This is a genomic window from Kitasatospora sp. NPDC093679, from assembly GCF_040683455.1.
In the GTDB taxonomy this organism is placed as follows: Bacteria; Actinomycetota; Actinomycetes; order Streptomycetales; family Streptomycetaceae; genus Kitasatospora; species Kitasatospora arboriphila.
The window spans coordinates 112,430-154,125 of the sequence record NZ_JBFBDW010000015.1 but is presented as its reverse complement, the minus strand read 5'-3'; the positions used below and the strand labels follow the sequence as shown (position 1 = coordinate 154,125).

The following is a 41,696-nucleotide window of genomic DNA, read 5'->3' as shown; positions in this document are numbered from 1 at the left end:
CCGTCGCGGAGAAGGTCCTCGCCGCGCAGGGCCCGGGCGCCTGGCCGGTGTGCTCGGTCAAGGCCGGCCTGGCCAAGTAACACCCGCCTGCCGCAGGCAGTCTTCGGCGGCCGGACCGGCGACCCCGGATCCGGCCCCCCGCACCCCCGCACGGCCCGCTCCCCGCACCCGGGAAGCGGGCCGTCGCCATACCCGGACACGGCCGCGGGCCGTCAGCCGTGGCGGCCGGCGAGGACGGGACCGAGCTGCGTCCGGGAGCGGATGCCGAGGACGGCGAAGACGTTCCGCAGGTGGTGTTCCACCGTGCGGGGGCTCAGCGACAGCTGCCCGGCGATCTCGTTGTTGGTGGCGCCCTCGGCGGCCTGCCGCGCGAGGTGCGTCTGCCGGGCGGTGAGGGCGGTCAGGTCGCGGCCGCGGGTGGAGCCGTTGTCGGCCGGACCGTCCGGTGCGGCGCCGACGGCCCGCAGTCACCCCGGGCCTCCTCCGCCCACGGCCGGGCCCCGCACCGCTCGAAGCCGTCCAGCGCCTTCTGCAGGTGGTGCCGGGCCCGCCCGGGGCGGTTTCGTTCACGAGCGCCGCCGCGGCGGAGTCGGGCAGCGGGCCGAGTACGAGGTGCGGCAGCCCGGCGAGGTGGTCGGCCGGGGCGGGCGGGCCGCTCGCGTCCGGCCGGTCGGGTGCGGTGCCGTGGTGGGTGTCGGCCGTGAGCAGCAGGGCGGCCGGGCAGTGCGGGCCGAGGCGGCGGGGGGGCAGGCCGAGAACGGTGCGGGAGGTGGCGTCCCCGTGCTGGACGTCGTCGACGACGAGCAGCAGGGGACGGTGGCGGGCCGCCGCGCCCAGCAGGTCGAGCAGGCATCGGGCACGGTCGGCGGCGCCACCAACACCCTGGTCGCCTGCCGGACCCGCATCGGCTTCCTGACCGACCTGTCGGTGCCGGCGCAGGTGCGCGGATTCGTCTCGGCCTGACCCTTGCGCAGCACGTCCCGCCCCTCCGGGTGCCGCGGCGCCGGCCACGGCACCCGGAGGGGTGCGCCGCGCCGTCCGGGTGCCGGGCGGCGCGGCGGGTACAAGGGAGTGATGCGCGATCTGTGGACCAGGACCAGGAGTGCCGCCCGCCGGTGGATCAAGGACCCGACCGTCGCCCTGTACCTGCGGGCGACGGTCGCCGCCACGCTCTCCTACGCCGTCGCCGTGCAGCTCAGTGCCGAGCCGGCCCCGCTCACCGCGCCGCTGACGGCCCTGCTGGTCGTCCAGGTCACCGTGTACTCGACCCTCAAGACGAGCATCCGCCGGGTCAACTCGGTCATCGTCGGCGTGCTCATCGCGATCGGCTTCAGCGCGGTGGTCGGCCTCTCCTGGTGGAGCCTCGGGCTGATCATCCTGGCCTCGCTGGTGGTCGGGCACTTCGTCCGGGTCGACGAGTTCGTCAACGAGGTCGCGATCAGCGCCATGCTGGTGCTCGGCGTCACCCGCCTCGCCTCGCAGGCCTGGGACCGCGTCCTGGAGACCCTGATCGGCGCCGGGGTCGGCCTCGCCTTCAACTTCGTCTTCGCACCGCCCGTCTGGGTCGACACCGCGGGCGAGTCCATCGAGGACCTCGCCCGCCGGGCCCGTCAGCTGCTGCTGGAGATCGCCGAGGAGCTCGGCGGTCCGGCGCCGGTCGAGCAGGCGGCCGCCCGGCTGCACGAGGCCCGCCGGCTGGACCAGGCGATCGCCGACGTGGACGCCGCGCTGCGTCAGGCCGAAGACAGCCTGCGGCTCAATCCGAGGGTCAGCGAGGGACTGCTCTCGCGCATCGTGCTGCGCACCGGCCTGGACACGCTGGAGATCTGCGTGGTCGTCATCCGGGTGCTCACCCGCTCGCTCACCGACCTGGCCAAGCGCCGCAACGGCGACGAGCGGCTCTTCCCCTCCGACGTCACCATTTCGCTGGGCGAGCTGCTGGAGCACGTCGGCGGCGCCCTGGTGAGCTTCGCCGTGCTGGTCACCACCCAGGTCAGCCGCAGCGCCGAGGAGGCCGAGGACCGCCTCACCGCCGAGCTCGCCGCCGCCTGGGCCGTCCGCGAGAACGTGGCGCACCAGCTGCTGCGCCACGTCCAGGAGGACCCGGAGGCCTGGCAGCTCTACGGGTCGGTGCTCGCCGAGATCGACCGGATGCTCGACGAGCTCGCCCTGGAGCACCGCTCGCGCCGTCTGATGGAGGAGCTCGACCGGGCGTCGATGGCCAACGCCGAACGGATGGACCGGCTCGGCCGGTTCGCGGGGCTGCGCCGCCTCGCCCGCGGCGAGCGCCGCCGGACGGCCGGCCGGAAGACCTGAACCGGCGCCCGAGGGGTCGGGCCGCGCGCCTTGAGGAGTTCTTAGGGTTCCGTTGAACCTCCGCTCAGCCACGCCTTCTTGACAGGTATAGACCAGTTTGGTTGAGTCCTCGTCAACCCCGCAACGGTGGCCCGGCACCCCTCTTCCGACGGTGTCCGCAGGCCCGCGTGCGCGGTCCCCTCCGTCCTCGATCCCGTGCGGCCCCCACCGCACCAAGGGGTGATCACGTGTCAGTGAAGCACCGTCTTCCGGCCAAGCGCCGGTTCATCGCGGCCGCCGCCGCGGGCGCGGCCGCGATAGGCCTCGCCGTCCTGATTCCCACGTCCGCCTCGGCCGGCACCTGTGCCTCGGCGTGGAACTCCTCCTCCGTCTACACCGGGGGCATGTCCGCCTCCTACAACGGCCACAACTGGACCGCCAAGTGGTGGACCCAGAACGAGACCCCCGGCGGCGCCTCCGGCGTCTGGGCCGACAACGGCGTGTGCGGCGGCGGTGGCGGCTCCACCCCGACCCCGACCGGCGGCGGCAGCTGCGACTACCCGGCCTGGGTGGCCGGCCGCACCTACACCACCGGCACGGTCGTCAAGTACTCCAACGGCAACCTGTACCGGGCCACCCACGACAACCCGGGCTACGACCCGACGATCTCCACCTGGTACTGGGAGCCGTACAACTGCTCCGGCGGCGGCAGCACGCCGACCCCGACCCAGACCTCGAACCCGGGCGGATTCCCGGTCAGCGAGGCGCAGTTCAACCAGATGTTCCCGAACCGGAACTCCTTCTACACCTACGCGGGCCTCAAGGCCGCACTGAGCGCCTACCCGGCGTTCGCCAACACCGGCAGCGACACGGTGAAGAAGCAGGAGGCCGCGGCCTTCCTCGCCAACGTCAGCCACGAGACCGGCGGCCTGGTGTACGTGGTCGAGCAGAACACCGCCAACTACCCGCACTACTGCGACTCCTCGCAGCCGTACGGCTGCCCGGCCGGCCAGGCCGCGTACTACGGCCGCGGCCCGATCCAGCTCAGCTGGAACTTCAACTACAAGGCGGCCGGCGACGCCCTCGGCATCGACCTGCTGCACAACCCCAACCTGGTGCAGACCGACTCCTCCGTCGCCTGGAAGACCGGCCTCTGGTACTGGAACACCCAGTCCGGCCCCGGCACTATGACGCCGCACAACGCGATGGTGAACGGCGCCGGCTTCGGCGAGACCATCCGCAGCATCAACGGCAGCCTGGAGTGCAACGGCGGCAACCCGGCCCAGGTGCAGAGCCGGATCAACGCCTACCAGAGCTTCACCCAGATCCTCGGCACCGTCCCGGGCAACAACCTGAGCTGCTGATCCACATGCGCACGTGACACGGGCGGGGCCGTACGGCCCCGCCCGTGTCACGTGCGTTCGTGCGTCCGTACGGACCGGCTCAGGCGCGGGCGTGGCGGACGTCGATGTTGCCCCAGCGGGTCCGGGCCCGGACCTCGACGGTGTCCTCGGCCTCCTCCGGCGGCGTCGCGTCGGAGAGCGAGTTGCGGACCTGCCCGCGCTCGGAGCTGACGTCCAGCCAGGCTGCGGTGCCCTTGCGGATACCGACCTCGATGGCGCCGTAGGCCGTCTCCAACTGGACGGCGCCGCTCGCGACCTCGGCGACCCGCAGGGTGCCGTGGGCGGTGGTGGCGGTGACCGGGCCCTCGGCCCGTGCGATGTCGATGTCGCCGTTGGCGCCGCTCACCCGCAGCTCGCCGAAGGCGGCGCCGACGGTCGTGCTCCCGTGCGAGTTCTTCAGCACGGCCGGTCCCTCGACCGTCCCGACGCGCACGCTGCCGGAGCTGGTGGTGATCTCGGCGGCGCCCTCGACCCGGTCGACGGTGATCGAGCCGTGCGAGGCGGTCAGCCTGAGCGGCCCGGTGGTGTCCAGGCGGACGTCGCCGGCGGAGGTCTTGACGCGGACCTCGCCGAGCCGGCCCTCGCCGAGCACCTGGGTCCAGGAGCCGGTCACGTCGACGTCCGAGCCGGCGGGCAGTTCGACCGTCACGTCGACGGCGCCGGTGGGCCCGATCAGTGCGCGCTGCTTCGTCCTGACGGTCAGGACGCCGCCGGCGAAGGTCACCTCGGCCTGCTCGGCGGCCCGCACGTCCCGGTCCTTCTTCGGGTCGAGGGGCAGCACCTCGACGACCGTCTCGGGGCGGTCGCCCGCGGTCAGCCGAACGGAGCCGGCGGCCACGTGGGCGTGGGCGGAAATCGGTTCGGGAGTGTCGTACGAAGGCATGGCTGTCCCGTCCTCCTGGCTCGTCAGGACGTCCCCGCTGATGGGACGCGGTCTGGGTGAAGTGGTGCGGGTGGGTGCTGCGGGGCGGTGCGGGGGTGGGGGCGGTGCGGGGGTGGGGTGCTGCGGTCAGCGCACCCAGCCCGTGAAGCTCTGGCCGACGCTGCGGGTCCGCTCCGCCGTGCGCGGCGGCGTGCCGCCGTCGAGCGCGGCCGAGACGGCCCGGACGAGCCAGGCGTTGACCGACAGGCCCTGGCGGGCCGCGGCCTCCTCGGCGCGCGCCTTGAGGTGGGCCGGCAGGCGCAGGTTGACCCGGGCGGTGCCGCCCTCGTCGCCGTCGGCGGGCGGCTGCGCCGCGAGCGGTTCGACGGGCGCGGCGGCGGGCTGCGCGGGGCCGCTGCCGGCGGGCGGCAGCGTCACCACGAAGTCCGGGTCCAGTCCGCGCAGCCGTACGTCGACCGAGCCGGGGGCGAGCTCGCGGGTGATCTCGTCCATCGCGGCGGAGAGCACGTTGAGCATCGTCAGGCGGGTCGCCGACTCCAGGGGGGCGGTGAGCCGCTCGGCCAGCTCGCGGGCCTGGTCGCCGCCGGCCTCGGCGGCCACCGCGAGTTCGCGCCGCAGGGAGTCGACATACGGAGTGAGATCCATGACGCCATAGTGGCACCATCGTGGTGCCATGCGCAAGTCCTCCTGGCGTCACCTGCGCGGTTGGTCGGCGTTCGACCATCCTGACCTGCGGGAACAAGGGTGGCGCGAGCCTGGCCGCGGTGGTGTCGCACGATGGTCGCGCCGCTTTCGTGGTGCCAGCATGGCGTCATATGGTGCCATCCGGCGTCACGTGCGAAGCGTCGACCCGGATGTGGTGAGCTGGAGGGGCTGCCCGGCGCGGACCGGACGGTCGTCGCCCCGCCGGGAGGCCCGCGTGAAGCCGCGCACCGTGACCGCAATCGCCCTGCTGCCCGTCCTCGGCGCGGCCCTCGCCGGCTGCGGCTCGTCCGCCCCGGCCGCCACCGCCACCGCCACCGCCACCGGCTCCGGCCCCGTGGCCTCGGGCAGCACGGCCGCCACCACGGTCGCAGACCGGCTGAACACGCCGTGGGGCGTCGCCCGGCTGCCGGACGGCGCCCTGCTGGTCGGCTCCCGGGACACCGGGCGGATCCTGCGCATCGACCCGAGGACCGGTGCGCGCACCGACGTCGGGAGCGTCCCCGGTGTGGACGCCTTCGTCGAGGGCGGACTGCTCGGCCTGGCCCTCGGCCCGAACGGCCGGCTGTACGCCTACTACACGGCCGCCGACGACAACCGGATCGTCAGCTTCGCCTACGACCCCGCGCGGCCGGCCGGCGCGCAGCTGACCGACCCCGCAGCCGTGCTCGCCGGCATCCCCAAGGGCGACAACCACGACGGCGGCCGGATCGCCTTCGGCCCCGACGGCCTGCTCTACGTCGGCACCGGCGAGACCGGACGCTCCCAACTCGCCCAGGACCGCGACTCCCCGGGCGGCAAGATCCTGCGGATCACCCCCGACGGCGCACCCGCGCCCGGCAACCCCTTCCCCGGCTCCCCGGTGTACTCGCTCGGCCACCGCAACGTGCAGGGGCTCGCCTGGGACGCGCAGGGACACCTGTGGGCCTCCGAGTTCGGCCAGAACACCTGGGACGAACTCAACCTGATCGAGCCCGGCGCCAACTACGGCTGGCCGGTCGTCGAGGGCAGGGCCGGCCGGTCCGGGTACACCGACCCGGTCGTCCAGTGGCGGCCGGCCGACGCCTCGCCGAGCGGCATCGCCTACGCCGACGGTGCGATCTGGGCGGCCGGGCTGCGCGGCCAGCGCCTGTGGCGGATCCCGGTGAACGGCGACGGCACGGCGGGCACCCCCGCCGCCGTCCTCGACCACACCGACGGGCGGCTGCGGACGGTGGTCGCCGAGCCGGACGGCACGCTGCTCGTCACCACCAGCAACACCGACGGCCGGGGCGACCCGCGCCCGGGCGACGACCGGATCCTGCGGTACCGCCCGAGCTGACGCCGGTGCGCCCCGTCGCGGGCGCTGCGCCGGTCGCTCCGCCGCGGGACCATCGAGTGGGGGCCGCTGCGGGGAGGTGCCGCATGGAGGAACCGGCCACCCGGGTCGCGCACCTGCCGGGCGGGCCGGCCCTGCCGTACGCCGAGCAGGGCGATCCCGCCGGGACGCCGGTCGTCCTGGTGCACGCCGTCGGCGACTCCTGGCGCGCCTTCGGGCCGCTGATGGCCCGGCTGCCCGCGGCGCTGCACGTGTTCGCACCGAGCCAGCGCGGGCACGGCGGCGCCGACTGCCCGCCGGCGGGCTACCGGCCCGCGGACTTCGCGGCCGACCTCGCCGCCTTCCTCGACCTGCTGGGCATCGACCGGCCCGTGCTCGTCGGTGCGTCCAGTGCGGGTTTCACCGTCCGCCGGTACGCCGCCGAGCACCCGGAGCGGGTCCGCGGGCTGGTCCTCCTCGGGACGCCCGCGCTGCTGGCCGACAGACCGGAGGCCGTCGCCGTCCGGGACGCCGTCTCCCGGATGACCGAGCCGCCGGACCCGGCCGCCGTCCGCACGATGGTGGAGTCGGTCGTCGCCCGGCCGCTGCCGCCGGACTTCGCCGACCTGATGGTGCGGGAGGGCCTGCGGGTGCCGGCCCGGGTGTGGCGGGACACCGTCGACGGGCTGTTCGGCGAGACCGGGCTCGACGGCCTGGAGCGGATCACCGTGCCCGCCCTGCTGATCCGGGGCGACCGGGACGGGATCCTGCCGCGGGCCGACCAGGAGCGGCTGGCGGCCGCCCTGCCGCGCTCCGAGCTCCTCGTCCACGAGGGCTCGGGCCACGTCGTCCAGTGGGACGACCCCGGGCGCACCGCCGCCGACCTCGCCGAGTTCGTCGCGACCCGCTGCGGTGGTGGCGGCGGCGGCGGTCAGGACGCGGCGTAGCGGAACCAGTCGAAGTCGGCCCGGGTGGCCGTCGGGTGCGGCGCGGTGGCGTACAGACCGAGGTGGCAGCCGGTGAACCCGCCCGCGTGCCGGCTGCTGAGGATGCGGCCGTCCACCGTGCCGAGCTCGACGGCCGGGCCGTCGGCGGGCCCGCAGTGGAAGGCGTACTGCTGGCCGCGGGCGACCGCGCCCAGCACCAGCGGGCCCGCGGCGAGCGGCAGTTCGGCCCGGACGGTGTCCCGCCCGCCGTCCCGGACGGTCAGCCGGGCGACCCGGCCGCCCGCGCCGTCGCCGTCCACCAGCAGCCGGACGTGGTGGTCCGGGTCGTAGTACGCCACCAGGCCCGCCTGCTCGCCGGGTGCGGCCGGTGCGAAGTCGAGCGCCGCTTCGGCGGTGAAGTCGGCGTGCTGCTGGCGGCGGCCGACGAAGCTCGGCGTCACCCGTTCGGCGAGGGTCTGCGGCAGCGGTCGCAGCCGCAGGTGGCCGGGGCGTTCGTCCAGGCTGTGGAAGGCCGCCCGCGGGGTCCGCAACAGGCTCCAGTGCGGGCCCAGTTCCGGCGTGTCGAAGTGGTCGACCGGGCCGGGCTCCGGCCAGGGGTGCGGCGGCAGCGCGATCCGGGTGGACTCCTCCAGTCGGCCGCTGCCGGGGTTGACCACCGGCCAGCCGTCCTCCCAGACGACCCGCGCGACGAAGGTCTCCCGGCCGAGGTTGGCGTGCCCGCCGCCGCCGTACGGCCGGGAGGCGAGCAGCAGCGCGTACCAGTCGCCGGCCGGGGTGCGGACGAGGTCGGCGTGCCCGGCGCCGGTGACGGGGTGGCCGAGCCCGAGGTGGCGGTGGGTCAGCACCGGGTTGCGGGGGTTGTTCCGGTACGGCCCGGTGAGCCGGCGGCTGCGGGCGACGGTGACGGCGTGGTCGTGCTCGGTGCCGCCCTCGGCGAGCACCAGCACGTAGTGGTCCTCGTGCCGGTACAGGTGCGGGCCCTCGGCCCAGCGGGCGTCGACCAGGGCGCCGCGGAAGAGCACGTGCTCCTCGCCGGTGAGCACGCCCCGGTCGAGGTCGATGCCGCGCAGCCAGATCTCCGTCCGGCCCTCCTCGTCGGTCGGGCGGGTGCCGAGCAGGTGGGCGGAGCCGTCGTCGTCGAAGAAGAGCGACGGGTCGAAGCCGGGCGCCCCGGGCAGCCAGACCGGGTCCGACCAGGCGCCGGCCGGGTCGTCGGCGGTGAGCAGGAAGGTGCCGTCCTGCTGCAGCCCGTCGACCAGGGTGCACACCAGGTGGAAGCGGCCGCGGGCGTGGTGCAGCGAGGCGGCGTAGAGGCCGCCGGAGGGACGGACGCCGTCCAGGGCGAGTTGCCCCGGGCGGTCCACGGCGTGCCCGATCGGCCGCCAGTGCGCCAAGTCCCGGCTGTGGAACAGCGGGAGGCCCGGGAAGTACTCGAAGGAGGAGGTGACCAGGTAGTAGTCCTCGCCGACCCGGCAGACCGACGGGTCGGGGTGGAAGCCGGGCAGGACGGGGTTGCGGGCGTCCTGGTGGCGCGGTGCGGCCCGGTCCCCGGGTGCGGACATGGGTGCCTCCGAGAGTTCGGGCGGACGGCGGACGGTGTCATGGGGTCATGGGGTCATGGGGTCATGGGGTCGAAAAGTTTCGGAAATGTTTCCGATCAGGCCGGTCCGACCGTACGGCGGCGGTTTCGCCGCAGTCAAGGCCCGCCGGGGCGGGACGGCCGGTCCCGGACAAAGCGCCGCCGGCGCTGGCCGAGCGTACGTTGGAGGTGCGGTCCGCTCGGCCCCGCCGCCCCGGTAGCAGGAGGTGCCCGATGGCCAACCCGGAGAACGGCAGTCCGGAGAACGGCGGCGGGGAGTTCGACCCCACGAAGGCCGAGGCGTTCGCCGGCCGGATGGTCGACGTCCTCAACGGCGCCGCCCTCGCCCTGATGACCAGCGTCGGCCACCAAGCCGGCCTGTTCGACGCCATGGCCGGCTCCCCGCCCGCCACCAGCCCCGACCTGGCCGCCCGCACCACGCTCGACGAGCGCTACGTCCGCGAATGGCTCGGCGGCATGGTCGTCGGCGGCATCGTCGAGTACGACCCGGCCGACGGCACCTACCGGCTGCCGCCCGAACACGCCGCCTCGCTGACCGCGGCCGCCGGCCCCGACAACCTGGCCGGCATCATGCAGTACGTCGGACTGATGGGCGAGGTCGAACAGCAGGTCGTCGGCGCGTTCCGGCACGGCGGCGGCGTCCCCTACTCCGCCTACCCCCGCTTCCAGGCGCTGCAGGCCGAGGAGAGCGCCCGGGTCTACGACCTGGCCCTGGTGGACACCATCGTGCCCCTCGTCCCCGGCCTGACGGACCGCCTGCGGGCCGGCATCGACGCGCTCGACGTCGGCACCGGCCAGGGCCACGCGCCCGTGGTCCTCGCCGCGGCCTTCCCCGAGAGCCGCTTCCACGGCCTCGACCAGTCGGAGGAGGGCATCGCCGTCGGCCGCTCCCAGGCCGAACGCCGCGGCCTGGCCAACGTGACCCTCGCCGTCGGCGACTCCACCGGGATCGCCGGCACGTACGACCTGATCACCGCTTTCGACGTCATCCACGACCTCGCCGAACCGGCGGCCACCCTCGCCGCGATCGCCGCCGCACTGCGCCCCGGCGGCACCTTCCTGATGGGTGACATCGCCGCGTCCAGCCGGCTGGAGGAGAACGTCGGGCACCCCTTCGGCCCGGCGCTCTACTGCTTCTCCGTCTTCTACTGCATGACCACCTCGCTCAGCACCGGCGGCGCCGGACTCGGCACCGTGTGGGGCGAGCAGACGGCCCGCCGGATGCTCGCCGAGGCCGGATTCGGCGAGGTCGAGGTGCGGTCGGTCGAGGGCGACCCGCTGAACGTCTACTACGTGGCCCGCAAGGACTGACGGCCCGTCGGGTCTGGCCCGACTCCCCCGTGTGGCGGCGCGCCGCGCGGGCAGACGCCTCCCCGGGGCCGGCCGCCGCGGCGGCCCGACCTGCCCGACGCACCGTCAGCCGCCCGGAGGAGGGCCACCGATGAACCCGACCGTCCCGCAGCACCTCTCCGTCGCCGAACTCGCCGCCGAAGCCGCCGAACTGCTCCGCGTCGCCGCCGACGCCCCGCACCGCGGCGGCGGCCCCGGCCTGCTGCACACCGCCGAGGCCGCCGAGGCCGTCGGCGCGCTCGCCGGCCTCACCGCCCGGCTGCCCGAGCTCCTCGACCGGCTCGAAGCCTTCCTCAGCAGCGAACAGGCCGCCGGCCGGATCGCCCCCGACCCGGCGGGCGCCGACGCGTACGACGCCATCCGCACCGCCCGGGACGCCCGCGAGCAGCTCTACGAGGCCAGCCGCACGGCCGCCCTGCTCGCCGAGTCCATGGCCGCCGCCGCCGGCACCCTCGCCCCGCTCGGCGGCCCCCGGACCGCCGGCGGCCCCACCCTCCCGCACGCCTGACCGGCGGGTCGCGCGCTGCCGTGCCCGGCCGCTCCCCACGGTGCCGGCTCCGCGCTGCTGTCGCCGACACGCGGGCGCCCCGGGCAGGCGGACGATGCCCGGCCCTCGGCCCCGGGTCGCAGCCGTTCTCCGGGCGGGCCCGTCGCGGGCGGCGCCTGTCCGCCCTCCCGTCGACGCACCGCGCGCTGCCGTGCCCGCCCTTGCCGACGCATGGGCCCGGTGCGCCCTCCGTCGTCAACCCCCGTCCACGGAGCGTGCCGGGCGGCGGGCAGAATGGCCTGATGAGCGGGGACGGAGACACCACGACCGCAGGACACGAACCGAGACCGCCGCTGACGCCGGCGCTGAGCGGTGCCGAACTGCTGCGCTGGTACTGGACGCTCGAAGAACTCACCGCACTGGCGCGGGAGACGGGCGTCCGCCGGGGCGGCGGCAAGCCGGCCCTGACCGCCCGGCTGGCCGCCGCGCTGGACGGCGGGCCGCTGCCGGACGCGCCGCCGCCGCGCCCGGCCCGGACGGCACGGCAGCTCGCCGCGCCGGTCGACGGCGACACCGTGATCCCCGCCGGCCAGCGCTGCAGCCAGGTGCTGCGCGCCTGGTTCACCGCGCGGATCGGGCCGTCCTTCCACTTCGACGCGCACATGCGCGCCTTCGTGGCGGAGAACGCCGGCCGCACCCTGGCCGACGGCGTCGGCCACTGGTACGCGACCCGGGCCGAGGCGGCCGAGCCGCAGGAGGTCGGCGCCCAGTTCGAGTTCAACCGCTTCCAGCGGAGCTGGCACGCCGAGCACCCCGCCGGCACCCGTGCCGAGGCGCTGGACGCCTGGCGGGCCCACCGCTCCCGCCCCCGCGACGCCGCGGCCCACTGAACGGACGTCAGGGAACGGGCGGGGAGGTCCAGTCGGCCGCCACGTGACCGAGCCGGACCCGCTGGGGGTGGTCGCCGACCGGTGTCGAGGCGATCTTCCGGCCGGTGGCGAAGTCGATCGCGGTGATCCGGTCGGCCCCGCTCTCGGAGATCACGCAGGAGGCGCCGTCCCCGCTGACCGTCGCCCAGTACGGCTTCGAGGCGGCGACCAGCGGGCCCTCCTTCAGGGTGGCGCGGTCGACGACCGTGGCGTAGTCGTCCATCGTCCCGGCGACGCACAGATGCGCGCCGTCGGGGCTCATGGCCAGCCCGTGGTGCCGCGAGTCGTTGACCCAGGTGGTGCGGTCCGGGTTCGTCGCCGGGTTCCCGGGCAGGTCGGCGACCCGGGTGATCCGGTCGGCGGCGACGTCGTACTCCAGCACGCCGTTGAAGAACGACACCTGGAAGTAGAGCATCGAGCCGTCGGGGCTGAACGCCACCGGGCGGACGGCGTCCGAGAGGTCCTGGCGGCCGATCGCGTCCAGCCGCTGCCGCATGTCGATCACCTTCACCTGGCGGAAGGTCTGCGCGTCGACCACGGTGATCCGCCGGTCGCCCTTCGTCCAGTCGAGCCACGGCGCGTCGAGGGCGGTGGTGACCTCGCCGATCGCCATGTTCCAGATCCGGGTGCCGCCGTCGGTGAAGACGTTCTCGTGCGGCTTGTCGCCGGTGGCGAAGGAGCCGAGTTGCCGGCCCGTGCGGATGTCCAGCACGTGCACGGTGTTGGCGGTGGAGGCGGAGACCGCCACCCGGGTGCCGTCCGGCGAGACCGCCATGTGGTCCGAGCGGTAACCCGACACCGGGAAGCGCCAGTTGATCCGTCCGGTGGCCAGGTCGACGGAGACCACGTCGGCGAAGCTCGGCCGGGAGACCACCACGGCCGAGCCGTCCGGCGTCGAGTACATGTCGTCGACGAACTGGTCGTGCCCCTCGCCCGGGCCGAGCCGCACCCCGAGGAAGTACGCCAGCTTCACCGGGTTGAGGTAGATCTCGGCGAGCCGCTGCGCCTTGTCCGGTACGACGTCGATCCGGCCGATCCGGGCGAGTGCGCCGGTGGACTCCACCACGTCCGCGGTGCCGTCCCAGTTGTTGCCGACGAAGAGCACCTCGCGCAGTCCGTCCGCCCGGGCCATGGCCGCGGTCGGCAGCGGGGTGGCGCCGGCGCCGGCCGCCCCGGTGGTCAGGGCGAGCGCGGCGCCGGTGGCGAGCAGGGCGCGGCGCAGTCCGGCGCGGCGCGGTGCGGCGCGGCGCGCGGGGCGGGCGGGGGAGCGGTGGGCGGGTCGGGGCATCGTCGTTCCTTCCGGGTGGTGGTCCAGGGAGGATCTGAAAACGAGCACATTCAGATTTGCTACTTGAAAGTAACGACGGGTGGGTGTCCCGACAAGACGGCGGGCGCGGGAAAATGAGGGACCGTCGACAACGGGGGGTGCGGTGACAGGCAGGCTGAGGCAGCCGACCGGGCGGTACGCGGGCCGGTCCGCGGAGGACCGGCAGGCCGAGCGCCGGCGGCGGTTCCTGGCCGCGGCGCTGCAGCTCTTCGGCGACGCGCCGGGCTACCGCTCCACCACGGTCGCCGCGCTGTGCGAGGCGGCCGGGCTGTCGAGCCGTCAGTTCTACGAGGAGTTCCGCACCCTGGAGGACGTGCTGGCCGAGCTGCACCTCCAGGTCAACGACTGGGCCGAACAGGCCGCACTGGCGGCCCTCGCCGAGGCCGGGGGGCTACCGGTCGCCGAACGCGCCGCGGCCGTCTTCGGCGCCTACGCGGCGCACGTCACCGGCGACCGGCGCCGGCTGCGGATCACCTTCGTGGAGATCATCGGTGTCAGTCCGCGCCTGGAGCAGCAGCGGCTGGCCCGCCGCTCCCGCTGGGTGGACCTGCTGTGCGCGGAGGCCGCGGCGGCCGTGGCCCGCGGCGAGGCGGTGCCGCGCGACTACCGGGTCGCCGCCGCCGCGTTCATCGGCGGGGTGAACGGCCTGCTGCACGACTGGGCCGAGGGCTGGGTGGAGGCCACCCTCGACGAGGTCGTCGCCGAACTGGTCCGGATCCTGCTGGGCATCCTGGACGCGCCGCCGGCGACGCCGTCGGCGGCCGGCTGACCGCCACGGCGCCGGGCCTGCCGTCGAGGTGTGGCGGGCCTCAGCCGTGTGCGGCCGCGTGCTTGGCCAGTTCGAGCAGGGTCTCCAGGTCGTGTGCGGCCTCCGCCGCGCACAGCGCGGTGGGCGGGGCCGGGCCGGCACCTCCCCGGGCGGCCGGCCCGGTGCACCGCCCACCGGCGGGCGAGCCCCCGAGCGCCCGCTGGCGGGCACCTCCGCCGGTTCCGCCGCAGCGTCCCGCCGGGGAGTCCCGCCGGAGCGTCGCTACCGGCGGACCGGAGGGGCGACGTCCACCGCCTCCGCGGTGCCCCGGCAGCCGCATCCGCCGCCCCCGCATCCCCCGGAGCCGCATCCGCGGGCGGCCCGGCGGCGGCCCGGCCACCACGCCGCGCCCGCACCCGCGGCGAGCGCGGCGGCCACCGCGGGGAGCCAGCCGACCACCGCACCCGCGCCGGTGCCGACCGCGCCGGCGGAGATCAGGGCGGGCAGCAGACAGCAGGCCGCGCAGGTCAGACCGGCCAGGCCCGACAGGACCTTGGCGGAACGCGGGGTCCGGTCAACAACAGGGTCGGTCACGGCGCTTCTCCTCGGCGAGATCGGTGAACGGGATCGGGCAGCAGGCGCTGCCCGCACAGGCGATCAGGTCGTTGCAGCCCGCGTCGACGGCGGCGACCAGCGCCCCGCGGATGACCGTCAGGTCGGCGATCCTGGCGTCTACCTCGGCGAGCTTGGCCGCGGCACGCTCCTGCAGGCCTGGCACCGGACGGCCGTGCCGGTGGCGGCCGGCCTCCAGCAGGTCGGCGACCTCGTCCAGGGTGAAGCCGAGCCGCTGCGCCGCCTTGATCACCCGAAGGACCGTCACCGCCTCCTCGCCGTACAGGCGGTGGCCGCCCGGCGAGCGGTCGGGCTCGGCGAGCAGGCCCCGGCGTTCGTAGTAGCGCAGCGTCTGCACGTTCACCCCGGCCGCCTCGGCGACCTGCCCGGAGCGCAGGCCCTCGTTCACCGCGGCCTCCCGGCGGAGCGCGCCCGCGTCTCGAGGGCGTCCAGCACGGCCGCGTGCGCGCCGTCCACCGCGACGTCCAGCAGCACGGCGTCCGGTCGGACGGTGACCGTGAACGCGAAGAACGAGCAGCAGCCGCGCTCGCGTTCGGCCAGGTCACGCACCGACTGCTCGGTGCCGGCGTCGAGTTCCAGCCGCAGCCGGAGCAGCCCGGGCCGCGACAGCCCGTTCAGGCGGTCCGCGAACAGGCCGTCCCACTCCGCCACCCGGAGCGGCCGCTCCTCGGTGGGCAGCGTGCACGACGCCGACACCCACTCCCCGTCGCCCATCGCGCCCACTCCCGTCGCCAGGTCCCCGGGCGGGGACGTCTTCGACGGTAAACCCGTACCCGGGTACCGGATGCAAGCGCCGACCGCCGCCCGCACCGGCGCGCCGCCTTCGCTGCTCAGAGTGACAAATGGTCGCTCATTGTCGGTCAATTGGGACATTTCAACCACTCTGAGCTCACCGTTTGTGATCGACATGGCCGGGTAGGCGGGCCAGAGTCTTCGTCGGACGGATCCTCGATGCCCGACGGATCGACGACGGGGACAACCACCTCCGTAGGACACACCATGAAGAACGCCAAGCTTGCCGCAGCCGTCAGCGCGGGCTACCTCCTCGGGCGCTTCCACAAGGCCCGGTGGGCGATGGCCCTCGCCGGAGCGGTTGCGGGAAAACGCCTGACCACTGATCCCGCAGCGCTGCTCGGCGGCCTGCTCGAGTCGTCGCCCCAGCTCCGGCAGCTGGCCGGCAGCGTCCGCGGCGAACTCGCCGACGCCGGACGCAAGGCGGCGGTCGCCGCGGCCGGCAACCGCGTCAACGCGCTGACCGACTCGCTCCAGCGCCGGACGGAGTCCCTGCGTTCCGGTTCCTCCGGCGACTCCGGTGACGAAGCGGACCACGAGGAACCCGAGGACGAGTACGAGGAGGAACCGGAGGACGAGGAGCCGCAGCACGACGAGCCGGACGAGGACGCCTCGGACGAGGACACGTCGGACGACGAGGACACGTCGGACGACGAGGACACGTCGGACGACGAGGACACGTCGGACGAGGACGACCAGGCCGAGGAGGGCAAGCCCGCCCGGTCGCGCCGCACGGCCAAGGCATCCACGGGCCGGGCCACCCGCAGCACGGCCGCGCGGGCGACCTCCGCAACCTCCGAGGGCGGCCGGACCGCGCGCGGGACGGCACGCAAGACCGCCTCCGCCGCCAAGTCGACCAGGCCCGCCGCCAAGAAGACCGCCTCCGCGGCCCGCGGCGCCGCGAAGAAGACCGCCTCCCGGGCGAGCGGCACGGCCAAGAAGGCGACCGCCTCGAAGAGCACCGCGCCGAAGAGCGCGGCCACGAAGACGGCGAAGAAGGCCACCGGTACGGCCCGTAAGACGGCGCGCAGCACCACAGCACGGAAGCGAGCGTGATGGCGATGGCCGGCACCTCCACGGACCGCGACGGCGGCGGCATCGGTGCGCTGCTCGACGAGCTGCCCACCGACCGCCTCAAGGACCAGGCCCGCGAATTCGCCACCGCACTGGGCGAACGCGCGATGGTCAAGGCCGGTGACAAGATCGGCGACGTCACCGACCGGCTGCTCGACTACGTCGAACACGGACCGGTCGAGAAGATCGGCGAGAAGCTCGGCGGGGACGGCGGCGGTGTGTCGCCGATGAAGATGATGTTCGCCGCGGGAGCCTCCGGCGTGAAGCAGCTCGTCTCCAACAAGCTCACCGGCGGGGGCAAGGGCAAGGGGAAGGGCGGAGGCAAGAAGCTCAAGCTGACCAACATCGTCGAGGACGTCGAGGTCGGCGTGCCCGTCCGTGTCGCCTACAACCAGTGGACGCAGTTCCAGGACTTCCCGAAGTTCACCAAGCGGGTGGAGTCGGCCAACCAGGAGTCGGAGCAGAAGGTCTCCTGGAAGGCGGGGATCTTCCTCTCCCACCGCACCTGGGAGTCCACCATCGTCGAACAGGTCCCCGACGAGACCATCGTCTGGCGCTCCAAGGGCAACAAGGGCCATGTCGACGGCACCGTCACCTTCCACGAACTCGCGCCCAACCTCACCAAGATCCTGATGGTGCTCGAGTACCACCCACAGGGCCTGTTCGAGCGCACCGGCAACATCTGGCGCGCCCAGGGCCGCCGTGCCCGCCTGGAGCTCAAGCACTTCCGCCGGCACGTCATGACGCACACGATCCTCGACCCGGACTCGGTCGAGGGCTGGCGCGGCGAGATCCGCGACAGCAAGGTGGTCAAGTCCCACGAGGACGCCCTCAAGGAGGAGGAAGAGGCCGAAGGCCGCGAGGACGAGGAGGCCCCGGAGGACGACCGGGACGCCGAGCAGGACGAGTACGAGGACGAGGAGCCCCCGGAGGGCGAGGAGGGCGACGAACCGGAGGGGTCCGAGGACGAGTACGACGACGAGGAGGAGGACGAGGACGAGGGGGACGAACCGGAGGAGTCCTACGACGAAGAGGACGAGGACGAGGAACCGTACGAGGACGAGCCCGAGGACGAGTCCGACGCCGAGCAGGACCGCGGCGAGGACTCCTACGAGGACGAGCCCGAGGACGAGCCCGAGGACGAGGAGTACGACGAGGACTCCTATGACGAGGAGGAGCCCGAGGAGGAGGAGCCCGAGGAGGACGAGGAGCCCGCTCCGCGGTCCCGCCGCAGGGTCCCCGCGGGGAGCAGGTGATCCACCGTGTCCGCCGGCGCCATGCAGACCGGCCGCCATCTCGACCGCCCCCCGGCGGGCGGCCTGCCCGACGTCCTGGACCTGATCCTGGACAAGGGCCTGGTCATCGACGTCTACGTCCGCGTCTCCCTGGTGGGCATCGAACTGCTGACGGTCGACGCCCGGATCGTCGCCGCCAGCGTCGACACCTATCTGCGCTTCGCCGAGGCGGTGAACCGGCTCGACCTGGCGGACGGCCGCAGCCCGGGCCCGTCCGAGCTGGTGAACGGCGTGCACGACGACGACGGGGCTCGCGACCGGTCCGCCGGTGCGCCGGAGGGCGCGCAGGAGCAGGACGGTCAGCGGGAGCGGCAGCACGAGGAGCGGCCGCGCCGCCACACCCGCCCCGCCGCTCACCGGAGGGAGCAGGCACGATGACCGCCCGGGCCGGCACCGGCAACGGCGGGGGCGGCGTCCCCGCCCGGGCCTGCTACGTCTACGGCATCGTGCCCGCCGGCACCCGGACGCCCGACGACCTGCGGGGCGTCACCGATCCGCCGGCGCGGATCGGTGTGGTCGGCCGCGGCCGGGTGGCCGCCGTCGTCAGCGAGGTGCCGGTGGACCGGCCGCTCGGCACCGCCGCCGACCTGCGCGCCCACGCCGGCGTGCTGGACACCCTGGCCGCGCGGCACACCGCCGTCCTGCCGATCCGCTTCGGCGCGGTCGTCCGCGACAGCCACGCGGTCGAGGAGGACCTGCTCGCGCCCTACGAGGAGGAGTTCCACGCCGCACTGGAGGAACTGGCGGGGCACGCCCAGTTCACCGTCCACTGCGACTACCAGGAGGAGGAACTCCTGCGCGACATCGTCGCCGACCGGGCGGATATCGCCCGGCTCCGCGAGGACGTCGCCACCCAGGGCGAGGCTGCCGGCCGCTACCTCCGCGTCCGGCTGGGCGAGCTGATCGCCGACGAGATCGCCGCCCGCCGGGACGAGGACGCCACCGTCCTCGCGGACAGCCTCGCCCGGCACGCCACCGCCGTCGCGCCCGCCCGCTCCGGCGTGGTCGAACAGCGCTTCAGCGCGGCCTTCCTGGTCCGGGAGACCGAACGGACGGCGTTCGAGCAGGCCGCCGAGGGACTGGCCCGGCGGTGGGCCGGCCGACTGCGGGTCCGTCTGCTCGGCCCGCTGGCGCCCTACGACTTCGCCGCCGCCTTCGCGGAGGCGGCGGAAGGGATCGGGTAGCGATGCGACACCTGTCCGCACCGGCGGCCCCGCCGCTCGCCGCCCGCGGGGAGTTCCCCGGCCGGGCGGCCCACCGCACCGGCGCGGCCGGGGCGGCGGGACACCCGCGTCGCGCCGGATCCGCCAGGCACCGGGAGGTGTGAGCCGTGCCAGTCCGCAGATCCCGCCCCACCGAGGGCGACGAGCCGGAACGACCGATCGAGCGCCGTTCCCGCCGGACATCCCCGGCCGACCCGCCGCGCACCGCCCGCCGCCGGGCCGCGGAAGACCCTCCGGACAACCCGGAGGACCGTCCGGTGCGTCGCCGCAAGCCCGTGGGGACGTCGGATTCGGGTTCGGGTGCGGATGAGCACCGGGTCGAGTCGGTCGACGGCCGTGCCCGCCGCGCGCCGCAGGAGGAGACCTCCCGGTCCGCCCCGGCGTCGGACGAGCCGGAGGAGCGTCCCGTGCGCCGCCGGGGCGGTGGCACGGCCGGTCCCCGGGGCGCGGGCGAGGAGCCCCGGCGCCGCCCGGCGGGTGGGAAGCTGACGGCCCGTCGGGCCGCGGCCGTGGCCGCCGACGACGTCGACGACCTCACCGGCCGGGCACCGGAGGGCATCACCTCGATCGACCGCACCGAGGACGGCTGGCGGATCGGTGTCGAGGTACTGGAGTCCCGCCGCGTCCCCGACTCCGCCGACATCCTGGCCGTCTACCTGGTCGCCCTCGACGACGACGGCGACCTCGTCTCCTACCGCCGCGAACGCCGCTACTACCGGGGCAGGCCCGAGGAGGACCCGTCATGACCCAGCCGACCGTCCGGCCCGGCGACCGGTTCCTCGCCGCGCAGTCCCGCGGGGCGGGCGCCCAAGGCGCCAACCTCGCCGACCTGTTGGAGCGCGTCCTGGACAAGGGCATCGTGATCGCGGGTGACATCCGGGTGAACCTGCTCGACATCGAACTGCTCACGATCAAGATCCGTCTGCTGGTCGCCTCCGTCGACCGCGCCCGGGAGATGGGCATCGACTGGTGGGAGCACGACCCTTCGCTCTCCTCCGGCAAGCGCGACCTCGCCCTGGAGAACCGCCGGCTGCGCGAACGCATCGGCGAACTCGAGGCGGGCCGCACCGGCCGGCGCACCATCAGCCGGGCCGACGACCGGGCCGACAGCCGGGCCGACGACCGGGACGCCGAACCGGAGGACGACGAGGCGCCGCCCGTCCGGCGCCGCCGCACCGGAGGTGCATCATGACCACCCCGGACCTCACCTGGCTCTACGCGGTGGTCCGCGAGGTCGAGGACGGAACGCTCGCCGGCCTCACCGGGGTGGCGGGCGAGCCGTTGCGCGTGCTCACCGCCCCGGGGCTCGTCCTGGTGGTCGGCTCGGTGCCGCGCGGCGACTTCGACGAGCAGGCCCTGCAGCGCCGCCTGGCGGACCTGCCCTGGCTGGAGGCGGCCGTGCGGGCGCACCACCGGGTGATCGCCGAACTGGCCCGGTCCGGCCACACCCTGCCGCTGCGCTTCGCCACCCTCTACCGGGACGACCGCGGCGCCGCCGCGTTCCTCCGCGGCGCCGGCCCCCGTCTCCGGGCCGCCCTGGACCGGGTCGCCGACCACGCCGAGTGGGGCGTCAAGGTGTACCTGGACGCCGCCGCCCCGGACCCCGCCGACGTCGGAGCCCCCGCCGACCGGCCCGGCACCGCGTACCTGCTGCGCCGCCGCGCCCAACGCGACGCCCTCGCCCGCCGGTTCGAGGAGGCCGCGGCCGGTGCCCGGGAGATCCACGCGACGCTCGCCGCCCGCGCGGGCCGGGCCGCCGAGCACCCGCTGCAGTCCGCGGAGGCGAGCGGCCGGTCCGACCCGATGCTGCTGAACGGCGCCTATCTGGTCGAGCAGGACGGGGCCGCCGAGTTCGGCGCGGCCGTCACCGACCTCGGCCGCCGCTTCACCGGGGTCCGCCTGGAGCTGACCGGCCCGTGGCCGCCGTACTCCTTCGCCGACATCCAGCCCGAGCCGGCACCGGAGACCGCACCGGACGCCGCGCCGGACCACGTGCCGGCGGGACGGGCCGAGCAGGGGTGGTCGGCCAAGACCCCGTCGGCCGAGGGCGGGTGAGCCGCCGTGACCGCCCCAGGCGCCGTGACCACCGCGGGCGAGGTCGCCCGGACGTCCCCGTACCCCGTGGACGACCGCAGGATCGCCCTGGTCGACCTGCTCGACCGGCTGCTCGCCGGCGGCGTGGTCGTCACCGGCGAGATCACCCTCGGCATCGCGGACGTCGACCTCGTCCGGATCAGCCTGCGCGCTCTGATCTCCTCGGTCGGCACCCTGGCCGCCCAGTACGTCGACTCCGCCGGGGAGTCCGCGCCGGACGCGCCGGACGCGCCGGACGCGGAGGTCGCGCCGTGACCGCACCGGGAGACGGCCGGGCGCCGCGCCCCGCGGTCCCGGGCCGCCGGATCGAGCTGGACCCGGAGGCGGTCGGCCGCGACCTCGCCGCGCTCGTCCTCACCGTGGTCGAGCTGCTGCGGCAGCTGATGGAGCGCCAGGCCCTGCGGCGGATGGACGCCGGCGACCTCACCGAGGACCGGATCGAGGTGCTCGGCCGCACGCTGATGGCGCTGGAGGAGCGGATGGACGAGCTCCGCGAGCACTTCGGTCTGCGGCCCGAGGACCTCAACATCGACCTCGGGCCGCTGGGCCCGCTGCTCCCCCCGGAGTGACCCGCAGGCCGTGACCGCAGGCCTTCCGGGGGAGCAGCGGGCCTCGTCGGCGCGTTCAGTCGGCGCACTCCTTGCAGATCGGCTGACCGCTGGAGTTCTCGCCGGCGAGCTGGCTGCGGTGCCGCACCATGAAGCAGCTCGCGCAGGTGAACTCGTCCTGCTGCTTGGGCAGGACCTGCACGGTGAGTTCCTCGCCCGACAGGTCGGCTCCGGGCAGTTCGAGTCCCTCGGCCGCGTCGAACTCGTCGACGTCGACCTTGCCGTCGGCGCGTTCCGCCCGGTGGGCCTTGAGCTCCTCGATGCTGTCGTCGGAGCTCTCGTCGTCGCCCTTGCGGGGGGCGTCGTAGTCGGTGGCCACGGTGTCGTCCCTTCATGGACTGGTGGACTGGTTGACCTCGGGGGAGACCAGCCTCCCTCCGGAGCCGTTCCCGCGCACCCGCTGCGGAGCGTGCGGTACGGCGGGGCGGATCAGAGCCGGACGGCGACCAGCGCGATGTCGTCGGTGCCCTGACCGTCGTCCGCGCCCAGGTCGGCGAGGACGGCGTCCGCCAGCGCCTCCGGGTCGAGCCCGCGGTGCCGGGCGGCGCTGGCGGTGAGCCGTTCCAGCCCCACGTCGATGTCCTCGCCGCGCCGCTCGATGAGGCCGTCGGTGTAGAGCACCAGGGTGGCGCCCGGCCGGTACCCGGCGGCCGCCTCGGAGCGCGGGATCTCGTTCTCCCAGGCGCCGAGCGGCGGGTCGGTGGCCCCGTCGAGCACCTGGACGGAACCGTCCGCGTGGACGAGCACCGGCGGCGGGTGCCCGGCGCTGCTGTAGCGGACGGTGCGGGTGGAGCGGTCGACGACGGTCTGCACCGCGGTCGTCGACAGCGCGCCCTCGACGGTCACCGCGTAGCGGGCCAGGGTCTTCAGCGCCTGCGCCGGCTGCCGGGTGGCGCGCAGGGCGGCGTTGAGCGCGCTGTGCAGCCGGCCCATGATCCCGGCCGCCTCCAGTCCGTGGCCGACCACGTCGCCGACCGCGACACCGAGCAGCGACCGGTCCAGGTCGACCAGGTCGTACCAGTCCCCGCACACGTTCAGCGTCCGGGTCGCGGGCCGGTAGCGGACCGCCGCGAAGGAGCGGTGCGCCGGCGGCACGGCGGGCAGCAGCGACCGCTGCAGGCTCAGCGCCACCTCGCGTTCGCGGGCGTGCGCCTGCCGCAGCTCCTCGTTGAGGTCGGCGAGCTCCTGCGCCCGGGCCAGCAGGTCCGCGGCCATGTGCGCCTCCCGGGTGAGGCCGGTCAGCACCGTGCCGTCCGCCGGGCCGCGGCCGTCGAGGATGCTCCGCACCAGGGCGGTGACCTCCTCGACCCGGTGCACGATCGCGACCACCTCGCCGTCCGAGCCCAGCACCGGTGTGTTCAGCGTGCTCCAGTACCGTTCCTCGAACACCCCCGGCCGGTCGGCGTGGTCGACCCCGTACTTCTGCAGCGGCATGCTGTCGCTCTGCCGGGTGGTGAGCACCCGCTGCAGCGAGGCGCGCAGCGGGACGGCCCCGGTTGCCTCCCCGTGCGCCGGGTCACCGGGGAAGACGTCGAACAGCAGGCGGCCCACCAGCTCCGCGCGGCTGCGGCCGGACACCCGCAGATAGGCCTCGTTGGCGTCCGCCATCACCAGGCCGGGGGTCAGGACGAGCATGGGGCTGGGCGTCGCCCGGAACGCCGCCCCGTAGTCCACAGCCGGCGCGTCCACACCGCTCCTCGGTCGTGATCATCCCGTGGGGTGCCCTCAATCTACGCCCGTCATGTGGGTCCCGCCCGGTGCGCCGCCGCCGCCCGGACGCCGTGCCGGAGCCGGTGGAGCACCGTGGTCCGCGGAGCGCCGACGGTGCCGGGCCCGGCGGCACCCCTCGGTCGAGGGGCGCCGCCGGGCCCGGACCGGTTCAGCCGGCCGCCGCGTCCGGGGCGTGCCAGGTCGCCCGGACGAGCTCCCGTTCCGCCGCCGTGAGGTGGAGGGCCGCAGCCAGCCACTGCTCGGCGTAGCGGTCGGCGCTCGGGTCGCCGAGCCGGCCGAAGACGTCCCGCTGCCGGCGGTCGGCCTCCTCGGCGAGGGCCGTGGACAGCTCGGCCGCCGCCCGGAAGCCGGTGCGTCGCAGTGCCGCGGCGTCCGTCCGGGCGCCGCCGCTGCGGGCCGCCTCGGCGACCGCGCGCCGTCCGCCCGCGACCGCCAGCTCGACCTGGCGGCGGACCCGCCACAGCGGCGAGTCGCCCAGCGGGTCGGGCCCCGCGGACACCGGCCCCGGCAGCCGGGGCCCGTCACCGTCCGGGGCGGGCACGTGCGTGCCCTGGAGCAGGTCGTAGCCGAGGTCGGCCCGGCCCTGCCACTCGGCCGGCAGCCGCAGCGTGTACGCGGCCCCGGGGACGGGTGCCACCGCCAGCGGACGCAGGGTGGCGGCCCGGTCCGGGTCGACCCGGGCGAGCACCCGCAGCCGCAGGCCGGGGTGGGCGCCGATCCGGGTCAGGTTGGCGGTGTGCGCCAGGTCCGGGTGGCGGTTGACGGCGACCAGCCGGACGAGCGGGCCGTGCGGCTCGCCGGTGGTCCCGTCCACCTCACGGGCGAGCACGCTGTCGGCGGACGCGCCGAGCACCACCAGCTCGCAGCCGACCGGCCGGCGCAGCAGCTCGGTCTGCTCCGGGTCGGCCAGCGGGCCGTCGGCGAGCCGCTCGGCGACGGCCTCCGCCAGCGGGCGGGCGAACAGCTCCGCGAGCGGGCCGGAGCCCCAGTCCATCCCGCCCACCGGATTGGCCCGGACCCCGCGGCCCGAGCCGAGCCGGCCGTCCGCGGACACGGTGGCGCCCGAGATCAGCAGGCCGCCGCGGGACAGCTGGGAGTGGTCCAGGGCCGCCGCGCCGACCGAGACCGGTGCGGTGCCCGCGCCGCGGGCGCGGGACGGCCCGCCGGGCTTGATGTCGGCGATCGACACCCAGCGGCCGTCCTCGGTGACCAGGTGCGTCACCACGCCGCCGTACCCGGTGGCGGTCAGCACCGGCTCGCGGCAGACGCCGTGCACCCGCAGCGCGCCGCCCGGCTTGTACGCCCGCCGGGCGGTGCCGAGCACCGCCCGGTCGGCCGGGCCGGACCGCAGCAGCGCCGTGGTGAGCAGCAGTTCGCGCAGCGCCGCCGCGAGGTCGGCGGTGCGGTGGCTGCTGTAGCGGGCGCGGGCACTGCGCAGTCCGCGGACGACCCGCAGCGCGGCCGCCTCGGCCCGGTGCAGGTCGGCCAGCCGCGCGGTGTGCGCGGCCCGCAGCAGCTCCGCCTGCGGGACGGCCCCGGCCGCGGGCACGCCGGCGGCGAGCGCCGCCGCGGCGGCCGCCCACAGTCCGGCGGCGGCCTGCACCTGGGCGGGCGTCGGCTCGACGGTGGCGGGTGGCTCCGGGGCGGGTTCGGCCCCGGAGCCGCCCGCAGCCGCCGTCGCCGCCGGAGCCGCATCCGGCTCGGACTGCTCCGCCGGCCCGGCCGGTGCCGCGGCCCCGGCGGCGGGCGGGTCGGCGATCGGACAGCAGCCGAGCACCGCCGCCCGGTGCAGGCAGCGCGGGGCGAGCAGACAACTGCACCGCGCCTGCCCCTCCTCGGTCACCGCACCGTCCGGGCCGGGCAGCAGGGTGACCACGGCGTCCTCGCCGCAGCGGACGCCGACGCCCGGTCCGTCCGCCGCGGGGGCGACGGGCAGGGCGGCGTACTGCTCGATCGCCGCGTCGAGCTTCTTGCGCAGACGGGACGTCAGCGACTCCACCGCGGCCGCCAGCACCTCGGGTGCGACGGGCGGCAGCTGGAGGTCCTCGGCAGCGGTCATCGCCTGTACTCCGGTCATCGGGCCTCCCCGCGGAGGCGGTCGCCGACCCAGCGGGCGAGGGCGAGGGGACTGAGGGCGGCCACCGGCATGCCGGCGGCGACGAGCTGACGGGCGACCGGCACCGAGTACCGCGGGGTCCCGGTGTCGTCCAGTGCCGCGCAGCCCATCAGGTGCACCCCGGACGAGGCCAGCGCCCGCACCTCCCCGAGCAGGCCGCCCAGCGGGTAGCCCTCCTCGAAGTCGCTGACGACCGCGACCAGCGTCCGGCTGGGCACGGTGACCAGGGAGCGGGCGTGCGCCAGTGCGGCGGCGATGTGCGTGCCGCCGCCGACCTTGACCTCCAGCAGCAGCGACAGCGGGTCGGAGACCCGCTCCGTCAGGTCGGCGACCTGCGTGGAGAAGGCCAGGAAGTGCGTCGACAGGGTCGGCACGCCGCCCAGCACCGCCGCGGTGAGCGCGGACCAGATCACCGAGGCCTCCATCGAGCCGGAGACGTCGACCACCAGGATCAGCCGCCAGTCGGCCTCCCGCCGCGAGCGGGTGCTGAACACCGGCTGCTCGGGTACGACGACCGTCCGGCCGTCGTCCAGGCGGCGGGTGTGCGCCAGGTTGGCCCGCAGGGTCCGCGGCAGGTCGATCCGGCCGCCGGGGCGGCGGGTCGGCCGCGGGGTGGCCAGGCCGGTGAGGGCGGGCCGGAGCCGGGTGGCGAGCTCGCGGGCGAGCTCGTCGACCAGGCGGCGCACCAGCGGGCGCAGCCGGTTCAGCTGGTGCTCGGGCATGCCGCCGGCCAGGTTGAGCACCGAGGTCAGCAGCTCCATCGAGGGCCGGACGGACGCCGGGTCGAGCTCGGCGAGCACGTCGGTGCGGCCGGAGTCCGCGGCGGCGGCGAGCACCTCCTCGCGTACGTCCGCGCCGAACAGCGCCTCCAGCTCCTCCGACCACTCGCGGGCGGTCGGGAAGGACGCCTCCTGACCGCCGCCGCTGCCGGAGCCGCCGTCGAGGTCGGCGGCGCCCTCGCCGCGGCCGCGGCCGTACAGCTCGTCCAGTGCCTGGGCGTAGCGGCGGGCGCCGTCGGGCAGCCGCTCCGGCTCGCGGCCGAGTAGCAGCCGCCACCGGTCGGCCGCCGACAGCCGGGCCTCGGCCGCGGCGTCGGCAGCGGTGCCCGCGGTCTCCACCGGGGGAGTCTCGGGCTCGTCGGGTGCCGGGGTGGCGGCCGGGGCCGGGGCCGGGGCCGTGGTGCCGGCGCCGGGCAGGCCGAGAGCGGCGAGCGCCTCGGCGGCAGCGGTGTCCGCGGCCGTCCAGAGCGCGAGCAGTCCGGCCGGGGCGGCGAGCGTCAGGTCGGGGCGCTCGCCGAGCCGTTCGGCGACGGTGTCCAGCAGCCGGCCGCGGCCGGCGGGGCTGAGCGCGTCGAAGCCGGCCCGCAGCGCGGGCAGCCGGTCCAGGAAACCGCGGTCGGGCAGCGCGTCGATCCGCTCCAGCAGCGGGCCGAGCGCGTCCGGTGCGTACTGGAGCAGCGGCCCGCCGGCCGTCAGCAGGCCGGTGAGCAGCCGGGCGAGCCGGCGGCGGCCCTCGGGATCGGCGGCGGCGTCGACCCAGCCGGCGGCGCGGGCGCCGAGGCGGTCCGCGGTGTCCAGGTCGAGCAGCACCCGCGCGGCGAGCGCGGCGCCCTGGACGAGCGGGGAGCCGGTGCGGGCGAGCTCGGCGAGGGCGTCGTCCATCCGCAGGCCGAGCCGGTGGTCGCCGGCCCGGGTGGCGAGGGCGACCAGGGCGGTGGCGTCCGCCGGGTCCTCGCTGCCGGCCAGTCCGGGCAGGCCGCGGACGGCCGCGTCCAGCAGGACGGTGGCGAGTTCGGCGGCCCGCTCCCGGCTCCGCTCGGTGGTGCCGGGCAGGTGGGCGAGCCGCAGCGCCTCCAACAGGTCCAGCGCGTCGAGGAGTTCCGGCAGGGTCGCGGAGGCGGGCAGCAACTGCTCGGCCTCGGCGAGCCGTTCGGCGACCAGCGCGGGCAGGTCGCAGCGGGCCGCGGCGCGCAGCCCCTCCAGCAGCTGGGTGCAGGTCGGTCCGCCGTCCGCGGACTGCCGGCGGGCGGTCTCCCGCAGGGTGCCGGCGGCGGCGAGTTCGGCGGTGACGCCGCGGACGCCGGCCAGGTCGAGCCGGGCGGCCGCGGACGGCGTCCAGGCGATCCGCCAGCGGGTGCTGAGCGCGGAGCCGTCGCCGGTGCCGGAGACCTCGATCTGCTTGCCGTAGCCGATCCCGCAGACCGCGAGGCGCTGCAGCAGCACCTCGCGGCGCCCGTCCAGCGGGGAGCGCAGCGGGTCGAGGCGCAGCTCGCGGGAGTCCGGGTCCTCCGGGTCGGGCAGGCGCAGGGCGGCGAGCTCGGCCTCGACGGACGGGCCGAGGCCGGAGCGCGGGGTGCCCGGGGCGAGCCGGCCGCGGTCGGCGCCGACCAGCACCGCCTCCAGCGCCTTGGCGAGCGCCCGGCCGCGGCCGAGCGGCTCGCCCTGGCCGAGGACGGCGGTGACGGCCTCCAGCAGTTCGCCGCGGCCGGGCGCGGGCAGGCCGCGCAGCCGGGCGAGGTCGCCGGCCAGCCGCAGGGTCTCGGCGGCCTCGCCGGTGCCGGCCGGGTGCCCGGCCTTCCTCAGCTCCCGGCAGATGTCGGTGATCGCCCGGGCGGCGGCCGCCTCGACCTGCTCCGGGTCGCCCTGGGCGGTGAGCACGGCCTGCTGCCACTTGGGGTCGCGGATGCCCGCCGGATAACCGGAGCGGGCGTCCAGCAGGTCGAAGGTGTACGGGACGAGCGAGGTGACCGGACCGCCCTCGGCCGGGGCCTCGGGCGCGTCCTCCGCCACCTCCGCCGCGGTCTCCTCCAGGGCGGTCAGCGCCGGCCCGTGGAAGGCGCCGACGACCGCGGCGACCCGGCGTCCGCCGGCCGCCGCCGCGGCGATCACCCGGCGCATGTGCGCCTCGCGGGCGAGGTCCCCGGCGGGCACGCCGCCGCGTCCGGCGGCGTCGCGGCGCAGCGCCCAGCCGACGGCCAGGGCGGCACGGCGGACGGCCTCCGGCTCGCTGCCGGGGGCCCGCACCTCGACGGAGCGGTCCCACAGGTCGTCGCCCTCGCGGCCGGTGCCGGCCGCCTCCAGCGCGTCGGCGTAGGCCGGCGCGGCCGGGCGGCCGGGCGCGTCGGCCGCCCCGGACGGCGCCCAGCCCTTGTCGGCGAGCGGCAGGTCGCAGCAGCGCACCTCGACGCCGTGCTCGCGGGCCCAGCGCAGGGCGGCGAGCTCGGGCGAGAAGTCCGCGAACGGGTAGAAACCGAGGTGCCCGCCCTCGTCGGCCCCGGCGAGGGCGACGGGGGCGACGGTGCCCGGGTCGGCGAGGTGCGGCAGCCAGCGCTGGAAGTCGGCGGGCAGCTCGACGCAGACCACCTGCGGGTCGGCCTTGTCGAGCAGCGCCGGCACCACCGCGGCGAGCGCCGGGCTGTGGTGCCGGACACCGATCAGGTGGGGCCGGGCGGAGGCGGCGAGCGCCTCCACCGCCTCCCGCGGGTCCGCGGTGTCCGCCGGGGGGTTCCCGGTGGTGCCCACGGTGGTGTCCTCAGTGGTACGGGGGTCGGTCACCGCAGGTTCTCCCGCAGGTCCCACAGACGGCGCCACATCGCGGAGCCGTCCTCGGCGCGGCGGCGCACCGGGCCGTCCCAGTAGCCGAGCAGGCGGCCGTGGTCGGCCGGGTCGTCCTTGCGGACGGCGCCGAGCAGGTGGCCCGGGACCAGGTCGAGGACGTCGCCGCCGGGCAGGTAGGCGCGGGCCAGGCCCAGCGAGGCGGCGACGTGCACGGCCTCCGCGGTGGACATCACGGTGCCGGGCCGCTCGACGTCCCAGCCCTCGGCGGAGCGGCCGGTGCGCAGGTCGCGGAAGACGGTGACCAGCACGTCGAGGACGGCGTCGTCGACGCCGAACGCGGCACCGGCGCGCTGCACGGCGGCGGTGGCCTGGGTGCGGACGAGCTGGGTCTCCGCGCCGGCGTCGGCGATCGGGTGCACCGTCTCGAAGTTGAAGCGGCGCTTGAGCGCGGCGGACATCTCGGAGACGCCGCGGTCGCGCAGGTTCGCGGTGGCGATCACGGTGAAGCCGGGGACGGCGGCGACGGTCGCGTCCGCGGTGCCGGCGAGCTCCGGGACGCTGACCCGGCGGTCGGAGAGGATCGACACCAGCGCGTCCTGCACCTCGGGCAGGCAGCGGGTGACCTCCTCGATCCGGGCCACCCGGCCGGTGCGCATCGCGGTCATCACCGGCGAGGCGACCAGCGCCTGCGGGGTGGGGCCCTGGGCGAGCAGCAGCGCGTAGTTCCAGCCGTAGCGGAAGGCGTCCTCGGTGGTGCCGGCGGTGCCCTGCACGGTCAGCTCGCTGGTGCCGCTGACCGCGGCGGACAGCAGCTCGGAGAGCATCGACTTGGCGGTGCCGGGCTCGCCGACGAGCAGCAGGCCGCGCTCGCCCGCCAGGGTGACCACGCAGCGCTCCACCAGGGCGCGCTCGCCGACGAACTTCGGCGCGAGGACCAGCTTGGCGGGCAGCGCGCCGTCCTTGCGGCGCTTCGGCGGCAGGGCGAGCGCCTCGCCGTCGCTGCCGCACACGAAGGTGACCACCGCGGCCGGGGTCAGCGCCCAGCCGGGCGGGCGGGGGCCCTCGTCGTACGCGGCGAGGAAGGCGAGCTCCTGGGCGTACCGCTCCTCGGCGGGCAGGATCTGCCGGGCAGGCGGGGCGGCCTGACCGGTCGTCGGCTCGGAGAGGTCGGTCGGGGTCGTCGGGTACGTCGGGTTCGTCGGAGACACAGCGTCGGTCCTTCGGTCCGGGGAAAGGGGAACAACGGGTGGGGCCGGGGGTGCGGCGGTGTGCCGCACCCCTGGGGTCGCCGGCGCTCGGTCAGCGGCGGCGGCCGCGGCGGGCCTTGGGCGCCTTCAGTTCGCCGAAGCGCGGCAGGTCGCCGTCGAGCAGGCGCTGCCAGGCCCGTCGGTACAGCTCCGCGGCCGGCTCGGCCGGCAGCAGCACGCCGAGCGCGGTGGAGCCGCCGCCGAGCAGCGGGAGCTTCCAGGTCTCCAGCGGCAGGTGCGGGCTGCGCTGCTCCGTCCAGCCGCCGGGCAGGAAGAGCGTCCGGCCGGCGCGGGTGCGGGAGGCCTGCACGACCAGGTCGGTCGCGGCGAGTTCGGCCCGGGCCGCCTTCAGACGGGCCGGCTTCCAGCCCGTCCAGCGGGCGGTGTTGCGGTCCGTCGGGTCGGGCATGGCCAGCAGCATCAGGTACAGCGCGGCGGCGTCCGCGCCGAGGCCGTGCCGGGCGGCGGCCTCCTCGACGAGGTCGGGCACCGAGCGGGACGGGTCCTGCGGCCACCAGGTGCCGTCCGCACCGCGCTCGCCGGCCGCCGGGTCGCCCGGGTCGCCGAGCAGCGCCTCGAAGCCGGGCGAGCGGACGGTCTTCAGCGCCGCCTCCGCCGGGAAGGGCTCGCCGGCGTTCTCCCGCAGCGCGGGCAGGTACGGGTCCTCGCCGGCCGCGTCCAGCAGGGCGGTGCGGATGCCCGGCGCGGGCTGGCTGTCGTGGGTCGCCATGACGACCGCGCCGTACCGCTCGTAGCCCTCGCCGACCTCGGTCGGCGCGCCGGCGACCTTGCGGAAGCTCGGCAGGCTGACGTAGCGGCCCAGGTCGAGCATCAGCCCCGGGTGGGAGAGCCGGTCGCGGACGGCGGCCAGCGCGGCGGGCAGCGAGGCCCGCAGCGGGTCGCCGGCGGGCAGCCGGTGGGCCAGCCACCCGGCCATCGCCACCGCGCCGACCAGCGTCGCGGCGGTGAAGCCGGAGCCCGGCTCGACCGGCACCACCCGGTCCCGCTGGACGTGCCACTCCAGGTCCGTCGTCAGGTCCTTCGAAGCGGCCGGGTCCAGGACGGCGCCCAGCGCCGCACGGGACGCCCAGCCGGTGCGGACCGCGCGGACGGCCTCCGCGAGCAGCGCCTCCGGGACGGCGACGCGGCGGCCCAGCTTCTCGTTCCACACCGCCGCGGCGGCCTCGACGTCCGGGCCCACCGTCCAGAGCAGCGCCGGGTCGGCCGGCACCAGGGCGGTGAGCAGCTGGCGCCGGGTGGCGGCGCCCAGCGAGCGCAGCTCGTCCCGGGCGACCGCCGCGTCGGCGACCTTCAGCCCGAGCAGCGCCCGGGTGTCGGCGGGCAGGAAGTTGCGCTCCCACTTCTCGACCTGCGGCAGACCGGCCACCACCAGGGCGGCCATGGTGCCGGTGACACCGGTGAGTTCGGCGAACCGCTCGGCGGCCTCCGGGAACCACGGGGCGGGCTCGCGGTCCGCGGCGTACGCCAGCAGCGCGGCCGCCCGGTCGTTCCCGGTGCCCTCCAGCGGCTCGCAGGAGAGCAGGGTGTACGGCGCCGGCGCCTCGAAGCGGCCGGACGGGTCGTGGAAGAGCACGGTCGACTCGGTGTCGCCGTTGGCCGCCACGTCGCCGTCGACGAACAGCAGGAACGCGCCGCCGCCGAGCGGCAGCAGCATGTCGCGGTCGCCGTTGCGGGTCGAGCCGTCGCGGTCGGCCAGGTGGACGGCCCCGACGTGCAGCCTGGCGGTGCGCCAGTGCGCCGTCCCCGTCGGGTCGGTGAGGCCCACCCCGGACAGCACCTCGTACAGGCCGCGCAGCGCCGCGCGGTCCTCGGGGGTGCTGGTGGCGGACACCGCGCGCAGCGCGGTCGCGGCGGTCAGCCGGGGCAGCTGCTCCCAGTCCACCCGCACGTACGGGGTCTCCGTGGCGTCCAGGTGCACCGTGCCCGGGGCCGCGGCCTCGGCCTCGGGGGAGGCCGCCCGGGCCAGGAAGCGCACCTGCTCGGCGGTGTAGCGGCTCTGCTGGGTGTTGTACCAGTTGGACGCCATGCCGAGGCCGCTGAGCGCCGTCTGCAGCTCCTGGTCGCCGGGGCCGGGGGCCTCCTCGACCGGGGCGGCGCCGCCGGAGAGCTCCAGCTCCAGGCGCTCGGCGACGGCGGTGAGCCGCTGCTGCGGGGCGGCGGCGTAGCGCAGCAGTCCGGCGATGCCGGCCAGCAGCCGCTCGTCGGTGACCTCCGGCAGGATCGCGCGGATCGCCGCGGTGAGCTCCGCGGGGCGCTGCGGGTCGTCCTCGGCGGCGGCCTTGAGCAGGGCGGCGGCCGTGCCGTCGTCGAGCCGGCGCAGCGCGGCGGAACCCTGCGGGTCGCGCGGCTGCAGGTAGTGCCAGTAGCGCAGCGGCGGCAGGATCAGGGTGCCCTCGGCGAACACGCCGGGGACGTCGTCGGTGCGGACGGTCGCGGTGGTGGCGCCGTCCGCGTCGACCAGCCGGACGCCGTAGGTGCCGTCCCGGACGACGGCCTGCGGCCGGTCGGCGCCGGGGAACTGCACCAGGCGCAGCGGGCAGCCCCGGCCGGGCGGCAGGGTGATGCCGCGTCCGGCGAGGTCCTCGCCGCGGTGCGAGCCGTCGGGCAGGGTGAGGGTGCGCCAGCCGAGCAGGCCGTCCACCGGCGCGCCGGAGGGGGTGGTGTCACCGGTCGGCGCGGGCATCACCCAGCCGCCGCAGGCCTTGCTGCCCGCGGGGGCGTCCTTCAGCGCGTCGGCGAGGAAGGCGGGGTCGGCGGCCCGGCCGACGGTGTCGGTCGCCGGGTCGTACTCGTGCCAGGTGGAGGGGGCGTCGCCGCCCGGGTCGGCCCACACCCAGAAGGAGCGGCCGTCGCCGATGATCCGGCGCTCGCCGGGCAGTGCGGTGTCCCCGGCGTGCACGGTGCCCTTGCCGCCGGTGCGCCCGCCGCCGTCGAGCGGCAGGCCGTGGCTGTTCAGCGAGCCCAGCCAGTAGGTGCGGGTACCGCGCCGGGAGGTGTTCTCGGGCATGGTGAACACGCGGTCCGCGGCGGTGTGCCAGTAGCCGAGGAAACGGCGGTTGTTGGCCTGCGACTGCCAGTGGACGAGCAGCGAGCCGTCCACGTAGTGGAAGCCGGTCTCGGAGGAGTCCCCGGCGGGGATCCGCAGGTCGTGGCGGAGCACGGTGCCGTCGGCGCCGAGCACCCGGGCCTGCGAGGGACCGGCCGCGATCAGGTGCGGCCAGGCGTCGGCGACGACGATGTCGTCGACGTCCTTGCGGGCGACGAGCTCCGCGGCGGCCTCGTCCCAGGCGGGCCAGCCCAGCTCGTCGATCACGCCGGCGCGCAGCGAACGGGCGACCACCGCCGACAGGTCGGTGGAGGCCGCGGCGCGGACCTCCTCCTCCGCCAGCACCAGCACCTCGCCCGGCAGCCAGCCGAGCTTCTGGAAGGCGTTCGGCAGCTCGGGCAGGCCGGCGGCGCGGGGCTGCCGGGCGACACCGGCCATCCACTCGGCGAGCATCGGCCGGCCGCCCGGCGAGCTCGCCAGCAGGGCGAAGGCGCGCCGTCCGTCGACGTCGTTGTTGATCCGGTCGGCGCCGTTGCGGAACGCCGGCCGGAAGCGCGGGTCGGCCTCCAGCGCGGTCAGGTCGCGCTGCTCGTCCTCCTGCGCCCAGACGTCCAGCCGCAGCGCGGTGTGCTCGGCCGGGTCGGCGACCGGCACGCCGAGGGCGAGCAGGGTGTCCAGCAGGTTGACGTCGGTCTCGGTGACGCGCACCGCGGTGCCGGCCGCCAGGTGCTCGGCGCGCAGGCGCTCCGCGGCCCGTTCGACCAGCGGCAGCAGCGCGGGTATCCGGGCGCGGGTGCCCCAGCGGTGGTTGCGCCAGCCGAGGAAGCGCTCGAACCAGCCGGCGGTGCCGTCCGCCGGGCGCTCCTCGTCCGGCACGTCCTCGTACAGGCCGGCGGCCGCGCCCGACTCGACGAGGACGTCCAGCCACAGGCCCGACAGCTCGGGGTCGTACCCGGTCGGCATCAGGTCGAGCAGCCGGCCGCGGGCGGACGGCGTGCGGCCGAGCGCCACCAGGGCGTCGCGGTGGCGCTTCCACCAGCCGGCGGCGGCGCGCAGCGTGGCGGGCAGCGCCAGCAGCTCGTCCAGGTAGGCGGCCTCGGCGGCCTCCGGGTCGGCGCCGGCCGCGCGGGCCAGCCGGCGCAGGTCGGTGGCCATCACGGCGGACGGCTCCAGGCCGCCCGCGGTGCGCCGCACGCACAGCCGGCGGAAGCGGTCGAAGGCCTCCGCGGCGGGCACCCGGGCGCTCAGCTCCTTGGCGTACCCGGACAGCACCTTGACGGGCAGTGCACCGGCCAGCGCGAACTCCAGGAAGACCGCGTCGAGGCGCTGCTCGTCCAGGACGAGGCCGTGCTGCGCCTCGGCCTTGCGGGCGCGGGCGAACATCTGGGCGGCGAACTGGCTGTTCTCGGCACCGAGGAAGACCCGGCCGGCCTGCTCGTAGTAGGTCGGCAGGAAGTGCGGCACCGCCTCGGCCAGCCGCTCGGCGAGCTGCTGGTAGGCCTCCAGGGCGGCCTTCGGGCGAGAGGCGGCCTGCTTGGCGATCCGCTCCAGCTCGGGCACGATGCCCAGCGCGTGGTGGCCGTCCTCCGGGTGGTGGGCGAGCACCCACTCCGGGAAGCCCAGGGCCTGGCGCAGCCCGAGGCCGACCTCGGCCGGCTCGGCGTCCGGCTGCAGGCCGAGGAAGCCCACGGCCTGGTCCTCGGCGGCGCCCAGCTCGGCGGGCACCAGCCGCACCACGATCCGGCCGTCCAGACCGGGGTGGCGGTAGGTGCGGGCGGTCAGCGGCACCGCCCGCTCGCCGGCGCCGGCGGTGCCGGGCGGCAGCACGGCCCCGGCCTGCAGCAGCTCGGCGGCCTGCTCCTCGGTCATCGTGCGGCCCGTCCCCGTGTCCTCGTGCGTGCTCATGCGTTCTTCCCCTCCTGGACCGTGCGGCCCGCGTACAGCGCGGCGGCCATCCGCATCCCCTCCGACCAGGCGACCGGCCCGACCTCGGGCAGCGTCAGCGCCCGGCCCTCGGTGTCGCGCCAGCACAGCGCGCCGGTCTCCGAATCGCCGTCCCAGTAGGGCTCGCCGATCCACACGGCCGGTTCGACCGTCCGCTCGCCGTCCCGGACCCGGGTGGTGGCGTAGCCGCCGGAGACCCGGTGGCCGAGCGCGGTGGCGCGGGCGGCCAGGCCGAACCGCGACGGGAATTTGCCGCCGGCGAAGTCCTTCACCTCGGTGGCCTTCTCCGCCACCTCGTCGGGCTTGCGGAAGGTCGCCCGGTGGATCTGGTCGACGCCCTGGACGACGCCGAGCTCGGCCGCGAACTCCCGCAGGTCCTCCAGGTCCTCCAGCAGCACCGGGTGCGGCAGGGTGACCGTGGCGGGGGAGATGCGGACGGTCTCGCCGTCCAGGTCGACGAGCCGCAGCTCGCCGTCGGCGGTGGCGTCGCGCAGGAAGCCCACCTCGTCCTCGCCGTCGCCGACGACCACCAGGTCGCGCAGCGCGGCCTGCCAGGCCTCGTCCGGCCAGACCCGGGCGAGCAGCCCGGTCGGTACCGGCAGCGAGGACACCATCCAGGCGTCCACCTGCTCCCGGCAGGAAGCCGCGTGGCGCTCCAGCCAGGTCGCGAACCGGCGCAGCCGATCCGTCTCCGGGTGCTCCCGCACCGCCTTCGGCAGCGACTTCAGCTGCCTGCCCGCGGAGCGGCCGGACGTCGACCGCGCCGTCACCCGGCCCTCCACCAGGGCGACCTCGTACCCGTCGCCCGCCGCCACCCAACCCATTACGGCCCCACCTCGTGCTCTGCCAAGTCGTCGGAAACCCCCGCAGCCGACCGGGGGTCACGACACCCCGCCGCGGTGATGTCGGAAACCTAGCGCCACCCGCGGACAACGCTTCCCGCCGAGCGGTACACGGACCGCCGGGCGGCGCTCCGGCAGGGGTCGCGGAGGGAGACGGCGGGCCGGTCCGCGGGGTTGCGGCCGGCCGGACGCGGTGTGCGGCGGGCCCGCGCACGGCCCGCGTCCGAGGGTTCGTCGCTGCACGCACCAGACGGTCGCCGCCACGCGGAGAACCCCGCCGCCGCCCGGCGCGCCGCCCGGCGACTGTGCCGCAGATCACATTGAATGGGGGGAGTCTGACGGTCCGTCACCCAGGGACCCCGAGGAGGGAACCGTGCACGCAGGACTCGACTCCGCGCGCCTGCTGCGCCTGATGGCGCGCACCGACGCCAGGCTCTGGGAGATCCTCTTCCCGCACCTGCCGCTCACCGCCCGCGCCGCGTCCGACCTCAACCCGCAGCCGCTGCCGCCGGCCGAACTGCTCGGCGCCGCCGCGCGCCGCACCGCGGCCGCGGTCGCCGACGCCGCCGTCGCCGTGCACGCGGCGGGCGGGGACGCCCGCGCGGTGCTGCAGGACGCGGACGGGGACTGGTGCCCGACCCCGCCCTACCAGGTGATCCCGTGGCCGAAGAAGTGGCCGCTGCCCTGGCCGCCCGGCGAGCCGTACCCGATCGACCCGCAGTGGGCGGGCCCCGCCGTCCAGGCCACCGCCGGCATGGTCCTGTACTCCTACGCCGAGGGCATCGCCGACAAGGAGCTCCACACCGCCCTGGAGGAGTCCGCCGGGAAGCTGCTCGGCGCCGCGCTGAACGGCGGCTGACGCCGCGACGGCCGCACGCCGCCCCGCGGGCCGGCCGGCCGTACGGCGCCCGCGCGGGCCGGTCAGGCGCTCGGGACGCGCTCGGCGGGCTCCCCGCCGGGCTCCGCCTGCCGGCTCAGCTCGGCGAGCTCGCGCCGCAGCTCGCGGACCTCTGCGGTGAGGTCCTGGATCGCCCGGTGGTTGAGGTGGTCCAGCCGGTCCTCCGCCTCGAACCGGGCCACGAACCAGGCCGCGATGTTGGCCGTCACCACACCGAGCAGCGCGATACCCGACAGCATCAGCGCGACCGCCAGCAGCCGCCCGATGCCGGTGGTCGGCGTCAGGTCCCCGTAGCCCACCGTCGTCATGGTGGTGAACGACCACCAGAGGGCGTCGCCGAGGGTGCGGATGGACGCGTGCGGCGAGCTCCGCTCGATCTCCAGGATCGCCAGCGAACCGAACACCAGCAGCCCCAGCACCACGCCCGCCACGTAGGTCGTCAGCCGCACCTGCGAGGCCATCCGCACCCGCTGACCCGCCAGCAGCAGCGTCGACACCAGCCGCAGCAACCGCAGCGGCTGCACCAGCGGCAACAGCACCGAGGCGAGGTCCAGCGGGCTGCGGCGGACGAACTCCCACCGCCGCTCCGCCAGCACCAGCCGGGTCGCGTAGTCCAGCGCGAAGACCGCCCACACCGCCCACTCGGCCCAGGCCGCACCCTGCAGCACCCACCCGGGCGCCTGCGGCGCGAGCACCGGCACCGCGTAGGCGACGGCGAACAGCACGGACAGCGCGATGAGCGGGAGCTGCGTGTGCCGCTCCCAGCGTTCGCGTCGGGTCGTCATGGCAGGTCTTCCTCCACGGGCGGGAGCGGCAGGGCCCGGGCCGGACCGCCGCGCCGCCCGCCACACCGCCCGGCGCACCCCTCGCACGCCGGCGGCCGCCGCCGTGCCGGACGAACACCCTGGTCAACAGCCCCACGGGCATCCTCCCACGGCAGCGCGCCGCCGATCACCGCGATCGTCAGGGCCGAGCCGTCCCCGACTCCTGCACCCGCCCCTGCAACGTCCGGGACAGCTCCGCCACGCACGCCGCCAGCTGCGCCGTCGTCAGCTGCGCCGGATCGCCGCCGCACCCGCCGCCGGACGCGGGCGCCTGCGCGGTGGGCGCCGGTGCGGACGGCGCGGGCGCCGTCGCCGAGGGCGCCGGGGTCGCGGGGGCCGGGGTCGGCTGCCCGCCGGGCGCGGTGATGCTGCCGTTCAGCGACACCAGGTTCGGCTTCACCGTGGCGTCGCCCGACAGGTCGATGTAGTCCTGGGTCTGCCCGTTGAAGTCCACGAACCCGCGCCACATGTCCCGGCCGAACGGGACGATCTCCTGCAAGGCCCCGCCCGCGCCGGCGCTGATGGTGATCGAGGTCTGCTGCGCCATGTAGGACACCATCCGGCTCGCCAGCACGTCCAGGTTCACCGACGGGGCGTCGTCGCCGCGCACGTACACGTGCAGGTCGTTCAGGCCGCCGCCGGTCCGGTCCGCCTGCAGCACCGCGAAGGCCACCACCAGCTGCGAGGAGCTCTCCCGCGGCACCAGCGGCGTCACGTAGTACAGGTGGCCGTCCTTCTTCGACCGCAGCAGGAACTCGCCCGGGTTGTCCGCGTTCGTCGAGGCCGAGGTGTGGGAGTAGCCGAAGCCGCGGTCGTCCTTCGCGCCGCGCCCGCCCAGCCACTGCACCTCGTGGATCTGCGCGCGCACCACCGAGCCCGGGTACACCGCTCCCGGCAGCTCGCCCGGCGCGACCTCCTCGCGGTACGTCATGTCCGGCCTGCCGTCCGCCGAACCGCGCAGCACCAGCACCCCCGCCGGCTCCACCACGGTGCGCTGCATCCAGCCGATCTGCCGGGCCACCGAGATCACCACCACCGGCCGGGCCGTCCGCGGGTCCGGGCCGTCGCAGTACCCCCAGATGTCCTGCTCGCTGTAGACCAGCCCGGGGAACCGCTCGGCGAGCAGGTTGCGCAAACTGTTGGCGCCCGTCCCGGAGAAGGCCCGGTCGAAGGCGCGGTCGCCGCCGAACGCGCAGGTGGCCACCGTGTTCGAGCGGCCGTCCCAGACCGCGACGCCCTCCATCGGCTGCTCGCCGGAGCCGTCCAGGAGGGCCGTCCACACCCCGCCGCCCTGCGAGGCGTCCGGCAGGTAGTGCAGGCTGTGCCCCATCAGGTGCACCCCGGAGGCCAGACCGGCGCTGTCGGTGAGCGCCTTGGTCGCCGCCGCGTACGAGGCGGTGCGTGCCTCGAAGTCGAAGTCGGGCATCGGCGCGGTCTTCACGCAGGCCGGCACGTCGGCGGTGCCGACCAGGTCGCAGCGGCCGCCGTCGCCCGTGCGGGTGTGCTCGGTGACCGCCAGCACCGAACGCGGCACGGCCGATCCGCCGGCCGGGACGTCCAGCACCGTCGCCCGGGCGTAGTACCGGCCGGCGTCCTTGTCGTCGTCCCACATCCCGGTGCCCGCCCGCACCAGTGAACCCACCGTCGCGAGCACCACCACCGCCAGTACGAGCCGCACCCGCCACCCGCGGAACCCGGCCCCCGACTCGTCCGCGACGAAGGCGACGCCCCACACCGTGCCGAGCAGCCCCACCGCCACCCACAGCCAGAACAGCGGCGCCGCGTCCAGCGGCCCGCCGTGCGGGAACAACTCCTGCTCGACCAGCAGCACGTAACTCTGGTCCTGCTGGCCGAACCCGCCGAACAGGAAGTGCTTCACCACCCACACCAGCAGGGCCACCAGCGGCATCCACAGCCACCAGACGGCCAGCGCGAGCACCCCGCGCCGCACCACGCCCTTGCGGACATCACGCTTCGTCATGCCGTCCCCCGTTCGTCCCCGTCGCCCGCCCCCGGTGCACGGGCCCCCGCAGCGTCCCTTCCCATCCCGCCCGCAGGGCAAGCCCGTCCGCGGAACGGACCCCCGCGCCGCCCGCCCCGCACGGTTGGTACGCTCCCGGTGAGCCGTGACTGGCGCGCAGGGATGGATTCGACCATCGGGGAGCGGCTCCGTGTCTCACGTTGTCGCCGTGCGCCTGGGCCGTCCGAGTCGTCACGAGGAGACAGCCTTGGCCACGCCCGGCTACCCCGCCGCACCCCACACCGCCGTCGACCCCACCGCGGGCACCGCCTTCCGCAGCGCCGTCGACGCCGTCCGCGCCGTCGAGCCCCGGGTCGCCGACGCCATCGGCGCCGAGATCCAGGACCAGCGCGCCTCCCTCAAGCTCATCGCCAGCGAGAACTACGCCTCCCCGGCGGTGCTGCTCGCCATGGGCAACTGGTTCAGCGACAAGTACGCCGAGGGCACCGTCGGCCGCCGCTTCTACGCCGGCTGCCGCAACGTCGACACCGTCGAGGCCCTCGCCGCCGAGCACGCCCGCGAACTCTTCGGCGCCGAACACGCCTACGTCCAGCCGCACTCCGGCATCGACGCCAACCTCGTCGCCTTCTGGGCCGTGCTCTCCCAGCGGGTCGAGAGCCCCGCCCTGCACCGCGCCGGCGTCCGCCAGGTCAACGACCTCACCGACGAGGACTGGGCCGAACTCCGCCGCGAACTCGGCAACCAGCGCCTGCTCGGCATGTCCCTGGACTCCGGCGGCCACCTCACCCACGGCTTCCGCCCCAACATCTCCGGCAAGATGTTCGACCAGCGCAGCTACGGCACCGACCCGGCCACCGGCCTCGTCGACTACGACGCGCTGCGCGCCACCGCCCGCGAGTTCCGCCCGCTCATCCTGGTCGCCGGCTACTCCGCCTACCCGCGGCTGGTCAACTTCCGCCTGATGCGCGAGATCGCCGACGAGGTCGGCGCCACCCTGATGGTCGACATGGCGCACTTCGCCGGCCTGGTCGCGGGCAAGGTCCTCACCGGCGACTTCGACCCGGTGCAGCACGCCCAGATCGTCACCACCACCACCCACAAGTCGCTCCGCGGCCCGCGCGGCGGCATGGTGCTGTGCACCTCCGAACTGGCCGAGCACGTCGACCGCGGCTGCCCGATGGTCCTCGGCGGCCCGCTCTCGCACGTGATGGCCGCCAAGGCCGTCGCCCTCGCCGAGGCCCGCCGCCCCGAGTTCCGCAGCTACGCGCAGCAGGTCGTCGACAACGCCCGGGCCCTCGCCGACGGCCTGCTGCGCCGCGGCGCCACCCTGGTCACCGGCGGCACCGACAACCACCTGGTGCTGATCGACGTCTCCGGCTACGGCCTGACCGGCCGCCAGGCCGAGGCCGCCCTGCTGGACTCCGGCGTGGTCACCAACCGCAACTCGGTGCCCAACGACCCGAACGGCGCCTGGTACACCTCCGGCGTCCGGATCGGCACCCCCGCCCTCACCACCCGCGGCCTCGGCACCGCCGAGATGGACGAGATCGCCGACCTCATCGACACCGCCCTGCGCGGCACCGCCCCGGCCACCACCGCCGCCGGCGCACCCTCCAAGGCCCAGTACGTGCTGGACCCCCAGGTCCGGAACGCCGTCGCCAAGCGCGCCGCCGACCTGCTCGCCGGCTTCCCGCTCTACCCGGGCCTCGACCTGGCCTGACACCCCGTCCTGCCCCGCGGCGGCCGGCCGTTGCCCGTTCCGGCCGGGGGGCCCCGGGGCCCGCGGCCGCGCACCCCCGCGT

36 protein-coding genes, 2 pseudogenes and 1 riboswitch are annotated in these 41,696 nt (G+C 75.9%); of the genes and pseudogenes, 21 read left to right on the top strand and 17 right to left on the bottom strand.

All coding sequences use genetic code 11. The features are described from left to right. Window positions 1-77, top strand: a pseudogene (locus AB0O09_RS15890) (transglycosylase); the annotation flags it as partial. A 225-nt stretch (window positions 78-302) separates the two neighbouring features. Here the strand turns inward: AB0O09_RS15890 and AB0O09_RS15885 are convergent. Continuing rightward, window positions 303-404 (bottom strand): annotated as a pseudogene (locus AB0O09_RS15885) (LuxR C-terminal-related transcriptional regulator); the annotation flags it as partial. Between the two features lie 376 nt (window positions 405-780). Between AB0O09_RS15885 and AB0O09_RS15880 the strand changes: the two are divergent. The 3 genes from AB0O09_RS15880 (at window position 781) to AB0O09_RS15870 (ending at window position 3,659) form a co-directional block, all read left to right on the top strand. Next, window positions 781-963, top strand: coding sequence for a hypothetical protein (locus AB0O09_RS15880; RefSeq protein ID WP_363542271.1), 183 nt, complete (start codon window positions 781-783; stop codon window positions 961-963). Window positions 964-1,074: 111 nt separating this feature from the next. Beyond that, window positions 1,075-2,316, top strand: a complete 1,242-nt coding sequence (locus AB0O09_RS15875; RefSeq protein ID WP_363542270.1) for an aromatic acid exporter family protein — start codon at window positions 1,075-1,077, stop codon at window positions 2,314-2,316. A gap of 296 nt (window positions 2,317-2,612) precedes the next feature. Next, window positions 2,613-3,659 (top strand): glycoside hydrolase family 19 protein, encoded by a 1,047-nt coding sequence (locus AB0O09_RS15870; protein WP_363542281.1) that lies wholly within the window; start codon window positions 2,613-2,615, stop codon window positions 3,657-3,659. Between the two features lie 79 nt (window positions 3,660-3,738). On the opposite strand, the gene AB0O09_RS15865 is transcribed toward AB0O09_RS15870, so the two are convergent. Together AB0O09_RS15865 and AB0O09_RS15860 are read right to left on the bottom strand one after the other, a co-directional pair. Then, on the bottom strand, window positions 3,739-4,581 hold the full coding sequence (locus AB0O09_RS15865; protein ID WP_363542269.1) for a DUF4097 family beta strand repeat-containing protein: 843 nt from the start codon (window positions 4,579-4,581) through the stop codon (window positions 3,739-3,741). 126 nt (window positions 4,582-4,707) lie between these two features. After that, the gene (locus tag AB0O09_RS15860) at window positions 4,708-5,226 is read right to left on the bottom strand and encodes a toxin-antitoxin system HicB family antitoxin (RefSeq protein ID WP_363542268.1); all 519 of its coding nucleotides are present in this window, start codon (window positions 5,224-5,226) and stop codon (window positions 4,708-4,710) included. A 274-nt stretch (window positions 5,227-5,500) separates the two neighbouring features. On the opposite strand from AB0O09_RS15860, the gene AB0O09_RS15855 reads away from it, so the two are divergent. Continuing rightward, window positions 5,501-6,604, top strand: a complete 1,104-nt coding sequence (locus tag AB0O09_RS15855) for a PQQ-dependent sugar dehydrogenase (RefSeq protein ID WP_363542267.1) — start codon at window positions 5,501-5,503, stop codon at window positions 6,602-6,604. Between the two features lie 83 nt (window positions 6,605-6,687). Further along, window positions 6,688-7,527 (top strand): alpha/beta hydrolase, encoded by an 840-nt coding sequence (locus AB0O09_RS15850; RefSeq protein ID WP_363542265.1) that lies wholly within the window; start codon window positions 6,688-6,690, stop codon window positions 7,525-7,527. Here AB0O09_RS15850 and AB0O09_RS15845 read toward each other — a convergent pair. After that, entirely contained in the window at window positions 7,512-9,089 is a 1,578-nt protein-coding gene (locus AB0O09_RS15845; protein WP_363542264.1) for a glycoside hydrolase family 43 protein, read from the bottom strand. The two genes, AB0O09_RS15850 and AB0O09_RS15845, sit on opposite strands and share 16 nt — an antisense overlap. Window positions 9,090-9,340: 251 nt before the next feature. Here AB0O09_RS15845 and AB0O09_RS15840 point away from each other — a divergent pair, with 251 nt between their 5' ends. The 3 genes from AB0O09_RS15840 (at window position 9,341) to AB0O09_RS15830 (ending at window position 11,854) form a co-directional block, all read left to right on the top strand. After that, complete coding sequence (locus AB0O09_RS15840; RefSeq protein WP_363542263.1) at window positions 9,341-10,438, top strand: methyltransferase domain-containing protein; 1,098 nt, start codon at window positions 9,341-9,343, stop codon at window positions 10,436-10,438. Between the two features lie 130 nt (window positions 10,439-10,568). Continuing rightward, window positions 10,569-10,985: a hypothetical protein gene (locus tag AB0O09_RS15835; protein WP_363542262.1), complete on the top strand. Its 417-nt coding sequence runs from the start codon at window positions 10,569-10,571 to the stop codon at window positions 10,983-10,985. A gap of 281 nt (window positions 10,986-11,266) precedes the next feature. Next, the gene (locus AB0O09_RS15830) at window positions 11,267-11,854 is read left to right on the top strand and encodes a DUF6434 domain-containing protein (RefSeq protein WP_363542261.1); all 588 of its coding nucleotides are present in this window, start codon (window positions 11,267-11,269) and stop codon (window positions 11,852-11,854) included. A gap of 7 nt (window positions 11,855-11,861) precedes the next feature. On the opposite strand, the gene AB0O09_RS15825 is transcribed toward AB0O09_RS15830, so the two are convergent. After that, window positions 11,862-13,181 carry a YncE family protein gene (locus AB0O09_RS15825; RefSeq protein ID WP_363542260.1) on the bottom strand — a complete coding sequence of 440 codons (1,320 nt, stop codon included), beginning with the start codon at window positions 13,179-13,181 and terminating at the stop codon, window positions 11,862-11,864. Window positions 13,182-13,323: 142 nt separating this feature from the next. On the opposite strand from AB0O09_RS15825, the gene AB0O09_RS15820 reads away from it, so the two are divergent. Beyond that, on the top strand, window positions 13,324-13,989 hold the full coding sequence (locus AB0O09_RS15820) for a TetR/AcrR family transcriptional regulator (protein ID WP_363542259.1): 666 nt from the start codon (window positions 13,324-13,326) through the stop codon (window positions 13,987-13,989). A 261-nt stretch (window positions 13,990-14,250) separates the two neighbouring features. Here AB0O09_RS15820 and AB0O09_RS15815 read toward each other — a convergent pair whose 3' ends face one another. From AB0O09_RS15815 to AB0O09_RS15805, 3 genes are read right to left on the bottom strand one after another with little or no spacing between them, the layout of a single operon-like run. After that, the gene (locus AB0O09_RS15815) at window positions 14,251-14,562 is read right to left on the bottom strand and encodes a hypothetical protein (RefSeq protein ID WP_363542258.1); all 312 of its coding nucleotides are present in this window, start codon (window positions 14,560-14,562) and stop codon (window positions 14,251-14,253) included. Next, window positions 14,543-14,989 carry a MerR family transcriptional regulator gene (locus AB0O09_RS15810; RefSeq protein ID WP_363542257.1) on the bottom strand — a complete coding sequence of 149 codons (447 nt, stop codon included), beginning with the start codon at window positions 14,987-14,989 and terminating at the stop codon, window positions 14,543-14,545. The genes AB0O09_RS15815 and AB0O09_RS15810 overlap by 20 nt, the downstream gene beginning before the upstream one ends. Continuing rightward, entirely contained in the window at window positions 14,986-15,315 is a 330-nt protein-coding gene (locus tag AB0O09_RS15805) for a hypothetical protein (protein ID WP_363542256.1), read from the bottom strand. Before AB0O09_RS15805 ends, AB0O09_RS15810 begins: the two co-directional genes overlap by 4 nt. 285 nt (window positions 15,316-15,600) lie before the next feature. On the opposite strand from AB0O09_RS15805, the gene AB0O09_RS15800 reads away from it, so the two are divergent. The 9 genes from AB0O09_RS15800 to AB0O09_RS15760 all read left to right on the top strand — a co-directional run bounded on the left by AB0O09_RS15800 (window position 15,601) and on the right by AB0O09_RS15760 (window position 21,648). Next, window positions 15,601-16,449 carry a hypothetical protein gene (locus tag AB0O09_RS15800; protein ID WP_363542254.1) on the top strand — a complete coding sequence of 283 codons (849 nt, stop codon included), beginning with the start codon at window positions 15,601-15,603 and terminating at the stop codon, window positions 16,447-16,449. A 5-nt stretch (window positions 16,450-16,454) separates the two neighbouring features. Beyond that, window positions 16,455-17,723 (top strand): SRPBCC family protein, encoded by a 1,269-nt coding sequence (locus AB0O09_RS15795; protein WP_363542253.1) that lies wholly within the window; start codon window positions 16,455-16,457, stop codon window positions 17,721-17,723. Between the two features lie 21 nt (window positions 17,724-17,744). Next, window positions 17,745-18,140: a gas vesicle protein GvpJ gene (gvpJ, locus tag AB0O09_RS15790; RefSeq protein WP_363542280.1), complete on the top strand. Its 396-nt coding sequence runs from the start codon at window positions 17,745-17,747 to the stop codon at window positions 18,138-18,140. Continuing rightward, window positions 18,137-18,946 carry a GvpL/GvpF family gas vesicle protein gene (locus AB0O09_RS15785; RefSeq protein ID WP_363542252.1) on the top strand — a complete coding sequence of 270 codons (810 nt, stop codon included), beginning with the start codon at window positions 18,137-18,139 and terminating at the stop codon, window positions 18,944-18,946. The genes gvpJ and AB0O09_RS15785 overlap by 4 nt, the downstream gene beginning before the upstream one ends. 548 nt (window positions 18,947-19,494) lie before the next feature. Next, a complete protein-coding gene (gvpO, locus tag AB0O09_RS15780; RefSeq protein WP_363542251.1) occupies window positions 19,495-19,731 on the top strand; it encodes a gas vesicle protein GvpO in 237 nt (78 codons plus the stop codon). Then, complete coding sequence (locus tag AB0O09_RS15775; RefSeq protein ID WP_363542250.1) at window positions 19,728-20,177, top strand: gas vesicle protein; 450 nt, start codon at window positions 19,728-19,730, stop codon at window positions 20,175-20,177. Before gvpO ends, AB0O09_RS15775 begins: the two co-directional genes overlap by 4 nt. Next, window positions 20,174-21,040 (top strand): GvpL/GvpF family gas vesicle protein, encoded by an 867-nt coding sequence (locus AB0O09_RS15770; protein WP_363542249.1) that lies wholly within the window; start codon window positions 20,174-20,176, stop codon window positions 21,038-21,040. The genes AB0O09_RS15775 and AB0O09_RS15770 overlap by 4 nt, the downstream gene beginning before the upstream one ends. 24 nt (window positions 21,041-21,064) lie before the next feature. Further along, window positions 21,065-21,334, top strand: a complete 270-nt coding sequence (locus AB0O09_RS15765; protein WP_363542279.1) for a gas vesicle protein — start codon at window positions 21,065-21,067, stop codon at window positions 21,332-21,334. Next, on the top strand, window positions 21,331-21,648 hold the full coding sequence (locus AB0O09_RS15760; RefSeq protein ID WP_363542248.1) for a gas vesicle protein K: 318 nt from the start codon (window positions 21,331-21,333) through the stop codon (window positions 21,646-21,648). The genes AB0O09_RS15765 and AB0O09_RS15760 overlap by 4 nt, the downstream gene beginning before the upstream one ends. Window positions 21,649-21,703: 55 nt before the next feature. Here the strand turns inward: AB0O09_RS15760 and AB0O09_RS15755 are convergent, their stop codons facing one another. The 7 genes from AB0O09_RS15755 to AB0O09_RS15725 all read right to left on the bottom strand — a co-directional run bounded on the left by AB0O09_RS15755 (window position 21,704) and on the right by AB0O09_RS15725 (window position 36,173). After that, window positions 21,704-22,006 (bottom strand): DUF4193 domain-containing protein, encoded by a 303-nt coding sequence (locus AB0O09_RS15755; RefSeq protein WP_344628380.1) that lies wholly within the window; start codon window positions 22,004-22,006, stop codon window positions 21,704-21,706. Between the two features lie 110 nt (window positions 22,007-22,116). Next, window positions 22,117-23,376 (bottom strand): SpoIIE family protein phosphatase, encoded by a 1,260-nt coding sequence (locus AB0O09_RS15750; protein ID WP_363542247.1) that lies wholly within the window; start codon window positions 23,374-23,376, stop codon window positions 22,117-22,119. Window positions 23,377-23,566: 190 nt separating this feature from the next. Further along, the gene (locus AB0O09_RS15745) at window positions 23,567-25,495 is read right to left on the bottom strand and encodes a hypothetical protein (protein ID WP_363542246.1); all 1,929 of its coding nucleotides are present in this window, start codon (window positions 25,493-25,495) and stop codon (window positions 23,567-23,569) included. After that, window positions 25,492-29,055, bottom strand: a complete 3,564-nt coding sequence (locus AB0O09_RS15740) for a DUF5682 family protein (protein ID WP_363542278.1) — start codon at window positions 29,053-29,055, stop codon at window positions 25,492-25,494. The genes AB0O09_RS15745 and AB0O09_RS15740 overlap by 4 nt, the downstream gene beginning before the upstream one ends. Window positions 29,056-29,084: 29 nt before the next feature. Beyond that, the gene (locus AB0O09_RS15735) at window positions 29,085-30,212 is read right to left on the bottom strand and encodes an AAA family ATPase (RefSeq protein WP_363542277.1); all 1,128 of its coding nucleotides are present in this window, start codon (window positions 30,210-30,212) and stop codon (window positions 29,085-29,087) included. Window positions 30,213-30,390: 178 nt separating this feature from the next. Then, window positions 30,391-35,310, bottom strand: coding sequence for a DNA-binding protein (locus tag AB0O09_RS15730; protein WP_363542245.1), 4,920 nt, complete (start codon window positions 35,308-35,310; stop codon window positions 30,391-30,393). After that, window positions 35,307-36,173 carry a DUF4132 domain-containing protein gene (locus AB0O09_RS15725; RefSeq protein WP_363542244.1) on the bottom strand — a complete coding sequence of 289 codons (867 nt, stop codon included), beginning with the start codon at window positions 36,171-36,173 and terminating at the stop codon, window positions 35,307-35,309. The genes AB0O09_RS15730 and AB0O09_RS15725 overlap by 4 nt, the downstream gene beginning before the upstream one ends. A 391-nt stretch (window positions 36,174-36,564) precedes the next feature. Here AB0O09_RS15725 and AB0O09_RS15720 point away from each other — a divergent pair, with 391 nt between their 5' ends. After that, window positions 36,565-37,050: a hypothetical protein gene (locus AB0O09_RS15720; RefSeq protein ID WP_363542243.1), complete on the top strand. Its 486-nt coding sequence runs from the start codon at window positions 36,565-36,567 to the stop codon at window positions 37,048-37,050. Window positions 37,051-37,112: 62 nt separating this feature from the next. Here the strand turns inward: AB0O09_RS15720 and AB0O09_RS15715 are convergent, their stop codons facing one another. Both AB0O09_RS15715 and AB0O09_RS15710 read right to left on the bottom strand, forming a co-directional pair. After that, a complete protein-coding gene (locus tag AB0O09_RS15715) occupies window positions 37,113-37,874 on the bottom strand; it encodes a potassium channel family protein (RefSeq protein ID WP_363542242.1) in 762 nt (253 codons plus the stop codon). Between the two features lie 178 nt (window positions 37,875-38,052). Beyond that, window positions 38,053-39,894, bottom strand: a complete 1,842-nt coding sequence (locus AB0O09_RS15710) for a hypothetical protein (RefSeq protein ID WP_363542241.1) — start codon at window positions 39,892-39,894, stop codon at window positions 38,053-38,055. Window positions 39,895-40,029: 135 nt separating this feature from the next. Then, window positions 40,030-40,121: riboswitch (ZMP/ZTP riboswitch) on the top strand. Between the two features lie 20 nt (window positions 40,122-40,141). On the opposite strand from AB0O09_RS15710, the gene AB0O09_RS15705 reads away from it, so the two are divergent. Then, window positions 40,142-41,614, top strand: a complete 1,473-nt coding sequence (locus AB0O09_RS15705; RefSeq protein WP_363542240.1) for a glycine hydroxymethyltransferase — start codon at window positions 40,142-40,144, stop codon at window positions 41,612-41,614. Window positions 41,615-41,696 lie beyond the last annotated feature (82 nt).

Coding starts and splice junctions, on each gene's coding strand:
- AB0O09_RS15875 (WP_363542270.1), top strand. CDS start 1,075: ATGCGCGATCTGTGGACCAGGACCAGGAGTGCCGCCCGCCGGTGGATC.
- AB0O09_RS15865 (WP_363542269.1), bottom strand. CDS start 4,581: ATGCCTTCGTACGACACTCCCGAACCGATTTCCGCCCACGCCCACGTG.
- AB0O09_RS15860 (WP_363542268.1), bottom strand. CDS start 5,226: ATGGATCTCACTCCGTATGTCGACTCCCTGCGGCGCGAACTCGCGGTG.
- AB0O09_RS15850 (WP_363542265.1), top strand. CDS start 6,688: ATGGAGGAACCGGCCACCCGGGTCGCGCACCTGCCGGGCGGGCCGGCC.
- AB0O09_RS15845 (WP_363542264.1), bottom strand. CDS start 9,089: ATGTCCGCACCCGGGGACCGGGCCGCACCGCGCCACCAGGACGCCCGC.
- AB0O09_RS15840 (WP_363542263.1), top strand. CDS start 9,341: ATGGCCAACCCGGAGAACGGCAGTCCGGAGAACGGCGGCGGGGAGTTC.
- AB0O09_RS15835 (WP_363542262.1), top strand. CDS start 10,569: ATGAACCCGACCGTCCCGCAGCACCTCTCCGTCGCCGAACTCGCCGCC.
- AB0O09_RS15830 (WP_363542261.1), top strand. CDS start 11,267: ATGAGCGGGGACGGAGACACCACGACCGCAGGACACGAACCGAGACCG.
- AB0O09_RS15825 (WP_363542260.1), bottom strand. CDS start 13,181: ATGCCCCGACCCGCCCACCGCTCCCCCGCCCGCCCCGCGCGCCGCGCC.
- AB0O09_RS15805 (WP_363542256.1), bottom strand. CDS start 15,315: ATGGGCGACGGGGAGTGGGTGTCGGCGTCGTGCACGCTGCCCACCGAG.
- AB0O09_RS15800 (WP_363542254.1), top strand. CDS start 15,601: ATGAAGAACGCCAAGCTTGCCGCAGCCGTCAGCGCGGGCTACCTCCTC.
- AB0O09_RS15795 (WP_363542253.1), top strand. CDS start 16,455: ATGGCCGGCACCTCCACGGACCGCGACGGCGGCGGCATCGGTGCGCTG.
- gvpJ (WP_363542280.1), top strand. CDS start 17,745: ATGCAGACCGGCCGCCATCTCGACCGCCCCCCGGCGGGCGGCCTGCCC.
- AB0O09_RS15785 (WP_363542252.1), top strand. CDS start 18,137: ATGACCGCCCGGGCCGGCACCGGCAACGGCGGGGGCGGCGTCCCCGCC.
- AB0O09_RS15775 (WP_363542250.1), top strand. CDS start 19,728: ATGACCCAGCCGACCGTCCGGCCCGGCGACCGGTTCCTCGCCGCGCAG.
- AB0O09_RS15770 (WP_363542249.1), top strand. CDS start 20,174: ATGACCACCCCGGACCTCACCTGGCTCTACGCGGTGGTCCGCGAGGTC.
- AB0O09_RS15745 (WP_363542246.1), bottom strand. CDS start 25,495: ATGACCGGAGTACAGGCGATGACCGCTGCCGAGGACCTCCAGCTGCCG.
- AB0O09_RS15730 (WP_363542245.1), bottom strand. CDS start 35,310: ATGAGCACGCACGAGGACACGGGGACGGGCCGCACGATGACCGAGGAG.
- AB0O09_RS15725 (WP_363542244.1), bottom strand. CDS start 36,173: ATGGGTTGGGTGGCGGCGGGCGACGGGTACGAGGTCGCCCTGGTGGAG.
- AB0O09_RS15715 (WP_363542242.1), bottom strand. CDS start 37,874: ATGACGACCCGACGCGAACGCTGGGAGCGGCACACGCAGCTCCCGCTC.
- AB0O09_RS15710 (WP_363542241.1), bottom strand. CDS start 39,894: ATGACGAAGCGTGATGTCCGCAAGGGCGTGGTGCGGCGCGGGGTGCTC.